General features: G+C 61.2%; 45 protein-coding genes (2 of these 45 only partly in view). 31 read left to right on the top strand and 14 right to left on the bottom strand.

The window, feature by feature from the left end:
• The 6 genes from GMET_RS14175 to GMET_RS14150 form a co-directional block, all read left to right on the top strand.
• On the top strand, positions 1-66 hold the end of the coding sequence (locus GMET_RS14175; RefSeq protein WP_011366109.1) for a DUF748 domain-containing protein. 3537 nt of this gene lie to the left of the window's left edge; only the last 66 of its 3603 coding nucleotides appear in the window; its start codon lies beyond the left edge, outside the window; the stop codon is at positions 64-66.
• Positions 67-207: 141 nt separating this feature from the next.
• Positions 208-1860, top strand: a complete 1653-nt coding sequence (locus GMET_RS14170) for a methyl-accepting chemotaxis protein (protein WP_011366108.1) — start codon at positions 208-210, stop codon at positions 1858-1860.
• A gap of 362 nt (positions 1861-2222) precedes the next feature.
• On the top strand, positions 2223-2633 hold the full coding sequence (locus GMET_RS14165) for a response regulator transcription factor (RefSeq protein WP_004513977.1): 411 nt from the start codon (positions 2223-2225) through the stop codon (positions 2631-2633).
• 3 nt (positions 2634-2636) lie between these two features.
• The gene (locus GMET_RS14160) at positions 2637-3200 is read left to right on the top strand and encodes a CheB methylesterase domain-containing protein (RefSeq protein WP_004513978.1); all 564 of its coding nucleotides are present in this window, start codon (positions 2637-2639) and stop codon (positions 3198-3200) included.
• Positions 3201-3280: 80 nt separating this feature from the next.
• Entirely contained in the window at positions 3281-4948 is a 1668-nt protein-coding gene (locus tag GMET_RS14155; RefSeq protein WP_238378939.1) for a methyl-accepting chemotaxis protein, read from the top strand.
• A gap of 50 nt (positions 4949-4998) precedes the next feature.
• Positions 4999-8055 carry a response regulator gene (locus tag GMET_RS14150; RefSeq protein ID WP_004513980.1) on the top strand — a complete coding sequence of 1019 codons (3057 nt, stop codon included), beginning with the start codon at positions 4999-5001 and terminating at the stop codon, positions 8053-8055.
• Between the two features lie 104 nt (positions 8056-8159).
• Here the strand turns inward: GMET_RS14150 and hpnH are convergent, their stop codons facing one another.
• The 4 genes from hpnH to shc all read right to left on the bottom strand — a co-directional run bounded on the left by hpnH (position 8160) and on the right by shc (position 14306).
• On the bottom strand, positions 8160-9158 hold the full coding sequence (hpnH, locus tag GMET_RS14145; RefSeq protein ID WP_004513981.1) for an adenosyl-hopene transferase HpnH: 999 nt from the start codon (positions 9156-9158) through the stop codon (positions 8160-8162).
• Positions 9159-9218: 60 nt separating this feature from the next.
• Positions 9219-11126 carry a 1-deoxy-D-xylulose-5-phosphate synthase gene (dxs, locus tag GMET_RS14140; RefSeq protein ID WP_004513982.1) on the bottom strand — a complete coding sequence of 636 codons (1908 nt, stop codon included), beginning with the start codon at positions 11124-11126 and terminating at the stop codon, positions 9219-9221.
• A 75-nt stretch (positions 11127-11201) separates the two neighbouring features.
• The gene (gene hpnA, locus GMET_RS14135; RefSeq protein WP_004513983.1) at positions 11202-12188 is read right to left on the bottom strand and encodes a hopanoid-associated sugar epimerase; all 987 of its coding nucleotides are present in this window, start codon (positions 12186-12188) and stop codon (positions 11202-11204) included.
• Positions 12189-12266: 78 nt separating this feature from the next.
• Complete coding sequence (gene shc, locus GMET_RS14130) at positions 12267-14306, bottom strand: squalene--hopene cyclase (protein ID WP_004513984.1); 2040 nt, start codon at positions 14304-14306, stop codon at positions 12267-12269.
• A 232-nt stretch (positions 14307-14538) separates the two neighbouring features.
• Between shc and GMET_RS14125 the strand changes: the two genes are divergently transcribed.
• Positions 14539-17925, top strand: a complete 3387-nt coding sequence (locus tag GMET_RS14125; RefSeq protein ID WP_004513985.1) for an MMPL family transporter — start codon at positions 14539-14541, stop codon at positions 17923-17925.
• A gap of 81 nt (positions 17926-18006) precedes the next feature.
• Positions 18007-19956 (top strand): SpoIIE family protein phosphatase, encoded by a 1950-nt coding sequence (locus GMET_RS14120; RefSeq protein WP_004513986.1) that lies wholly within the window; start codon positions 18007-18009, stop codon positions 19954-19956.
• Here the strand turns inward: GMET_RS14120 and GMET_RS14115 are convergent.
• A complete protein-coding gene (locus GMET_RS14115) occupies positions 19913-21031 on the bottom strand; it encodes an HD-GYP domain-containing protein (RefSeq protein WP_004513987.1) in 1119 nt (372 codons plus the stop codon). The two genes, GMET_RS14120 and GMET_RS14115, sit on opposite strands and share 44 nt — an antisense overlap.
• The gene (locus GMET_RS14110; RefSeq protein ID WP_011366107.1) at positions 21028-23190 is read right to left on the bottom strand and encodes a HEAT repeat domain-containing protein; all 2163 of its coding nucleotides are present in this window, start codon (positions 23188-23190) and stop codon (positions 21028-21030) included. Before GMET_RS14110 ends, GMET_RS14115 begins: the two co-directional genes overlap by 4 nt.
• A gap of 158 nt (positions 23191-23348) precedes the next feature.
• Here GMET_RS14110 and hpnI point away from each other — a divergent pair, with 158 nt between their 5' ends.
• Both hpnI and GMET_RS14100 read left to right on the top strand, forming a co-directional pair.
• A complete protein-coding gene (gene hpnI / locus GMET_RS14105; RefSeq protein WP_004513990.1) occupies positions 23349-24524 on the top strand; it encodes a bacteriohopanetetrol glucosamine biosynthesis glycosyltransferase HpnI in 1176 nt (391 codons plus the stop codon).
• Between the two features lie 238 nt (positions 24525-24762).
• Entirely contained in the window at positions 24763-25389 is a 627-nt protein-coding gene (locus tag GMET_RS14100; RefSeq protein WP_004513991.1) for an HAD family hydrolase, read from the top strand.
• Positions 25390-25395: 6 nt separating this feature from the next.
• Here GMET_RS14100 and GMET_RS14095 read toward each other — a convergent pair whose 3' ends face one another.
• Positions 25396-25770: a hypothetical protein gene (locus GMET_RS14095; protein ID WP_004513992.1), complete on the bottom strand. Its 375-nt coding sequence runs from the start codon at positions 25768-25770 to the stop codon at positions 25396-25398.
• Between the two features lie 135 nt (positions 25771-25905).
• On the opposite strand from GMET_RS14095, the gene GMET_RS14090 reads away from it, so the two are divergent.
• The gene (locus tag GMET_RS14090) at positions 25906-26871 is read left to right on the top strand and encodes a PfkB family carbohydrate kinase (protein WP_004513993.1); all 966 of its coding nucleotides are present in this window, start codon (positions 25906-25908) and stop codon (positions 26869-26871) included.
• Positions 26868-29084, top strand: a complete 2217-nt coding sequence (locus GMET_RS14085; RefSeq protein WP_011366105.1) for a sensor histidine kinase — start codon at positions 26868-26870, stop codon at positions 29082-29084. The genes GMET_RS14090 and GMET_RS14085 overlap by 4 nt, the downstream gene beginning before the upstream one ends.
• A gap of 32 nt (positions 29085-29116) precedes the next feature.
• On the opposite strand, the gene GMET_RS14080 is transcribed toward GMET_RS14085, so the two are convergent.
• From GMET_RS14080 to GMET_RS14070, 3 genes are all read right to left on the bottom strand, one after another.
• Positions 29117-30073, bottom strand: a complete 957-nt coding sequence (locus tag GMET_RS14080; RefSeq protein WP_004513407.1) for an IS110-like element ISGme8 family transposase — start codon at positions 30071-30073, stop codon at positions 29117-29119.
• A 295-nt stretch (positions 30074-30368) separates the two neighbouring features.
• Positions 30369-34502 (bottom strand): translocation/assembly module TamB domain-containing protein, encoded by a 4134-nt coding sequence (locus tag GMET_RS14075; RefSeq protein ID WP_004514675.1) that lies wholly within the window; start codon positions 34500-34502, stop codon positions 30369-30371.
• Positions 34499-36310, bottom strand: a complete 1812-nt coding sequence (locus GMET_RS14070; protein WP_004514676.1) for an autotransporter assembly complex protein TamA — start codon at positions 36308-36310, stop codon at positions 34499-34501. The genes GMET_RS14075 and GMET_RS14070 overlap by 4 nt, the downstream gene beginning before the upstream one ends.
• A 166-nt stretch (positions 36311-36476) precedes the next feature.
• Between GMET_RS14070 and GMET_RS14065 the strand changes: the two genes are divergently transcribed.
• The 4 genes from GMET_RS14065 (at position 36477) to GMET_RS14050 (ending at position 38845) form a co-directional block, all read left to right on the top strand.
• Positions 36477-36911, top strand: a complete 435-nt coding sequence (locus GMET_RS14065; RefSeq protein ID WP_004514677.1) for a PPC domain-containing DNA-binding protein — start codon at positions 36477-36479, stop codon at positions 36909-36911.
• Between the two features lie 16 nt (positions 36912-36927).
• Positions 36928-37293, top strand: coding sequence for a translation initiation factor Sui1 (locus tag GMET_RS14060; RefSeq protein WP_004514678.1), 366 nt, complete (start codon positions 36928-36930; stop codon positions 37291-37293).
• Between the two features lie 72 nt (positions 37294-37365).
• Positions 37366-38259: an ROK family protein gene (locus GMET_RS14055; protein WP_004514679.1), complete on the top strand. Its 894-nt coding sequence runs from the start codon at positions 37366-37368 to the stop codon at positions 38257-38259.
• A 4-nt stretch (positions 38260-38263) separates the two neighbouring features.
• The gene (locus GMET_RS14050) at positions 38264-38845 is read left to right on the top strand and encodes a TIGR00730 family Rossman fold protein (RefSeq protein ID WP_004514680.1); all 582 of its coding nucleotides are present in this window, start codon (positions 38264-38266) and stop codon (positions 38843-38845) included.
• 1 nt (position 38846) lies between these two features.
• Here the strand turns inward: GMET_RS14050 and GMET_RS14045 are convergent, their stop codons facing one another.
• Positions 38847-39791 (bottom strand): integron integrase, encoded by a 945-nt coding sequence (locus GMET_RS14045; protein WP_238378938.1) that lies wholly within the window; start codon positions 39789-39791, stop codon positions 38847-38849.
• 542 nt (positions 39792-40333) lie between these two features.
• Between GMET_RS14045 and GMET_RS14040 the strand changes: the two genes are divergently transcribed.
• From GMET_RS14040 to GMET_RS13985, 12 genes are all read left to right on the top strand, one after another.
• Complete coding sequence (locus GMET_RS14040; RefSeq protein WP_238378937.1) at positions 40334-40717, top strand: hypothetical protein; 384 nt, start codon at positions 40334-40336, stop codon at positions 40715-40717.
• Positions 40718-40845: 128 nt separating this feature from the next.
• Positions 40846-41289 (top strand): hypothetical protein, encoded by a 444-nt coding sequence (locus tag GMET_RS18865; protein ID WP_187148453.1) that lies wholly within the window; start codon positions 40846-40848, stop codon positions 41287-41289.
• Between the two features lie 117 nt (positions 41290-41406).
• Positions 41407-43470, top strand: coding sequence for a hypothetical protein (locus GMET_RS14030; RefSeq protein ID WP_004514683.1), 2064 nt, complete (start codon positions 41407-41409; stop codon positions 43468-43470).
• 78 nt (positions 43471-43548) lie between these two features.
• Positions 43549-44274: a hypothetical protein gene (locus GMET_RS14025; RefSeq protein ID WP_004514684.1), complete on the top strand. Its 726-nt coding sequence runs from the start codon at positions 43549-43551 to the stop codon at positions 44272-44274.
• Between the two features lie 48 nt (positions 44275-44322).
• Positions 44323-44607 carry a hypothetical protein gene (locus GMET_RS14020; RefSeq protein ID WP_011366102.1) on the top strand — a complete coding sequence of 95 codons (285 nt, stop codon included), beginning with the start codon at positions 44323-44325 and terminating at the stop codon, positions 44605-44607.
• 47 nt (positions 44608-44654) lie between these two features.
• Complete coding sequence (gene istA, locus GMET_RS14015) at positions 44655-45680, top strand: IS21-like element ISGme4 family transposase (protein ID WP_004514801.1); 1026 nt, start codon at positions 44655-44657, stop codon at positions 45678-45680.
• Positions 45677-46471, top strand: coding sequence for an IS21-like element ISGme4 family helper ATPase IstB (gene istB, locus GMET_RS14010; protein ID WP_004514800.1), 795 nt, complete (start codon positions 45677-45679; stop codon positions 46469-46471). The genes istA and istB overlap by 4 nt, the downstream gene beginning before the upstream one ends.
• A gap of 142 nt (positions 46472-46613) precedes the next feature.
• Entirely contained in the window at positions 46614-46871 is a 258-nt protein-coding gene (locus tag GMET_RS14005) for a hypothetical protein (RefSeq protein WP_011366101.1), read from the top strand.
• A gap of 81 nt (positions 46872-46952) precedes the next feature.
• Complete coding sequence (locus GMET_RS14000; RefSeq protein ID WP_004511669.1) at positions 46953-47951, top strand: IS110 family transposase; 999 nt, start codon at positions 46953-46955, stop codon at positions 47949-47951.
• 98 nt (positions 47952-48049) lie between these two features.
• A complete protein-coding gene (locus GMET_RS13995) occupies positions 48050-48796 on the top strand; it encodes an SAM-dependent methyltransferase (RefSeq protein WP_004511670.1) in 747 nt (248 codons plus the stop codon).
• A 190-nt stretch (positions 48797-48986) separates the two neighbouring features.
• Complete coding sequence (sigZ, locus tag GMET_RS13990) at positions 48987-49535, top strand: RNA polymerase sigma factor SigZ (protein WP_035468473.1); 549 nt, start codon at positions 48987-48989, stop codon at positions 49533-49535.
• A gap of 89 nt (positions 49536-49624) precedes the next feature.
• Positions 49625-50425, top strand: coding sequence for an arsenite methyltransferase (locus GMET_RS13985; protein WP_004511671.1), 801 nt, complete (start codon positions 49625-49627; stop codon positions 50423-50425).
• 377 nt (positions 50426-50802) lie between these two features.
• Here GMET_RS13985 and GMET_RS13980 read toward each other — a convergent pair whose 3' ends face one another.
• Positions 50803-52194: a response regulator gene (locus GMET_RS13980; RefSeq protein ID WP_004511672.1), complete on the bottom strand. Its 1392-nt coding sequence runs from the start codon at positions 52192-52194 to the stop codon at positions 50803-50805.
• A 21-nt stretch (positions 52195-52215) separates the two neighbouring features.
• Positions 52216-52584, bottom strand: coding sequence for a response regulator (locus tag GMET_RS13975; protein WP_004511673.1), 369 nt, complete (start codon positions 52582-52584; stop codon positions 52216-52218).
• A gap of 88 nt (positions 52585-52672) precedes the next feature.
• Here GMET_RS13975 and GMET_RS13970 point away from each other — a divergent pair, with 88 nt between their 5' ends.
• The gene (locus GMET_RS13970) at positions 52673-54403 is read left to right on the top strand and encodes an ATP-binding protein (protein ID WP_004511674.1); all 1731 of its coding nucleotides are present in this window, start codon (positions 52673-52675) and stop codon (positions 54401-54403) included.
• Between the two features lie 13 nt (positions 54404-54416).
• Here the strand turns inward: GMET_RS13970 and GMET_RS13965 are convergent, their stop codons facing one another.
• Complete coding sequence (locus GMET_RS13965; protein WP_004511675.1) at positions 54417-55511, bottom strand: hypothetical protein; 1095 nt, start codon at positions 55509-55511, stop codon at positions 54417-54419.
• Between the two features lie 143 nt (positions 55512-55654).
• Between GMET_RS13965 and arcC the strand changes: the two genes are divergently transcribed.
• Together arcC and GMET_RS13955 are read left to right on the top strand one after the other, a co-directional pair.
• Complete coding sequence (arcC, locus tag GMET_RS13960; protein WP_004511676.1) at positions 55655-56599, top strand: carbamate kinase; 945 nt, start codon at positions 55655-55657, stop codon at positions 56597-56599.
• Positions 56596-57671, top strand: the 5' portion of a protein-coding gene (locus GMET_RS13955) for a cyclic 2,3-diphosphoglycerate synthase (protein WP_004511677.1). Its footprint extends 253 nt past the window's final position; 1076 of the gene's 1329 nt are visible here — the first part of the coding sequence; it begins with the start codon at positions 56596-56598; the stop codon falls past the right edge of the window. Before arcC ends, GMET_RS13955 begins: the two co-directional genes overlap by 4 nt.

The following is a 57671-nucleotide window of genomic DNA, read 5'->3' as shown; positions in this document are numbered from 1 at the left end:
ATCCACAAAGCTCCCGCAGACAAGGGGCCGGGCTCGCGGGTGGAGTTCGGGGCGGCGGTGCAGTGAGGGATGGCTAATGCACTGATTTTTTTAGAGATGTGATAAATTCCGCTCAAGTTATTCGGGAATTCTCCGAAACGAGATGTAAGGACCTCTGCGCGTCGTGTGTGACGGAGCGGGGACCCGAATTCAGGGGAGGAAAAGAATATGTCGTTCAAACTTACCATCAAGGCCCGAATCGTTTTCATCGTCGCGTTTTTTTCGGCCATGCTTATCGTCTTCGGCATGCTGGGGCTGTCGGGGATGAAGGCTGCCAATGAAACCAGCCACGCGCTCCATGGCGAGAACATGAAGAGCGTGCAGGTCCTCAGCAGGATCGCGGCTCTCATGCGCGACAACCGCATCCAGCTCCTTCTCTCCCTCCAGCATGATTCCAAGAGTGAATTCAGCGCCCTCCACGACCATCCGCTCACCATGCACACCGACATCGTCGGCAAGAATATCGAGGAGATCACGGCACTCCTGGCGGAGTATGAGAAACTCCCCAAAACCGAAGAAGACAAGAAACTCGCCGCGGAGTTCGAGACGGCGAGGGAGGCCTTTGTGCAGGAGGGGCTCATCCCCGTGCGCGAGGCGGTGCTGACCGGGAAATACAAAGACGCCGTGGAACTGACTCTCAAGAAAGTGAACCCCCTCTTCAAGCCGGCCAATGAAGCGCTGGAAAAAATGATCAAGTCGGAATTTGCCGCGGCAAAGGAGGACTTCGAGCGGGATGACAAGACCTATCGCACCGACCGGCTTATCATGATTGTCGGGCTTGTTGCATCTATCGCCATTGGGGTGGTATTGAGCCTCTTCATCATCCGTTCCCTGCGCCGCAGTTCCGATGAGCTGGCATCCGTTGCCGCTGCGGTCTCCGCGGGAGACCTGAGCCGGCGCGCTACCGGGCTCTCCAACGACGAACTGGGGGCCATCGGAGGTTCGTTCAACGAGACCGCCGATTCCTTTGCCCGGGTCATCGCCGGCATCCGGGGGAACGCGGAACAGGTGGCAACGGCCGCAACCCAGGTCCACAGCAGCGCCGAGCAGATGGCCACCGGCGTCGAGGAGGTGGCGGCCCAGACCGGAACCGTCGCCACTGCCGGCGAGGAGATGGCGGCCACCGCCGCGGAGATCGCCCAGAACTGCCAGATGGCTGCCGAAGCTGCCCAACGGGCCACGGAGTCGGCCACCGGCGGAGCCACGGTGGTCCAGCGGACCGTGAACGGCATGGCGCGGATCGCCGACCGGGTGCGGAGTTCCGCCAAGACTGTCGAGAGTCTCGGGTCCCGCTCCGAGCAGATCGGTGAAATCATCGGCACCATTCAGGATATTGCCGACCAGACGAACCTCCTGGCCCTGAACGCCGCCATCGAGGCGGCCCGGGCCGGCGAGCAGGGGCGCGGCTTTGCCGTGGTGGCCGATGAGGTCCGGGCCCTGGCCGAGCGGACCACGAAAGCGACCCGGGAGATCGGCGAGATGATCAAGGCGATTCAGCAGGAGACGCGGGGGGCGGTTGCCGCCATGGAGGAGGGGGTCCATGAGGTGGAGGCTGGGACTGCCGATGCCCAACAGTCCGGCGCGGCCCTTCAGGAGATCATGAACCAGATCAACGAGCTGGCCATGCAGGTGAGCCAGATAGCCACCGCCGCCGAGCAGCAGACCGCCACCACCGGCGAGATCAGCGGCAACGTCCAGCAGGTCTCCGAGGTGGTCCAGGAAACCGCCAAGGGTATCCAGGAATCAGCCCAGGCTGCGTCGCGGGTTGCCGAGTTGGCTGACGAGCTCAATAATCTGGTGGGGCGGTTCAAGGTGGCGTAACAGTCGTTCGGACACGAAACAAAGGAGGGGCGACCGCTGATACGGTCGCCCTTTTTTCATATTCACCGCACAAGGAAGTCAACCCTTCCTTCAAAGTATCCCCTTCACAAACCATTGCAGGAGATGTTGGGTTTCGGTGCCCCGCCAGCCTCTCTTGACAATTCCGCTAAAGTTTCTCCCGCTCCTGACGATAAGCAAGAAAACGGCGTTTCATCGTAAAGCAAACTGAGTTCCAGGATGAACGCCGATCGCCTCGATCACGCGTTTCGCCGGTCACGGGAACTGGCCGCTGACCAGGCTTTCCGAAAGCGGCGAAGAGGGTTCACGCAGGTACCGGTTCACGCTTCAGGCAGGAGGCATATGTGGCAACAGACCCTCAGGATACGGCACAGGTCGTGATCGTGGACGACGAACCTTTCATCCGGGATGCGGTGGTTAAACTCCTCGCGTGTGAGGGAATCGCCGCGGTAGCCGCGGAGAACGGGGACGAATGCCTGGACCTTTTGCGGAAAGGGTTCAGGGGAATCATTCTCATGGACGTCATGATGCCCCGCAGAAACGGCTGGCAAACCATCCGCGCCATGGCGGACGAATCCCTTGTGGCCGGCAATATCATCTCCATGCTGACCTCGGTCGACGAGCCCGATGAACAGATGGAAGGGTTGCAGGAACTGGTGTTCGACTACATCACGAAGCCTTTCGACCCTTCCGAGATGGTTGCAACGGTACGCACGTACCTTGGTTGCCTGGAGCAGATGCGAGGCGGGAACTGAGCCATGCCATTGCCCAACCTGGCGGTCATAGGGGCATCGACGGGAGGACTCAAGGTGTTTGAGTCGCTGTTTCCCCATCTTCCGGTCCTCAATGCCGGTGTCGTGATCGTTCAGCACATCGTCCCGCTCGTCGACCGGTCCTTTGTCACTTCCCTGCAGAGGGTCTCCGCCATGCCCGTTGCGCTGGCACGGGATGGCGATGCCATACGCCATGGCACCGTCTACCTGGCGCCGGGAGCGCTTCACCTGCACCTTGTCGCCAATCAGACCATACGCCTTGCAGCCGGCGAGAAGGTCAACTCCGTCTGCCCGTCCATTGACGTCACCATGGAGAGCGTCATTCCGAAACCCGGCGCCCGGATGGCCGGCGTCATCCTGACCGGGATGGGCCATGACGGTGCCGACGGCATCGCCCACATGAAACGATGCGGAGCAGTGACCATTGCCCAGGACAGGGCGACGAGCGTCATCTATGGCATGCCCAAGGCTGCCGAGGCCACGGGGATGATCGACTTTGTCCTTTCCGCCGAACGAATTGCCGACAAACTTGCCGAGCTCTTTAAATAAATCCATCCAACCGCATCCCAAAGGGGGAAAGGCACATGAGAGTAACCAGGTACAAGAATTGGAAGATCCGGAACAAAATCATGTTCATAACAGTCCTCAGCGTCATACTGATGCTGGGAGGGCTCTTCTCCTTTCTCCTGCCGAAACTCGAGACGAAGATCACCACAGAGAAGCGGGACGCAACGCGGCATGTGGTGGAAACGGCCATGGCAGTCCTCGAAGTGGAGAACGAGCTGGTCAAGAGCGGCAAGGAGCCCCTCGCAGAGGCCCAGCTCAAGGCTGCGAATATCCTCTCGAAGATGCGCTATGAGAAAAAGGAATACCTCTGGATCAATGACCTGGGAAATCCCCCCAAAATGATCATGCATCCAACCCTCTCGGCACTCGATGGCAAGGTGCTGAATGACCCCAAGTTCAACAAGGCGACCGGCATGATCGAGGGAACGGACGGGAAGGAGATACCCCTCGACGGCAAGAACCTCTTTGTTGCCTTTGCGGAGGTGGTTCAGAAGGCGGGGCACGGCTTCGTAAACTACGAATGGAACAAGCCCAAGGAGGGTGGGGGCACAACCTCCGAACTCTACCCCAAACTGTCCTATGTCAAGAAGTTCGAGCCGTGGGGATGGGTGGTCGGAAGTGGCATTTACATCGACGACGTGGAAAAGGACATCAGCAAGGTCCGGTGGATGTTCCTGGCCCTGAATGGCCTCATGGCCCTCATAAGCCTCCTCCTCGCCTATTTTGTGAGCCGAGGGGTCACCCGGACCCTCGGCTACGTCGACACGAACCTGGATGATATGTCCAAGGGTGGCGGAGACCTCACCCGGCGCCTCGCCGTGGAGCGGGAAGATGAAACCGGCTCGCTGGCCCGCTCTTTCAACCGTTTCCTCGACAACATGAAGGAGATCGTCCAGCGGATCAATCAGAACGCCGTGGATGTGGCCTCATCGGCGGACCACCTCAACGAGACCGCGGGTCATATCGCCAGCGGGACGGAGCGTGCTTCGACCCAGTCCACATCGGTGGCTATATCGTGCGAGGAGATGGCAGCCACCTCTTCCGAGATAGCCCACAACTGCATCCGGACCGTCGAGATAGCCAACCGTGCAACCCAGACAGCCCAGGACGGATCCCTGGTGGTGAGCCACGCGGTCAGCAGCATCCAGCGCATTGCCCACAAGGTCCAGGAGTCGGCAAAAACCGTCGAATCCCTGGGTGTCAGGTCCGAACAGATCGGCAATATCGTGGGGACCATCGAGGACATCGCCGACCAGACCAACCTCCTGGCCCTGAATGCGGCCATCGAGGCGGCACGGGCCGGTGAACAGGGGCGCGGCTTCGCCGTGGTGGCCGATGAGGTGAGGGCCCTTGCGGAGCGCACCACCAAGGCCACCCGCGAAATCTGCGAGATGATCAAGAGCATCCAGCAGGAGACCAAATTCGCCGTGGCCGCCATGGAGGAAGGGGTGCAAGAGGTGGAAAAGGGGACTGCGGAAGCGGGCCGGTCAGGAGAGGCCCTCGAGGAAATTCTGGCCCAGGTGGCGGAGCTCACGAGCCAGATCAACCAGATAGCAACTGCCGCCGAGCAGCAGAGCGCCACCACCAATGAGATCAGCAAGAGCATGTACGAGATAACCGCAGTGATATCCGATGCCTCGGGCAGCTCACAGAATACGGCCAATGCCGCAAGCCAGCTGGCCGGCATGGCAGACGAGCTGAAGCGGATCGTGGCCCAGTTCAGGATGTAACCGGCTCCGGATGGATGTCTTGACGGAACCACTCGGGGGCACAGCACTGTATGCCGGAGCTTAACATTGAGGAATTCAAACGGCGGCTCAGCATCTTTGTCGGCATTGTGCTGGCTGCCGTTATCTCCTTTTCAGTGTGGAGCAGCACGACTGAATATCGGGACATCCTCAGTGAGGCGGAAAAGACTGCGTCCGGATACGCGCAGGCCCTCAGCGAGCATACGGAAAGCGCCTTTGCCGAGACCGACCGGGTAATCAATGATCTGATTCATGATATCAGAATGGCGGGGGGGGCCGAGCGGATTCCGCAGGCGGAACTCTACGAGCTTCTGCGGCGGCAGGGAGGGGATTCGCCGCAGATCGGTGCCCTGTTCATCACCGGCAAGAACGGCATTATGTTCAACAACTCCCAGGGGTATCCACCCCGGCAGATCGACGTTTCCGACCGTGAGTACTTCCGCCATTACCTCGAAAATCCCGGAGCGGATCTGTACCTGAGCAAACCGGTCATGAGCCGGTTGGTAAAACGATGGCGCTTCAACCTCATACGGCCCCTCACCCCCCCCGGTACGGCATTCGACGGACTTCTGGCGGTCGCCTTTGAGGTCGACTATTTCAAGAAATTCTTCACCGCCTCAAGTCTCGGCCCCCATGGAAGGATTGCCGTATTCCGCACCGACGGCACCCCGCTGGTATTTGAACCCTATGTGCACAATATCTACGGATCGAATATGCGGAACTCGGAACTGTTCCGCATCTGGCTGCCCGCGTCGCCTTCTGGTACGTTTCACGCCAGGTCCAGTATCGTCGACAAAACTCCGCGAATAATTTCCTACAAATGTCTTTCCCGTTTTCCCGCAGTGGCGGTGGTGTCTCTCGATCGCGACGACGTCCTTGAGCCCTGGACCCGAAAGGCACTCCTTCAGGGGGCTGTAACGCTCGGTCTCTGCCTGGTCATCGTCAGCCTGACACGCCTCATGTTCCTCCACCTTGACCGGCTGAATATCGCACAGACCGGCCTGCGCAGCCACCAGGAGAGATTGCGGATCAAGGCGGCCCAGATTGACGCCGCCAATGACGCCATCCTGCAGATCGATCATGAAGGGCGCCTGGTGCACTTCAATCAGGCACTCTGCCGCATGAGCGGATTCAGTCATGACGAGTTGACGGATATGATGCTCCATGACCTGGAGCCTCCGGAGAGCGTTGACCATACGAAAACCAACCTGATGCTGGCCATGAGGGATGGCGAAGCCATGTTCGATGCAGCGCTCCTGGCCAAGGATGGTTCCTCGGTACCCATCGAGGTCCACGCTCACCCGATGGAGAGCGACGGGGGAGCGTTCATCCTCTGTATTGCGCGGGATGTACGGGAACGGAAACGGTCCGAAATGCGTGAACAGGCCCGCCTGATGATACTGGAGAAACTGGCGACCGGGGCTCCCCTCGCGACACTGCTCGACCAGATCGTCTACTTTGTGGAACAGCAGATTCCCGGTGCCATCGGATCCCTGCTCCTTGCCGATGAGGCCGGCAAGCGCCTTCTCCATGGTGCCGCCCCCAGTCTGCCGGAAGAGTACAACCAGGCAGTGCACGGGCTGCGCATCGCGCGGGGGATGGGATCGTCGGGCACGGCGGCCCACCTGAGGCAACCGGTAATCGTCGATGACATCACGTGCCACCCCTACTGGAAGGGGTTCCAGCCTGCACGGGAAGCGGGGCTGAGGGCATGCTGGTCCCAACCGGTTCTTTCCTCGGATGGCGAACTGCTCGGGGCCTTCGCGGTCTATCACCGGGAGCAACACTCTCCGGATGATAGAGAACGTGCCCTGCTGGAGTCGGCTGCGCACCTGGCAAGCATTGCCATCGGCCGGATCCGCCAGGAGGAACAGCGCGAACACCTGGAGGGACAGCTTCGCCACATTCAGAGGATCGAAGCCATTGGCCAGCTTGCGGGCGGAATCGCCCACGACTTCAACAATCTGCTGACCCCTATTTTCTGCTATGCGGACATGATCAAAAGGGGGCTTCCGCAAGAAACGCCAGAGGCTCAAATGGCGGAAAGCATTCTCAAGACCGCCCACAAGGCCAAGGGCCTGACCCAGAAACTGCTCTCCTTTGGTCGCCGGCAGAGACTCAACATGCAGCCCCTCGACCTGAACGAGGCAATCCAATCCTTCCATGACATCCTGCGGTGCACGATTCGGGAGAACATCACCATCCGCATGAATCTGGCCCCAGGCACTGCCCCTGTCATGGCCGACCGGGGGCAGATCGAGCAGATGCTTCTCAATCTGGCGGTGAACGCCCAGGACGCCATCAAAGGGAACGGCACCATCACCATCAACACCGGTCACGTTCTCCTGGACGACGAATACGCCAGGCTCCATCCCGGCATGCAGCCAGGGCCCCACATCCTGCTCGCCTTTACCGACAACGGTCATGGCATGGATGACGAAACCCTGTCCCACATCTTTGAGCCGTTTTTCACCACCAAACAGGTTGGCCACGGAACGGGACTGGGGCTGGCAACGGTCTTCGGCACCGTGAAACAGCATGATGGATATGTTGCCGTGGAAAGCCGCGTGGGGAAAGGGACCACGTTTACCATCTACCTGCCGGCAAAGGCCCATACGGCATCAACCAGTGCCCCGGAGTCAAAGAGCACTGGCAGCCAGCCGGAACATTCAGGAAACAGCAGCACCGTTCTTGTGGTTGAGGACAACAGGATGGTCAGGGAGATGATCGTTCAGATGCTGAAATACGCGGGCTACGGAGTGCTGGCTGCCCCGAATCCCGACGAGGCATACGAGATTGCGCAGGCTGCACCCTACGCCTTCGATCTGATGCTATCCGATGTCATAATGCCGGGGATGAACGGCCCTGAGCTTTTTGAGCGGCTGCAGGAGCTTCGGCTCGATCTGCCCGTGGTCTTTATTTCCGGCTACACCAACGAGGTAAAAATCCACAACTGCAGGCTGGAAGAAGGGGGCAATTTCCTTCCGAAGCCTTTCACCAGCGAGCAGCTGTTGCGGAAGGTCAGCCAGGCGCTCAACACGGGTGCAGGTAGGGCGGATGTGACGTTCGGGCGGGCAGGGGGGACATGATTGTTACAACCATTTTGCAGATTTAATGGTTGCCCATGCACCAAATGAAAAACCCGCTGACCTCAATGGTAAGCGGGTTTTTTTCATTGCCGGCGCAGAGACGGTCAACTCATGTTCCAGATGGCCATCTCAAGAATATCCTTCCAGCTCTTCCCGATCTCGGAAACCACCGTGGGTTCGAAGCCGCAGTGCATCATGCACTGGGCGCAGCGGGGGTCTTTCCCCACGCCGTACTTGTCCCAATCGGTCTTCTCCATCATCTCCCGGAAGGTGGGGTAGTGGGTGTCGGTGATGAGGTAACAGGGGGCCTTCCAGCCGAGGGGGTTGCGGGTCGGGTTTCCCCACGGGGTGCAGTCGAGCTTCTTTTCCCCCTTGAGGAAGCGGAGATACATGGGGGTTGACCAGAAGCGGAACCGCTTGCTCATCCGGTAGACTTCCTCGAATTTTTTCTCGATTTCCCGCCGCTGCAGGAAGAGGTTCTCCCCCACAGCTTCGTAATCGAACCCCGGCGCCACCAGGATGCCGTCCACCCCCAGGTCGGTCAGAAGGGAGAAGAGCATCTCGATCTCCACCAGGTCCGTGTCCTTGAAGATGGTGGTGTTGGTGCAGACCCGGAACCCCATGGCCTTGGCCTTTTTGATCCCCTCGATGGCGATCTTGAAGGTTCCCTTCCGTTCAAGGATCCGGTCGTGGGTCTCTTCGAGGCCGTCCATGTGGACGTTGAGATAGAAGTTGGGGTGAACCTTGATGTTCTCCAGGGCCTTTTCCAGCAGCAGGCCGTTGGTGCAGAGGTAGACGTGCTTGCCGCGGTTGAGGACTGCCGGGATCAGCTCGTAGATGTGGCTGTAGAGGAACGGCTCGCCGCCGGTGATGGTGACTACCGGCGCCGGGCATTCGTCCACCGAGCGGAGGCACTCCTCCAGGCTCATCATCTGCTGGATGGTGTCGGCGTATTCCCGGATGCGGCCGCAGCCGGAGCAGGCCAGGTTGCAGAGGTGGGTCGGTTCGAGCATGAGGACCAGGGGGAACTTCTCGATCTTCTTCACCTTGTTGGAAATGATGTACTTCGTGAGGTCAGCGTTCAATTTCAGGGGAAAACGCATTAAACGGTACTTCCTTTCATTGATGCTTGTGTGGGGGCGCGTGTCCGCCCCTTCGAATGGTTATTTCACCAGCGACAGCGCCGCTTGTCCTTTTGCAGTCAGAAATGCCTCGACGGTGGCGGCGATGCCGGCGCCGTCCAGGCCCAGATCCTTGCGAAGCTGGGGTTGGGGCCCCTGCTCGATGAAGCGGTCGGGGATACCGATCCGCTTGGCCCGCACATCGGTCATCCCTTCGTCCGCCAGCAACTCCAGGACGGCGCTCCCGAAGCCTCCCTGGAGGGCGTTCTCCTCCACGGTGACGATGCACCCGGTCCGCCGTGCCGCGCCGAGGATGAGCTCCCGGTCAAGGGGTTTCACGAAGCGGGCGTTGACCACCGTTGCCCGGATCCCCCTAGCTTCCAGGAGCTTCGCTGCCTCCTGGGCCGGATAGACCGTGGAACCGATGGCCACGATGGCGACATCGTCCCCTTCAGTCAGAAGCTCGCCCCGGCCGATCTCCAGGGACTGGATAGTCTGGTCAAGGGGAAGTCCATACCCGGCACCACGGGGGTAGCGGAGCGCCACGGGGCGGCCGGCGTAGATGGCGGTCTTCAGCATGTGCTGGAGCTCGTTCTCGTCCTTGGGGGCCATGAGGGTCATCTCCGGCAGGTGCCGCAGGTACGAGAGGTCGAAGGTGCCGTGGTGGGTGGGGCCGTCGTCACCCACGAGCCCCCCCCGGTCCAGGGCCATGGTCACCGGCAGTTTCTGGAGGCAGACATCATGGAATACCTGGTCGTAGGCCCGCTGGAGGAAGGTGGAGTAGATGGCCGTCACGGGCCGAAACCCGTCGGCGGCGAGGCCCGCCGCAAAGGTGAGGGCGTGCTGCTCGGCAATTCCCACGTCGAAGAAGCGTTCCGGGAACCGTTTCGCGAAGGGGGTGAGGCCGGTGCCGTCGGGCATGGCCGCAGTGATGGCGATGATCTTCTCGTCCTCCTCGGCCAGCTTCACGAGGGTCGCGCCGAAGACCCCGGTGTAGGATGCCGCCCCCGGCTTGCCGCCGGTGGTCTTGCCCGTGGCCACGTCGAAGGGGCCGACCCCGTGGAAGGCGGCCGGGTTCTCCTCGGCCGGCTGGTACCCCTTCCCCTTGGTGGTCATGACGTGGACGAGCACCGGCCCTTCGAGCCCCTTCACGTTCTCGAAGACCTCCAGGAGCTGCGGCAGGTCGTGTCCAGGAATCGGGCCGATGTAGTCGAAGCCCAGGGCCTCGAAGAGCATCCCCGGGGTGAGGAACCCCTTGAGGGAGTTTTCGGCCCGGCGGGCGAAGTGGAGGATGTCCTTCCCGATGGCCGGGATGTTCTCCAGAAGGCCCTGCATCTCCTTCTTCAGCTTGCGGAAGTCGCTGCCGGTCATCTTGCGGGAGACGAACGAGGAGAAGGCCCCCACGTTTTGGGAGATGGACATCTCGTTGTCGTTCAGGACCACGATCAGGTTTTTCTTCAGGTGCCCCGCCTGGTTGAGGGCCTCATAGGCCATGCCGCCGGTGAGGGAGCCGTCGCCGATCACCGCGATGGCCCGGCTGCCGCTCCCCTTCAGATCCTGTGCCGCGGCCATGCCGAGCCCCGCCGAGATGGAGGTGGAGGAGTGGCCGGCCCCGAAGGCGTCGTGGGGTGACTCGCTCCGCTTGGGGAAGCCGCTGATCCCCTTGTACTGGCGCTGGGTGTGGAAGCTTTCGCGCCGACCCGTGAGGATCTTGTGGGTGTAGGCCTGGTGCCCCACGTCCCAGATGAGCTTGTCGGCCGGGGAGTCGAAGCAGTAGTGGAGGGCGACGGAGAGCTCCACTGCCCCCAGGTTCGAGGCCAGATGGCCGCCCGTTTGCGACACTGTCTCGATGAGAAACCGGCGGATTTCATCTGCCAGCCCCGGGAGCTCCTCCCGGGGAATATTCTTGAGATCGGCCGGGCCGGTTATGGTGTCGAGCAGCTTGTACATGACGCTCTCCTTCATCGGTTGCGTAGGGGCGTGATTCACCACGCCCGGGGAGCAATGAATTGCGCCCCTCCATATTTACCGTACATATCCGTTGGCGCGGAACCATTCCACCGCACGCCCCAGGGCTTCGACGGCCGGGCGCTGGGGAAGCCCCAGTTCCTTCACCGCCTTGGACGAATCGAAATACATGAATTTTCTGGCCATCTGCACCCCTGCCAGCGGGATGAGGGGCTCCCTGCCGGTGATCCGCGACAGGGCCTCGTTTGCGTAGGCGGCTGCGAGGATAGGTAAGTAGGGGAGGCGCACCTTCGGCGCTGCGAGTCCCGTAACCGTTTCGAGGAGAGAGAATATCTGCCGCAACGTCAGATTCTCGTGGCCGAGGATGTACTTCTCGCCGATTCTGCCGTGCTGAGCCGCCAGGATGTGTCCCTGGGCGCAGTCCTCAACGTCGATGATGTTGAGCCCCGTGTCCAGGTAGGCGGGCATGGCGCGGTTGAGGAAATCGACGATGATCTTTCCGGTGGGAGTCGGTTTCACGTCGTGGGGGCCCACCGGGGTCGAGGGATTCACGATGACCAGGGGGAGTCCCCGGGCCAGGAACGTCTCAGCCTCCCGTTCCGCCAGAAATTTGCTTTTCTTGTAGTCCCCCACCATGTCGGCGAAGGTGACGGGGGTGGCTTCCGTGCCGGGGGTGCCGTCGCCGGGATTTCCCAGGGTCCCGACGCTGCTCGTGTAGACGACCCGGGATACCCCGTGCCGCAGGGCCGCGTCCAGGACGTGGCGGGTTCCCTCCACGTTGGCGGCGTACATGGCGGCGGGGTTGCGGGTCCAGAGGCGGTAGTCGGCCGCGGCGTGGTAGAGGACCTCGCACCCCTTGACCCCCCGGTCCAGGGATTCCGGGGAACAGAGGTCCCCCTCGCACACTTCCACATCGAGGCCATCGAGATTGCGCCTGTCGGAGCCGGGCCGGGCCAGAACCCTGACATGGCAGCCGTCCTTCAGCAGTTCCCTTGCTATGCTAGCGCCTATGAAGCCGGTTGCGCCGGTAACGAAAACCTTCATGGTTCCTTCTATCAAAACTGATGTAGGGGCGGTTCTTGAACCGCCCCTACGCAGGTGCCCGTTTCTGCGACTGGCTGGTTATCCCTTGTGGCCCTTCAGCGCCCGGTAGCGTCCCATGGCCATGAGCGGAAAGCAGTTCCGGTAGATATGATACTTGATCATGAAGTATTTTGGGAAGCCGGTTCCGGTGAACTGGTCCTCGTCCCAGGTCCCATCGGGTTGCTGGGTCTCGATCAGGTACCGGATCCCCCGGGCCACGGCCGGGTGGTCCACGTCGCCTGCGGCGAGCATGGAGAGGAGTGCCCATCCCGTCTGGGAGGCGGTGCTTGGGCCGGTGCCGGCCAGCTTCTGATCGCAGTAGGATTCGCAGCACTCACCCCAGCCGCCGTCGGGGTTCTGGTGGGCGGCGAGCCATTCAACGGCCTTGCGGACGTAAGGCTGTCCCATGTCTTCGCCATAGGCCTTGAGGCCGCAGAGCACCGACCAGGTGCCGTAGATGTAGTTGACCCCCCAGCGTCCCCACCAGGGGCCGTCCGGTTCCTGGTTCTCCTTGACGAACTGGAGCGCCCGCACCGCGGCCGGGTGGTCCTTGGGGTAGCCGAAGGTTCCCATCAACTCCAGCATCCGGCCGGTAAGATCCGCCGTGGGGGGGTCGATGAGGGCCTCCAGGTCGGCGAAGGGAATCTTGTTGAGGATATGCTTGGTGTTGTCCTTGTCGAAGGCTCCCCAGCCGCCGTTCTTGCTCTGCATGCCGATGCACCAGGCAATGCCGCGCTGGATCGCCTCCGCCTTGGCCTTCGAGTCCTTCACCTTCACATCCTTGATGGCCATCATGACGATCCCCGAGTCGTCCACGTCCGGGTACCAGTCGTTCTGGAACTCGAAGGCCCATCCCCCCGGCTCCAGGTTGGGGGCCTTGATTTTCCAGTCGCCAACCTTGCGGACTTCCCGGTCCAGGAGCCACTGGGCGGCTTTCACCAGGGCCGGGTGATCGGTGGGAACTTCGGAGTCGACCATGGCCATGAGGGCCAGGGCCGTGTCCCATACCGGCGAGATGCAGGATTGGAGGACGATCTCGTCGTCGCTCTCGATGCAGAAGTTGGCCAGGGCCTGAAGCCCCTTGGCAACGGCCGGGTGGTCGTTAGCGTAGCCGAGGCAATGGAGGGCCAGAACCGAGTTGAGCATGGCCGGCTGGATGCCGCCCCAGTCGCCGGTGGGCTCCTGGTGGTCCAGCACCCACTGTTCGGCAATGGCCATGGCCTTCTTCATGCCGGGGCGGATGGGGCTCGCCTCATAGACCTTGAGGATATGGTCGATGCCGATGAAGATGTTCTTCCAGGTAAGGATCCCGTCTTCCTTGGTGAAGGTGTAGTCCATGGGGCGCGGCGGCCGCACGTAGAGTTCCTGCACCCTCGCCCAGGGGGGGAGCTTGCGCACCGGCCGCTCGGCCATGACGATGGAGAGCGGAATAATGGTCGCCCGGGACCAGCTGGAGAACTCATAGAGGTTGAAGGTGAAGCCGTTGGGAAGGAGCATCATCTCGATGGGCATGGAGGGGACCCCCAGCCAGGAGAATTCGCCGAAGAGGGCCAGGAAGATCTTGGTGAAGACCCGTGCCTTGAGGATGCCCCCTTTCCCGAGAATGAACGTGCGGGCCTTCTGCATGGCCGGATGGTCGGCGGGGTAGCCGGCCAGCTTCAGGGCGAAGTATGCTTCGATGGTGGTGGAGAGGTCGCCCGGCCCTCCGTGCCAGATGCACCAGCACCCCTCCTCGGTCTGCTTGGAGAGGAGATAGGTAGCCATCTTCCGATCTTTGTCCCGGTTCACCAGCCCCATGAAGTGGAAGAGGATGACGTACTCGGCGGTGATGGTGACGTTGGACTCCAGCTCCGCCCACCAGTACCCGGCGGGGAGTTGCTCCCGCAAAAAGAACTCCTGGCTCCGTTTGATGGCCTGGTCGAGGGGGCTCGTGGTTTCCACGTCCCGCTTTTTCCAGATGGAGGCGGGGAGGTGGTGGACCTTGCCCCCCCGTTTCTTCTGCGGCTCCTCTTTTGTCTCTTTCGCTGTTTCGTTGAAGGAGGTGAGTGCGTGTGAAATGGGATGCTTGGAAATCTTCATCGAAATGCTGCTCCTTGATTCTCAGAACACTCTCTCCCGATGCCGGGATGAGTGAGAAAAAATAAGCATGTACTTCTAGCACAGAATTAACAAAAAAAACATAGTTTTCCCGTGTTGCCCGTGCCGATGGGGCACAAGGGACGGCTCGGGCGGGGAGATTGTCTTTGCCGGTGGGGTATGGTACGCTTCGCGAGTTTTGCCCGATACCGACAGATGAAGGATGCGATTCGATATGGAAAAGAACAGTGGTACGAAACGCTTTACCGGGCTTTTCGGGTTCGTTGCCCGCCACCCGCGGCTGATTCTCGCGGTTGCTCTCCTCCTTTCAGTCCTCTCGGTGATCTACACGAAGGAGCGGATGGAGTTCCTCACGGGCCGGGACGACCTGATGCCGAAGAACGCCCCCTTTCAGCAGGACTATCGAGCCATTCGGGCCGAGTTCGGCGACCGGGAAGAGATCGCGGTCGTCATCGAGAGCGCTGACGCAGCCGCGGCCTCCCGTTTCGGCGAACGGCTCCAGGAGAAGCTGGCCGCGGACCGGACCCGGTTCCGTGAGGTCTTTTTCCCCGGGGGGATGCCGTTTTTCAAGGAGCACGGCCTCCTCCTCATGCCTCTGGAGGATATCCGAAACCTCCGGAAGAACTTTACCATGGCAAAGCCGGTTCTCAAGGAGCTGGCAACATCGCCCACCGTCCAGACCCTCTTTACCCACCTGACCGGCCGGATGGATGCCTACGTGGCCGGTGGCGGGAAGGGGGGGGAGGCTGAGCTGGCCGGCATCACCTTCATGCTCGACAAGCTCGGCACCGGCATTGACGCCTTCGGCGGGGGAAAGAAGGGCTCATTCTCCCTGGAGGAGGTATTCCTCGGGGGGGATTCGGCCCTGGCCCGGGCCGGCCGGATGCAGATCCTGACGGTTCGGCCGGTGAAGGACCCCGGGAGCTTTGTCCCGGCCGTGGAGGCCATCGGCGCGGTGCGCAAGGAGGTCAAAGCCCTCAGGGCGCTCCCCGAGTTTGCCGGGGTGACCGTGGGGCTCACCGGGACCCCGGTCCTCGAATACGAGGAGATGGCCACCAGCGAGCGGGACATCACCATCGCCACCGTCCTCTCCCTGGCCCTCACGGTGGTGCTTCTCCTCCTGGCATTCCGTGGGTTCCTGAACGTCATGGCGGCCATGGTGACCCTCATCGTGGCGCTCTGTGTCTCATTCGGCCTGGCGACCCTGGTGGTGGGGCACCTGAACATCCTCTCCATGGTCTTTGCCATCATGCTGATCGGCATCGGCATCGAGTACGGCATCCAGGTGGTGCTCCGCTACCAGGAGGAACTGGGGCTCGGGGAAGGCGAATTGGAGGCCATCAGTACGGGGCTCAACCGCAACATTTGGGCCATCGTCATGGCCGCCTCCACCATTGCCGCGGCCTTTTTCACCTTCGTCTTCACTGATTTCAAGGGAATCTCAGAGCTGGGTATCATCGCAGCGCTGGGGGTCTGCGTCTGCGTCCTGGCCACCTTTACGGTCCTGCCGGCGGTCCTGGTACTTCTGGCGCCGTACCGCAAGCGCAAGGAGGAGGAGCGGGAGGCCCGGGCCGCAACCATTCTTGCCCGCTCTTCCCGGATGAAGGCCCTGGAGCGGTTCCTCTTCGGCCACCCGAAGACGGTCATCGGGATTACCCTCATCCTTTGCGCCGCGTCCATCTATCCCCTGGTCCAGACACGGTTCGACTACAACCTCATGAACCTCCAGGCCAAGGGGCTGGAGCCGGTGGAGTATGCCTACAAGCTGATGCGGAGCAAGGAGAATTCGGGCTACTTCGCCGAGGTCGTGGCCTCGTCCGCCCCGGAGGCCCGTGAGCTGACCCGGCGCCTCGAAGCGCTCCCCGCCGTTGACCATGTGGTAAGCCTCGCCACCTTTGTCCCCGATGACCAGGAGGCGAAGATTGCAGAGCTGGCTGCCCTGCGGCGCGAGCTGGCCGACGTGAAGCCCGCCCCCTACGAGGAGGACCTGCGGGTCATGGAGCTCCCCACGGTCTTCGAGAACTTCAGAAACTCCGTGGAGCGGTTGAAGCTTTACCTGGAAAAGGAACAGAAACCCGAAGCAAAGCGGGTCGGCGCCTTCCTGGCCACCCTCGACCGTTTCTTTGCGACCCTTGAAAAGGAGAAGGACAAAAACGCCCTCGGGATGCTGCGGGACTTCCAGGGGGGAATGCTCGCTTCCTTCCCGGAGAAGATCGGGATGTTTGCCGACAGCCTCGCCGTCACCCCGGTGACCGAGGCGGATATCCCGCCCCAGCTTCGGAAACTGTTTGTGGGGAAAAGCGGGAAATACCTCCTCCAGGTGGCCCCCAAGGAGGAGATTTTCGAGCGGGAGCCCCTGAAACGCTTCCTGGACCAGGTGCGGAGCGTGGCACCCCGGGCCAACGGCGAACCGGTCATGGTCTACGAGTCCATGACCATCATGCGCGACGCTTACCTGCGGGCCTTTGTCTACGCCTTTGCCGCCATCGTGGTGATCCTCTTCGTCACCTTCCGGAGCGTCACCTACACCCTCGTGGGGCTCGTTCCCCTCGTGGTGGGGATCCTTCTCATGGTGGGGGGGATGTGGCTTTTCGGGATCAGCTTCAACTCCGCCAACATCATCGTCATGCCCCTCATCCTCGGCATCGCCGTGGACTCCGGCATCTACATCATCAACCGTTTCCGCCGCGAGGACGGCGACGCCGCCTCGGTCATCACGGGCAGCACCGGCCTGGGGGTCGTCTACAACACCCTTACCATCATGGCGAGCTTTGGCGCCCTCATGGTGGCCCACCACCAGGGAGTATTCTCCATCGGCGCGGTCATGAGCCTCGGGATGGTGGCCTGCCAGGCGGCCTTCGTGCTGGTGCTTCCGGCGGTTTTGACGCTGGTCAAGGGCCGGGACCGGGGACCGGGGACCAGGTTTAGAAGCCAACCGATTGCAGAGGCGACGATGAACGGAAATAATTCAGGAAGAGACGAAGGTTTCAGGGTTGATGCCTTTGCCCGGTCCCCGGTCCCTGGTCCCCGGTCCCGGGGACTTTCCGGCGCCGTGCAGTTGGCGCATTTCTTTCTCCAGGAACGCCTGAGGCCGGGTGACCGGGCCGTGGACGCCACCTGCGGCAACGGCCACGATACCCTCTTCCTGGCGCAGTTGGTGGGGCCGCAAGGGCGGGTGTGGGCCTTCGACGTCCAGGCAAAGGCCCTGGCCGCCACGGAAGAGCGTCTCGCCGAGGCTGGTTGCCGTGATCGGGTCGCGCTCGTTCACGGCGGTCACGAGCGCCTTGCCGAGGTGGTCACCGGTCCGGTCCGGGCCGTGGTCTTCAATCTGGGATTTCTCCCCGGTGCCCCCCGGGAGACCGTCACCACCCCCGAGACCACCATTGCCGGCCTGGAGCAGGCTGCGGCGCTCCTCCTCCCCGGGGGGCTCGTAACCGTCGCGGTCTACACGGGGCATCCCGGTGGCGCCGACGAGGGGGCCGCCGTCGAGGATTGGGCAGCGGCCCTTCCCCCCGGCCGGTTCAACGTCTGGCACTGCCGCCAGGGGAACCGGTCCGGAGCGGCTCCCTATCTCCTGATCGCCGAGCGGGTTCCCGCGTAGGCCCGTCCTTTCCCGTTGACGCTTGTCCGCGGCTCCTCCCGTAGTACAATGAACATGACATTTTTCCCATCGAGGAACCCTATGGCAACTCCGCTCCGCGTCCTGATCATCGAAGATTCCGAAGACGATGCCCTTCTGATTCTCCTCGAACTCAGGAAAGGGGGGTACGAGCCCGAGTACGTGCGGGTCGAGACCCCTGAGGCCATGATGGAGGCCATTGCCGGCCGGCAGTGGGACATCGCCCTTTCCGACTACGTGCTCCCCCGCTTCAGCGGGATTGATGCCCTCAATATCTGGCGCCAGAGCGGTTTTGATGCCCCCTTCATCATCGTTTCGGGGAAGATCGGCGAAGATACGGCGGTGGGGGCCATGAGGGCGGGGGCTAACGACTATTTCATTAAGGGGAACATTTCGCGGCTCGTCCCCGCCATCCAGCGGGAGTTGAAGGAGGCGGAGCTGCGCCGGAAGAAACGGGAGGCGGAGGAGGCGCTCCTGACCAGCGAACTCCGCTATCGCCGGCTCGTGGCGGCTGTTACCGACTACATCTATACGGTGGAGGTCCGTGGGGGGGACGTTGTGGCAACATACCACGGTCCCGGCTGCGCGGCGGTCACCGGCTATGGCCCCGAAGAGTTCGAGGGGGATCCGTTCCTCTGGTACCGGATGATCCACGAAGAGGACAAGCAGCGGGTGACGGAGCAGACGCAGCAGCTTCTGGAGGGTGAAGACATCCCCTCCATGGAACACCGGATCATCCACAAGGACGGCTCCATCCGCTGGGTTCGGAACACCATCGTTCCCCGCTATGACGAGTTAGGGGGACTCGCGGCCTACGACGGCCTCATCGCGGACATCACCGCCCGCAAGACCGCCGAAATCGAGTTGGGCCTCCGGAGCGCCGCGCTGAATGCCGCGGCGAACGCCATTGTCATCAGCGATCCCGGCGGGCGGGTCATCTGGGTCAATCCCGCCTTCACGAATCTTACCGGCTACACCCTGGAGGAAATCGCCGGCCGCGGTCTCGGCATCCTCAAGTCGGGGGTCCACGGCGAGGAGTTTTACCGGGATCTCTGGGAGACGATCCGGGCCGGAAAGGTCTGGCGCGGCGAGATGATCAACCGCCGCAAGGACGGTTCCCTCTACCCCGAGGCCCAGACCATTACCCCCGTGGTGGATGAGGCGGGAGTGGTTCGCCACTATGTCGCCATCAAGGAGGACGTGACCGAGCGCAAGCGTGCCCAGGAGGCACTCCTGGAGAATGCCCGCATGTCCTGCGACATGGAGCTGGCGCGGCAGATCCAGGGGGCGCTCCTGCCGTCGGCCCCTCCGGTCGTCGCGGGAGTCCGTTGCGCCGGGCGGTGGGTTCCCGCGGCCCATGTGGGGGGAGACTACTATGACTTCTTCCCCCGGGACGACGGTTCCTTCGACACGGTTATCGCCGACGTCTCGGGCCATAGTGTCGGCGCGGCCCTCATCATGACCGAGGCCCGCAGCGTTATCCGCACCCAGGCCCGCTCCGGCGGTTCCCCTGCCGCCATCGTCAGATCCCTCAATGAGAACCTCTACGAAGACCTCACCCGGGCGGAGCTCTTCACCACCATGTTCTACGCCTCCTACCGGCCGACATCGGGCATCCTCACCTACGCCAGCGCGGGGCACAACCCGCCGCTCCTCTACCGGCGGGCCGAGGGGAGGTGTCTGGAACTGGACGCGGATGGGCTCATCCTCGGGGTAAAACCCCAGGTGACGTTCGAGGAGCGGGAGGTGCGGCTGGCGCCGGGAGATATCCTGCTCCTCTACACCGACGGGATCACCGAGTCCGATAACGGCAGCGGAGAGCTTTTCGGGGTCGGCCGCCTCAGTGCCCTCCTGGCGTCGCTCCACGGCGAGGAGCCCGAGGCGGTCATCGAGGCCGTGCTGTCGGAACTGGCCGCATTCACCGGCGGCAGGCCCCCTGCGGACGACATCTGCACGGTGGCGGTGAAAATCACGCCATCATCCGGCTCAGGATCAGGAGAAAGTTGCGGGTGAGGAGAGGATGGAACTCCCGCCCCCGCCGGTCAAGGAGCATGCCGGCGATCTGGCGCAGTTCCACGGAGTCGCTGTAGGCCCGGCGGGTACGAAGCGCGTCGAAAAAGTCGGAGATGGAGGTCATCTCACTGACGAGGCTCTGGCTCCAGCCGGGGGGCACTTCCGGATAGCCGGAGAAGTCATGCTTCATGTGGTGCTCGAAGGCCGCCACCGCTGCCAGATGGGGCACTCCGGGCGTTTCGATGAGGCAGCGGGCCCCCTGGTGGGGGTGGCGGCGCATGATGCGCCATTCGTCCTCGGTGAGCTGCGCCGGCTTGGTGAGGATCTCCCGCGGGACGAACATCTTGCCGATGTCGTGGAGGAGGCCGGCAATGCCGATCTCCTGCAGGAGCGGCCCGTCGATTCCCAATGACATGGCCTGGGCAAGGTTGAGAATGCAGACGTTGACCGAGTGGGCGAAGGTGTATTCGTCCAAGTCGCGCAGGGGGGCCAGGGCCATGAGGGGGCGGGCCTGCTCCCGCAGGGCCGTGATGATCCCCCCGACCACGTCGGCGATGCCGGCGGCCTGCAGTTTCCGGTTCCGGGCGACATCCTCGTAGAGCTCGGTTATGCGGGTGACCTCCTCGGTCGTGAAATCGGCGAGGGGATCCTTCTCGTCTCCCTCTCCGGACCGGTTGAAGCGCACCTCCACCCTGCCGAGACGGATATGCTCCGTTGACCGGATCTCTCCCCCCTTTTGCCCTCCTCCGAGGGAGGCGGCCAGGGATGACAGCTCCTCCCCGGTGATCCCCTGGAGAAACCGGATGTGTCCTATCCCCCGCGCCCGCAGCATTTCCACGAACCTCCCCACGTAGAGGCCCGTATCGAGGGAGACTCCCCCTGCAAGAAGTTCGTCGCCGATGATGACGAGGGAGATGTCGGGCTCCTCCTGCAGAGTGGTCGTCAGGTTGTCAAGGGTTACGGCCCGCAGCCGCGTCACCTGCTGGTGGTCAAAGGAGTAGAGGGCCGCGCTGGAGACGGCGGTTACCAGGTGCCGCACGGCGTTGCGCAGCGGTTCCAGGGCACTCCGGTTCATGGGCGCCTCCCTGTCATGGTCCGCAGGGTTTGCCGGGCGGCCTGCTCCAGCTCGGGTACCCCCGAAGCGGCCGCTTCCCGGGCAAGGGAAAGCGCGTCCGTGGCGGGATACCGGGCGAGGGATCGGGCAATCTCGACCTTGAGGCGCGTCACGGAGGCGGTGCGGAGGATGCTCCGGGAGCGGAGGATGCGTGCCAGGTCGGGGAGCACCGCCGGGTCCCCCGTTTCGGCCAGTGCCCTGACCACGGCGCAGCGAACGTCGAAATCGGGGCCGGTAATCCCCCCCTTGTGCAGGAGCCCCAGCAGTCGCTCCCGTACTCGGGGGCTGCGGCTGCGGTCCGCGAGCTGGATGGCGGTCAGGAGCGTTTCACGGTTTCCGCTTCTCAGTTCCCGCAGGAGCATCCGTTCCCCCTCGGGATCCCGGAAATGGACCAGGGTCCGGAGGGTCTCCTGGCGCACCCGGGGGTGCGGGTGGTTCAGGAGGCGGTGCAGGGGGTGGATAGCGGCGGGGTCGTTGAGTCCCCGCAGAATCGCCACGAGATTGCGGACATAGTACCAGCGCCCGTCGTCCAGACGCGCCACGACTTCCCCATAGGCTGCTTGTCCCAGCGACAGGAGGCACGCCACGTAGTAGCGCCGAAGCGACATGCTTTCCTCTTCGGCCAGCCGGTCAAGGAGAGGCGCCACGCAGGGAAAGCCGATGCGGGTGATGACGGCGCGGATGTCGTCATAACGCTCTTTTCCCCACACGACCGGGGTTGCCATCAGCGGGGTCGTGAAGGATGGTGTCGCGATTGATGTCAGAAGCCGCTGTTGAAGTGGTGTTGACGGCGCTTCTCCCGGGGAGGGGAGATGGTCGCAGACGGCCCTGAGGGCTGTGAAATCGCCCGCGTCCAGATAGTACGCGCAGAGTTCGCCGAGGCTTTCCTCCATGCCGAAGGTTTCTCCCTCGGGGTCTGATTCCAGGACTTCGAGGATGATGGCCCCCACCTTTGCCTCATGGTTTTCCCCCTGGAGCAGTGCCTTCAGGTCCCCTGACTCGGCAAGCCCCGAGGCGATCTTTCCGGCGGCAACGATCTGCTCGAGATTCCCCTGGTAGGCGTCGGGGATGTACTGATCGAAATTTCCCTCCCGGAGCACGGTGCCGAGCCTGTGCCCCACCCGCAGGGCCTCTGTCCGGGAGAGGGGGGGGGCACTGTCGTTTTGGGATGCGCCGAGTTTCCGGCAGAGGTTCAGGATGATCGGGGGAATGGTGACGTTGCGGTCGTTCAGGTCCGCGATGGTGTCGAGGATGATGCCGTCATCCACGGATGCCACGAGCCGGCGGGCCGCGTCCGGGCGTTCGGCCAGGGAGGTGAAGGCTTTGCCGAGGAATTGATGGCGCCGCTCCGGGGTGAGGGACTCCACGAGGGTCCCGAACCGTTCGGCGCACTCCCGGGCCGTCTGCTCTCCGTCGGAATCCCGGTCCATGCGGCGCATGAAGGACGCGATCACCGCGTCATAGGCTGTGTCCGGACCTCCCTGGTTGCCGAAGGCGTGGCCGTTCAGCACCTGGGCCAGAAGGAGGGGGTCGAGGGGAGGGCGCTTCGCCGTCGCATCGCCCAGGGGATCGATGGTCCCGTCCAGAAGCCCCCTGACGAACTGCTCCCAGAGGGACGCCGAACCGCTCCCCCCTTCCGGCTGGCCCGTGAGCTCCTCTTCCTCGGTGACCCTGAAGAGGTCATAGTTGACCCCCCGCACCTCCAGGCGTGTCAGCCCTTCCGCCCGGGCGACCGCTTCGATCCCGCCGCCGGCGCCGATCTCATCGCGGCTTCGCGAGAGAAGTGCCCCGAACCGGATAAGTTCGTCGGCGTCCAGGTGACGGTGGCAGGTGAGGGCAACGACCCCCCGGTCGGAGAGTGCCCGGGCGAAATCGCGGTAGACGGGGTTTCTGCGGTCGAGGGGGTGGTCGCCGAACAGGATCGTGTCCCTGGCAATGCCGAGGGTAACACTCTCGGCCCTGTCCAGGAGCCGATTCAGGAGGCTGGCCACCTTCACGGCCGCGTCCCGGGTGACCGGGTGGCCCGCCGGGTAGGCGGTCACGTGGCGGCGGAGGATGTTCATCTCGATGACCAGTGTCGAGAGCATCTCTATGTCGATGTCGGCATGGGGGAGTGTCATCGGGCTGTTTCCTGTTTGTGAACGGTCAGGCCGATAGTAGTTCACGGCGAGCCGTCTTCGCAAGAGGCAAACCCCGGTCTGGACGAGTTTTGCGTTGCAATGGCTCCGCGAACAGGGGTAAATAGGCGCAAGAACAATCCCGCGAGGTTTTCGGCATTATGCTCACCACGGTGCTCCCGTTTCTCTGCATCCTCCCTCCCCTTGCCTACGGCGTTATCGCCCTCGGTTGCGCCCGGTCCTACTTTGGCCGCCGGCGCCCCGCGCCGGGGCACACGCCCCCCATTTCGATCCTCAAGCCGGTAAAGGGGATGGACGCCGGGAGCTTTGACAACTTCGCCTCCTTCTGTCGCCAGGAGTATCCTGCCCCGTGGCAGATCGTCTTTGCCGTCGCTGACCCCGCCGACCCGGTGATTCCCGTCATCGGGCGGCTCATGGGGGAGTTTCCCGCCATCGACATGGAGCTGGTGGTGGACGCCACCATCCACGGCCCGAACCACAAGGTCTCGAACCTGATCAACGCCTGCCCCAAGGCAAAGCACGATCTCCTCATCGTCTGCGACAGCGACATCCGGGTCTCCCCCGACTACCTCCGGGAGGTGGCGGCCCCCTTCGCCGACCAACAGGTGGGGCTCGTCACCTCCCTCTACCGCAGCCCCGGCGTGGCGGGCGCCGCCACGGCCGTGGAGGCCATGGGATTCACGGTGGAGATGATTCCCAACGTCATGGTGGCCATGAAGCTGGAGGGGCTCTCCTTTGCCCTGGGGGCCTCCATGGCGGTGCGCCGGGAGGCTCTGGAGGCAATCGGCGGCTTTGCCGCCCTGGCCGATTACCTGGCCGACGACTACCAGCTCGGCAACAAGGTCCACAAGGTGGGGTGGCGGCTGGAACTCTCCGACTGCTTCGTGGAGAGCGTCATGCACCGGGAGGATCTGGCCACGGTCCTCTCCCGCCAGCTCCGCTGGTCGCGCACCATGCGGGTCTCGCGCCCCGGCGGCTACCTCGGCTCCGGCATCACCCAGTCATTTCCCATGGCCTGTCTGGCGCTGGCCCTTTCCGGATTTTCCGGCGCCGGCTGGGGGGCCGTCCTCCTCCTCTACCTAGTCCGCGCCGCCGTGGCCATGGCCTTCAGCCGCTGTTACGTGAAGGACGGCATTTTTCCCCGCTGGCTCTGGCTCCTTCCCCTGCGGGACTTCCTCGCCTTCGCCACCTGGGCCCTCTCCTTCGCGGGAAACCGCGTCCGCTGGCGGGGAAACCTGTTCCGGCTTCTTCCCGGCGGCAAGATCGTTGAATTGCCAAAAACATTTGAAACACGGGGCAACGGAGCAACGGAGTAAAATCTGTGGGGAAAATGCTCTCAGGCCCGTGTAGGAACCAACTTCCGGCTCATCCCCTGTCCATCGCGAAACTGCGCCGGCGCCGGCGACCTTTCCCGTGAGCGGCATGGCTCCTGGACGGCACGGATTGTGCTTAAAATTATAACTATTATAATTATGTGCGTTTAACTTCTTTTTTTGCGCCGTGGTTTGGTACTATGGATCGATAGAGCGCACGGCGGCGCAAAAAGGAGAGACGATGGAGCACCGCACGTCCATGGCCAGTATTGCCGAGATCATGGCACGGCCCCACTGGGTATTTGACCTCGATGGCACCCTGACCGTGCCGGTCCATGACTTCGCGGCCATCCGGGCCGACCTCGGCATCCCGGATGGGACCGATATCCTGGGGCATATCGAGTCGCTTCCCGAGGAGGAGGCGCGGCGCCTTCACCAGCGGCTCGACGAGATCGAGGAATGTCTGGCGGCCCGTGCCGAGCCGGCGGCAGGGGCGGTGCGCCTCGTGGAGACGCTCCACCGCCGGGGGAAGAGTCTCGGGATCGTGACCCGCAACACCCGGGAGATTGCCCTGCGGGTGCTGGAAACCATCGGCGTCGGGGGGCGTTTCGCGCCGGACGATGTCCTGGGGCGCCACGATGCCCAGCCGAAGCCTGATCCCCACGGCCTCGCAATCCTCTCTACCCGGTGGGGGGCCACGGGGAGGTCCATGGTGATGGTTGGGGACTACCTCTTCGATCTCCAGAGCGGCCGGGCATCCGGCGCCGCCACCGTCCACGTGGACCGCAGCGGGAACTTCCGTTGGCCGGAACTGACCGATATCGCCGTGGAGAGCCTCGATGAACTGGCCGAGCTGCTCGGAACATGAAAGGAGTTACTCCCTGAACCGCTCCCGTGCCCGGTCGTATGACTTCTGCAATTCATGGAGGGCCTTTTCCGTTCCGGCTTTCATCTCTTTCCATGCTTTGCCGCTGGCCCCCTTCATCTCCTCCATCTTTTCGCGGAGGGCGTCCTGCTGCTTGCGCAGATCGGCCATCTCCCGGGCGAAGGCTGCTTTGGTCTCCTCCGTAGCCTGCTTCATCTTTGCGTCCAGCTCGTCGATCTTTCGGCCGATTTCCGAGGCCTTTCGCTCCGTGTCGCCGCCGTTCTTTTCCTGCTGTGCGGGTTGTTCTTCGCTGGCTGGTACCGTGGGGGGATGAAGGATGGAAAGGGCCAAAAGGGCTGCGGTTGCCACAATAAACGGTCTCATGGTGCACTCCTTTGCTCCGGGATTCCGGCACTCCGTGCCGGTTGCATTCGTTTAATAGTAAAGCCAAGGGTGCCGCCATGCAAATGATGTTTTACTAACGGACGCCAATTGATGTAATGGGGATAATGGAAAACCATGGGAACTGGCCGTAACGGGGGGCGTGCGATTGTAGCGACAGGCTTGGGACAGTGCTGCTGGGATACCCTTGCGGTGGTCGATTCCTATCCGTCCCCCGACAGCAAGGCCGAAGCCGCGGTCTGGGCGGAACAGGCTGGCGGGCCCACGGCCACGGCGCTGGTGGCCTTGGCGCGGCTCGGGATACCCTGCCGCTTCGCGGGTGTGGTGGGAGATGACGATGCCGGCAGCCGGATCCGGCAGGCCCTCGATTCCGAGGGGGTGGATGGGGCGTTTCTGGTCACGAGGCGCAGGGGAGCATCACAGCGGGCGTTCATCATGATCGAACGGGGGAGCGGCCGCCGGACAATCGTCTGGCGGCGTCCCACTGGTGATCCCCTTGATCCCCGTGAGGTGCCCGATGCCTTCCTTGCCGGCAGCTCCCTCCTCCTCCTGGACGGGCTCATGGCCGACGCTTCGCTCCATGCCGCCGGAAGGGCGCGGAGCCTCGGCATCCCGGTCATGGTGGATGCGGGGCGGATGCGGCCCGGCATGCTCGACATCACCCGGCAGTGCGATTACGTGGTGGCGGCGGAGCAATTCTTCCTGGACCTGGGGTGGGATCGCACGCCGGAGCATTTCAGGGGGCTGGCGGCCGACCTCGGCGCGCCGGTGGTCACCGTGACCCTTGGCGCGGCAGGAAGCCTCACCTGGAGCGGACACGAGCCGTTTCACGTCCCCGCCTTCACGGTGGATGCGGTCGATACCACCGGTGCCGGCGACGTCTTCCACGGCGGTTACGGCTATGGCATCCTCCAGGGATGGAGTGTGCGGGAGACGGTCGTCTTCGCCTCGGCCATGGCCGCCATGAAGTGCCGTCAGGTGGGGGCCCAGCAGGGGATACCCCGTCTCCCCGACGTGTTGGAATTCCTGACGCGGAGAACTATAACGGTGCTTTCGAACCCACAGACAGAGGTCAGTCCGTGACACAACTCAGTCTCAAGACCCGCATGGCAGTTGGAGTCGCCCTCCTGTTCCTCTGTTTCGGTTCGGTGACCGGATTTTTCGCCCTCACCTACTTCCAGCAGAAATTCAAGGAGAGCATCTCCACCCACCAGGAGGCGCTCCTCTCGTCCCTTGCCGATGACCTGGACAGCAAAATCCTCTTCGCCCAGAAATCCCTGGAGGCGTTTGCCCCCAAACTGACGGAGAATGTGCTTCGGAATGAGGGGAAACTCCAGCAGGCCCTTGACGACAAGACCACCCTCCATCTCCTCTTCGATGCCCTGATCGTATTCTCCCCCGAGGGGAAGCTCCTCACCGAAAGCCCCCAAAAGCTCGAGATCCGGGGACGTGATTATTCCTTCCGGGACTATTTCAAAAAGACCGTCGCGACCGGAAAGCCCCAGATCAGCACCCCGTTTGTTTCCACCTATGCCCCGGGCCATCCGGCGGTCATGCTGACGTTCCCGCTTTTTGACGCCAAAGGGCGCATGACCGCCATCCTGGCCGGCCATGTGGATCTGCTGGGAGAGAACTTCCTGACGGACCTGGGCCGACTGACCATCGGCAAGAGCGGCTATGCGGTAGTGATCGACGGCAACAGGACACGGCTCATACACCCGGACAGGTCGCGCATCATGACGCCGGTTCCGGTAGGGCTCAATCCGCTCTTCGACCGGGCCATGGCCGGATTTGACGGGAGCGGCGAAACGGTGAACGCCAGAGGGGTTCAGGTCCTTGCCTCTTACAAACACCTTCGCTCCGTCAACTGGATTCTGGGGACCGTCTATCCCCTCGATGAGGCGTATGCGTCCCTCTACCGGGCGCGGGGGTATTTTGTGAGCGCCATGGTGCTGGGGCTCGTCCTGATGCTCCTGGTGAGCTGGTATGCCATGCAGCGGCTGATTTCACCCCTCTCGCACCTGACCGGCCATATCAAGGCAATGGCTGCCGAACCCGAGGCGGGGGGGCGGACGGTGCCGGTGGAGTCAAACGACGAGATCGGCACCCTTGCCACCGCCTTCAACACCATGATGGGCGCCCTCAGGGAAAAGCAGGAGTCGCTGCGGAGAGCTGTTGCACGGGCGGAGGACGAGCGGGAGAAGTCTGATGCCATCATTGCTGCCATTGGGGAGGGGATCAGCATCCAGGACCGGAACTTCCGCATACTGTACCAGAACGAGGAACACCGGAAGATTACCGGCGGCAACCACGTGGGTAAATTCTGCTACGAGGCCTACCGTCATAACGACCATGTTTGCGATGACTGTCCCGTGGCCCAATGCTTCGCCGACGACAAGGTTCACATGCGGGAAAACCGGAACACTTCGGGGGGGGGGGCGGAGTATGTGGCAATTTCCGCGTCGCCGCTGCGGGATGCCACTGGCGAGATTGTTGCCGGCATCGAGCTGGTGAGGGATATCACCGAGCGGAAGCGGACGGAGCAACAGATCCGGACCCTCAATGCCGAGCTTGAGCAGCGGGTCAGAGAGCGGACCGAGGAGCTGGAGCAATCCCTGCGGGAGATGGAAACCTTTTGCTATACGGTGTCCCATGACCTCCGCACCCCCCTCAGGGGAATCCATGGGTTCAGCTCCATTCTCCAGCAGGATTACGCCGAACGGCTTGACCAGGAGGGGAAAGAATACCTCCAGCGGATCGGCGGTGCCGCCAACCGCATGGGGGAGCTGATCGACGACCTGTTGGAGCTCTCCCGTGTCAACCGGGACGAGCTGAGGCGGGTTCCGGTGGATCTGACCACCCTGGCCGGGGAGATCGCCGACGACCTCACCCGGAGCCAGCCGGAGCGGAAGGTGGAGTTCGTCATCGCGCCGGGACTCCGGGCCACGGGCGATCCGTCACTGCTGGGGGCGGTCCTGGCAAACATCATCCATAACGCATGGAAGTTCAGCTCCCGCAATCCCGCTGCCCGCATCGAGGTGGGCTCCCGCACTGACGGGGAGGAACAGGCCTTCTACGTGAGGGACAACGGGGTGGGGTTCGACATGCAGTACGCAGACAAGCTCTTCCTTCCCTTCCATCGTCTCCACGCGGCCGAGGGATTCGAGGGGACCGGCATCGGCCTCGCCACGGTCCAGCGGATCATCGAGCGGCACGGCGGCCGGGTCTGGGCCGAGAGCGCACCGGGGAAGGGGGCAACGTTCTTCTTCACCGTCCAAGATGAAAAAAATACTTGAAACACGGAGCAACCGTGTTCTCAGTCAACAAATTAGTGCAGAAGTGGAGTGAATTTCGAGTGATCCCACTTCTGGTTGTTTTTCACCATGGCATTGAGGATGGTGAGTAGTTTTCGCATGCAAGCGGTGATCGCGACTTTGTGAAGTTTTCCGGCGCTTGTAAGGCGTTGATAGAAGGCTTTTATAACCGGGTTAAACCTGGCGGCACACAATGTTGCCATGTACAGGACAGAACGCACGGTTGCTCTGCCACCGGAGATTGCGCGCTTTCCACGGAATTTGCCACTGTCCCGATTATAGGGGCATACTCCGACCAGAGCGCCAAGCTGCTGTCGGGAAATGGTCCCCAACTCCGGAAGTGCTGCCAGTATGGTGGCCGCAGTCACAGGGCCGATGCCCTTGACACTGGTAAGGATTTCTTCTTTTGCCTTCCAGGATTCGCTGGACTGAATAAGAGTTGAGATGTCTTTATCAACGTCATCGATCTGCTGTGTCAGCCAGGCAATATGGGTCATGATGCCTTTGCGGACCGTAGGTGCAGCGGAAATCACGCGATTTTTTTCCGCCACAAGCATCTCGACCAACTGCCGGCGGCGGGCCAGCAGTGCTGCTAGATTTTGGCTTGTCTCGTCCTTGAGCGGCCTGATTTCAGGCTTGATGGCTTGGGCAAATCGGGCAATGATCTTGGCATCAAGAATATCGGTCTTCGCCAGCAGCCCGCATGCTTTGGCAAAGTTTCTGACCTGCCGAGGATTAACCACGACCACTGGCAGACCCGCTGCTGATAAGGTGCTGACAGCTAGCATCTCCAAGCCGCCGGTGGCTTCGAGAACAATCCGACAAGGGGCGTTCGTAATGAGCCACGTCGTCAGCTCAGCACAACCGGCATCATCGTTAGTCACCCTTTTCTGGTCACCAGTTGGCATGAGGTAGACATCAAGATGCTCTTTACTAACGTCGACTCCAACAACTGCATCATTGGGTTCCATATTCTCTCCAGTCCCTTTCTTGCGAAAATTCGGGCTCGTTTCGGCCCAAGCAACCGTTCGGGTTGAGGAAAGATGGACACGACGCATTACGCTCTGTGACGGGCTCAATTGGCCCAAGCAACGACCAAGCTGTCGTGTCCAATTCTGGAGAACATATAACCGGTTACTGAAACATACAAGCAACTGAGCAACGGAGAAAAATCTGAGAATTGATTTATTGAAAATCAGCGGACATTGAGTTTTTTGTTTTTCTCCGTGTGCTCCGTTGCTCCGTGTTATTCAGGCCTTTCCCCGGTTAATCGAAGTCGATCCGGTAGGTTATGTCCGCCCCCAGTTCGGTGCCGGCCTGGGTTTCGATCTCCAGCTGTTTCATGAGCCGGTAGCGGAGGACCACCTGATTCCGCTCGCTGAAGAGGGACCTCCCGTAGCTCAGGTAGAGATCGGGGGTCAGATATTTCCCCACCGTCACCATCGTTTCCCCGATTCCCGCCGTTGATGCCGCCGTACCGCCGGGGGCGACGGCAATCTTGCGGTATCCTCCGTAGGACGTCCCCTTTGCCCCGGAGACGTCGAGCACGTCGATTCCTATCCGCTGCCTCAACTGGTCCTGCAGGGAGACCGACTGTCCCGCCGACAGGAGCGCCCCGGCCGCCTTCATCAGGAGGCCGGTATCTCCCTGGTCCCCGCTCAGGGGACGCCCCAGGACGATGTAGGAGAGGATCTCCGTGTCGGGCATCGCCGGCTCCGAGTAGAGCTTGACCACCGGCTGATCCGCGGTACCGGTCACCGTGACCCCCGCCTTCACGTCCCCCTCGGTGCGCAGCGCCAGAAAGTCGAGGGTCGGCCGGTCGATGGGCCCCCCGGCGTAGAAGACCCTTCCCCGCACGATCTCCAGCTTTACCCCGTAGGTGCTGTAGTGCCCTTTGATTACCCTGATGGCGCCGGTGCTCGTTACCCGGTCGGGGCCCAGGATCGCCAGGTCCACGCTGCCGCCGAGCTGGGCATCGATTCCTTCTGTCTTGACGATCACCCGGTCGCCGAGGGTCACCCCGATCCTGATGTCGAGGGCCAGGGGAAACTCTGTCTCTTCGTGGGGGGGCGCGCCCTCCAGGACCACGTCGGGGCTTGATTTGACGGGGCCGCCGGTCCCCGCTGCGGTGACGAGGAGCTCGGGGACGGTGATCTCCCCCCGGACCGCCACCTTGGCCGGAGTCCCCTCGAAGGTGAGCTTCGGGGTGGCGAGCATCTGGACCTCGGGGATGTTGACCGTCTGGAACCGGTCGCCGGTCACGGTTCCCCGGTAGCTGGCAACGCGCCACCGGTCAAGCCCGATCACGGCGGTGGCGGTGAGGGTGCCGGCACCCGACTTGGCCCTGAGGGACTCGATGGTGATCTCGTTGCCGGCGAGGCGGCCGTTGAGGGCGACACCGTCGAGGCGGATCCCCGCCGGCGGAAGGTAGGCGCCGGCATCGGCCAGGGCGAAGGTGCCGCCGAGGCGGGGGGCCTGCCAGGTGCCGTCGACGCCGAGGTCGAGCCGGAGCGTGCCGTGGCTCTCCTGGACCAGTCCCGGGAAGAGGAGGGCGAGCACGCCCCGCTCCCGGAATTCCCCGGCGAGGGTGCCCTGTACCGCCCCCTGGGGATCGAGGGTGGTCGGGATCCGGGCAACCAGGGGGAGTCGGAAGGTGCCCTTGGCCTCCCCATACTCGGCGAGGGTCAGGGAGAGATTCCCTGCCAGGGCCGTGTCGCGCCAGTTCCAGGAGGCGTCGGCCTGCCGCAGGTGGGCCGTGTACTCCCGCACCCCGTCGTGCCGACGGATGGTCCCCTCGCTTATGGCTGCCGTGCCCCGGGCCTCGATGCGGGCGCCGGGGAGGAGGCTTCCCCCGGCATCCCCGGCGAGGCGGCCCGAGAGGTCCACCCCCTTCGGAAGCCATGGCCGGGCCAGGGCCAGATCGAGCCCTTTCCACGAAGCGGTGAACTCGCCCCGCTCGGGCACGGCAAAGCGGGCCGCCCCCCGGGAAGAGAAGCGGGCCTGCAGCGTCCCGCCATCGGCGCTCCCCAGGTCGAGTCGCGCCTCCATCCCCTCCGGTCCCCCCTGGAGGGCGAGGGCCAGTTTCGGGACGGCAATCTCCTGCCCTCCTGCCGTAACCGCAGCCTGGGCCGTGGCGTCGCCGGTGAATATCAGCCGGTCATCGGGCCGGGGCCGGGCGCTTCCCCCGAGCCCACCCCGCCAGGAGAGGGAGAATTCGGCCCGGGCGCCGGCGGCGGTTATTTCGCCGTCGGTTCCGGCCCACCGGAAGGAGCCGGCGGCCAGGCTTCCCCGCCCCGCAAGGTCCATGCGGACATCCGGCAGCAGGTGGGCCGTGGCGTTCCCCGAGAGGCGTCCCGCAAGGTGGTACTCCCGGGGGAGCCAGGGGGCGGCGTGGGCCAGGTCCAGCTCATGCCAGTTCCCCCGCACGGTACCCAGAAGCGTCTTGCGGCCCAGGTCCGCCGCCAATTCCAGCCGTTCGCCCCCGGTGCCCGCAAGAACGAGGGGGGAGAGGGTGATGGAGGCGGGGGTGACGGCCAGGTCTGCCGGGGCCGCGAGGTGCACCGGTCCCGCAGGGTCCCGGGCCGCGAGGCGGGTAATCCGGCCGCGCCAGCTCCCGTCGGCATAACCGCCGGCGAAGGTTGCGGCGGCGGAGTACTCGCCGGAGCGAAGCTCCCCGTCGACGACGTGGCGTTGGAGGGTGCCTGCCGCAGTGATGGCGGCGGTGTCGGCCCGGAACGTTCCGGCACTCACCCCGGTCAGGCGGACGCGGGCGGCGAGGGCTCCCGCCGCGTCATCGGCAAGGCTTGCCGAGAACTCAGCGGCGGCAATGGTTGCGGTGCCGGTGCCCAGGTCTTTTCCCGTCCCCGTGATGCTCCCCCCCAGCCGGTCGTTGCGGTAGCGGGTCCACCCTTCGAGGGCGAGGCGTCCCCGGGTGTCGGGGACAAGCCCCCCCAGGTCGGTGATGGCGGCCGTGAAGCTGATCCGCTCCCGGAGCGCCCCTTGGGCATCCAGGTCGAACCCCCTGCCGTGGAGGGCAAGCTCCCTGATCTGCAGGTCGCTGCCGTCGGAGCGGGCGTCCAGGGCGCCGGTGAGGGGGTACCCCCGCAGGCGGCTCTCCCGCAGGGTGAGGTTCACCGTCCCCGTGGGGAGGGGGGTGCCGGCCCAGCGGGCGCCCCCTGCCAGGTCCAGGTTTACCGTGCCGTTCCAGCCGGGGGTGATCCGCGCCGGGTCGAGGCCCCGCCCCCGCAGGGAGCCGGAGAGGGCGAACCCTTTGTCCCACCCGAGGTTCAGGGCTCCGTTCACCTTCCCCCCCAGGAGGTCCCCGGCCAGGGAGGAGAACGCCATTCCCGTGTCGGTTCCCTTCACCGCCGCGGCCAGCCGGGCGGCCCGCCAAGCCTTGCCGGCATTGGCCAGGTCGACGCGTCCCTTGTAGTCCCGCCAGGTTCCGGCGAGGGCCACGGTGCCGGAGAGGTTCGTGGCGATTCCCGTTTCCGGGGCCAGGTCCAGGGCGTCGAGCGTGGCCCGCAGGTCCGCCACCGGGTCGCTCGCCGTGAGGGTGACGGAGCCGTCGGCGGTGACGGTGCCGCGCCTCCCCGCTTCGGCGAGGCGGAGAGCGTGGAGGGTGAAGCCGGAGTGCGTCATTCCCACCTTCCCCGCCAGGGTTGCGGAGCGCTTTGCCCCGTCGGTGGCGGTGAGGGAGAGGGGCCCCGCCATCTGCTCCGGGGCGCGGGCTGGCGTGAGCCGTGTTGCCAGGGTGAAGCGGCGGAACCCGGCAATCGGATCAGCTGTGGCAGCGATAAGGTCGGCCCGGAGAGCCGGCCGTTCAAAGGCCGCCGTCACCTGGCCAGCCATGGTGCCGGCGGGGGTCTTGACGGAGAGCCTGCCCACGGTAAGGATCCGGTCGTGCCAGGTGACGCGTGCGGACAGATCCCCCAGCTCCTGCATCGGCCCGGTCCTGCGCCGGTAGCGGAGTCCCGTGATCCCCACCTCGTCCACGAAACCGTCGATGCGGGCACCGATGCCGGTGACGACGGGCCAGGCGAGATCCGGCGCGGTGGTGCTCGGAGGGGCGTTGTCCTGGATCATGACCCGGTCCAGGGAGAGCTCCCGCACCGCCACGGTACCGGTGAGGAGGAGCAGGGGGTGCCACCGGAACCGGAGCCGCTCCGCTTCCAGATACCCCGTGGACCATGCGACGCGTACCCCCCCGAGGCGCAGGTCGCGCCCCGCCCGTCCTTCCACCTGCCGTGCCGTGATGGTCAGGGAGGTGAGGCGGGAGGCGGCCGCCAGGAGCCAGCGGGCCCCCTCCGGAGTCCCCAGGAGCCAGCGGCTGGCAATCCCTCCGGCCAGGAAGGCTCCCAGAATCAGCACCACGAGAAGGTAGGCAACGGCCCGTTTCACAGCTCGAACCCTATGGTCAGGTGGATGCGGAAGGCCGGGTTGTCAACACCGATTTGCCGGGCCACGTAGAGGTTGATGGCGCCCACGAGGGTATAGTAGTGGATGCCGAACCCCGCCCCCTGGTAGAGGCGGATGTTGGTCAGGTCGTTGAAGGCGTTCCCCGCGTCGTAGAAGAGGGAGACCCCCCAGTTGGTGAAGAGGGCCCGTTGGAGTTCGATGCTCCCTTCAAGCAGGTTCCTGCCGCCGATTACTTCCCCCGAAGCGTTCCGGGGCCCCAGGGATTTGTAGGAGTAGCCCCGCACGCTCCGGTCGCCGCCGGCGAAGAACCGCAACGATGCCGGCAACTCGGCCAGGGGGTCGTTGAGGAAGGTGAGACCGCCTGCAACCCGGCTGAGAAGGGAGAGGCGCCAGGGGAGCGGGACGATGGTGCTCCCCTCGGCCCGAACCTGGATGAGCCCCGTGTCTGACCCCAGGTACTGGTGGGTGCCGCTTCCCTCGACCATGAAGCGATACCCCCTGGTGGGGCGGACCAGGTTGTCGAAGCGGTGCTCGGAGTAGCGGATGCCCGGCAGGACCAGGAGGGAGCTGGAGTCCTCGCCGGCAATGGTGAACCCCTCCTGGTGGACCCGCAGGAAGACGGTGCCGAGTTTTCCCCTTCCCATGCTCCGGTTCACGCTCCCTTCCAGGGCCGCAAGGCGGCTTATGTAGGTGCTCACATCCTCCTTCTGAAGGTTGAGCTGCAGCGCGGAGTAGGTCCGGGTGTCCCGGGGCGACGGGATGATATAGTTGGCGGCGATCCCCTGGAGGCGCTCCGAGAGATAGAGCTGGGATTGGAACTCGTGCCCCAGGCCCAGGACGTTCAGGTGACGATAGGTGAGGGAACCCCGGGCCCCGGTGTCGGAGCCGTAGCCGATTCCCGGCTGCAGCCGCTGGGTGTGGCCGGGCTTGAGGGCGATGGTCACTGGGACCTGGTGGTCGTGGGCGTGTTCCCGGTCGGGGGTGACGATCACCTCGGCGAAACGCTCGGTATTGGTGAAGTTGAGCTGGGTTTCGCCCAGCCTGGCGTAGGAGAAGGGGCGGCCCGGCTTGATGGTGACGTAGCGGCGGAGGAATTCGTCGGGATAGCGGGGGGCCCCGGTGATGGTCACCTCGCCGAAGCGGTAGAGGGTGCCTGTGTCCAGGACGAGCCGGATGTCGGCCTTGGTCCGGTCGGGGGAGATGCGGATCTCGTGGGTGGAGAATGCGGCATCCAGGTAGCCGAGGGCCAGGGCCTTGGAGCGAAGGACCCCCTTGGCCTCCTCGTAGTTGGGCTGGACGAGGAGATCGCCGGTATGGAGGGGGAATTGGCCGGCCAGCCCCGTCAGGGTCTTGTTGGCGCTCCCCGCGCCGGCCAGGGTAACCTGAACGCTGGAGACGATAACCGGGGGGCCGGGGTCGATGTCGGCCTTGAGGCGGTAGTTCCCCTCCGGAGTTTCCACCAGGGAGGTAGTAATCCGCGCCCGGTAGTAGCCGAAGGGCTCCAGGGCCGACCGGACCCGTTCCTGGGCCTGGCCCGCGAAGCGCTCCAGCCACTGGGTGTCCACTTTTCCGTCCCGCACGAGGCCGTAGGGGAGGGCGAGGGCCTTCTTCACGTTTTCCAGGGCCTCCCCCTCAACCCCTTCCACCACCGTTTCCACCGGTTCCGCGGCGCGGAGGAGGAGAGCGCTGCCGAGCAGAATCCAGAGGAACACGGCAGGCGCCAACCCTGCGCGGACGAGGATATTCCGGAAGCGGGTGGTTGATATGGGGGGAGGCGCTTGGATGGCCATTGTTGTCCTGTCCCGGGTGGTGGTTTCCGGTCACAAGTGTACCGGCTGACGGGGCTCATGGCAATCCCTTCATCTGCCTGCGGGCGACGGGAGCGACACAGCTCTTGACAACGGCTTTCGTCCCGTTCATGGTCAGGGCAACGCATGGAGGAAGGAGAGATATCCCATGAACTATCAGACAGGAACTCCGGGGCGCATCGTGGTGGCCCGGTTCGATCACGGCGAGGACGTTCTGGCCGGGCTTGAGGAAATCGCCCGCCGGGAGGGGCTGCGCGCCGCCGCTTTTCATATCGTGGGGGCCCTCAAGGGGGGACGCTACGTGGTAGGGCCGGAGGCCGAGGAGCTGCCGCCGGTGCCGGTCTGGCGCCGGCTTGAGGAAAGCCACGAGGCGGTGGGGTTCGGCACCATCTTCTGGGAGGGGGACCGGCCGAAGGTCCACTTCCATGGCGCCTACGGCAAGGGGGATGCCGTGCGGGTCGGCTGCCTGCGGGAGGCCTCCGAGGTGTTCCTGGTCCTGGAGGCGATCATCACCGAGATCAGGGGAGTGACCGCCATCCGGGAGCTGGACCCCGCCTCGGGGATGGTGCTGCTGAAGGTGTGATATCAACGGAGGAGCCATGAAAAAGGGATCATCCTCGGACGCACCCCTGGTCTGGTCATCGGAGCACGGGAGGGTCTGCCCCGGCTGCGGCAAGCCGGCGGCAGGGTGCGTCTGCAAAAAGCAGCAGAAGAGCCCGGCCGGCGACGGCATCGTCCGGGTCCGGCGCGAGTCCAAGGGGCGTGGCGGCAAGACCGTGACGGTCATCACTGGCGTTCCCCTGGGGAGCGACGGGATCGCTGCCCTGGCCGGCGAGCTCAAGCGCCGCTGCGGCACCGGCGGCACGGTGAAGGAGGGGAACATCGAGATCCAGGGGGACCACGCCGATCTCCTGGTGGCGGAACTGACAAAGTGGGGCTACACCGTGAAGCGGGCAGGGGGGTAGGATGAGGCGCTGGATCGTCCTTGCGGCTGCGACCCTGCGGCCGGCGCCGCTTACCGCTGGGGAGGAGGCGCCGTGAATCCTTACCGCATCGGCATAGACCTGGGGGGGACCAAGATCGAGGCCCTGCTCCTCGGCCCCGAGGGGGAGGAGCAGTCCCGGCGGCGGATTCCGTCCCCGGCCGTCATGGGGTACGAAGCGGTCGTCGCCGCCGTGGCTGGGCTGGTCGATGAGGCGGCCGGCCGGATTCCGGAGGGTGCCCGCCGGACCATCGGCATCGGCATTCCCGGCTCCGTCGATCCGGTCACTGGGCTCGTGCGCAATGCCAACTCCACCTGCCTCATCGGCAAGCCGCTCCAGGGGGACCTGGAGTCCCGCCTGGGGTGCTCCGTTGCGCTTCGAAACGATGCCGACTGCTTCACCATGGCCGAGTGCAGGATGGGGGCCGGCCGCGGGTACGGCCTCGTCTTCGGCGTCATCATGGGGACCGGCTGCGGCGGCGGTATCTGTATCGACGGCGTGGTGCGCGAGGGGCCCCACCGGATCGCCGGCGAGTGGGGGCACATCTCGGTGGACCCTGCCGGCGCCCCTTGTTACTGCGGCAACCGGGGGTGCGTGGAGACGAAGATAAGCGGCTCCGGCGTGGAGCGGGCCTTTTGTGCCGACCATGGTGAAGGGATTGTCATGGAGGAAATCGTCCGGTTGGCCCGTGAGGGAGAGCCCCGCTGCACCGCCGCCTTCGACCGCTTCCTGGACGACTTCGGCCGCTGCCTCGGGGGGCTCATCTCCATCCTCGACCCTGATGCCGTGGTCCTTGGCGGCGGGCTCTCCAATATCGACGAACTCTATACCATCGGCGTCGAGCGGGTGCACCGGTACGCATTCCACGACGCGCTCCGGACGCCGATTCTCAGGAACCGGCTCGGCGATTCGGCCGGCGTCATCGGCGCCGCGTGGATCGGGAGGTGACACCATGAAACGTATCTGCGTCTTCTGCGGTTCCAGCCCCGGCAGGAACCCCGTCTATCGCGCCGCCGCCGAGGCGATGGGCCGGCTTCTGGCCCGGGAGGGGATCGGCCTCGTCTACGGCGGGTCGAGTATCGGCCTCATGACGGCCGCGGCCGACGCGGCCCTGGCAGCCGGCGGCGAGGTGATCGGCGTCATCCCCCGCTGCCTGGAGGCCAAGGAGATCGCCCACCCCGGGCTCTCGGCCCTCCACGTGGTGGAGACCATGCATGAGCGCAAGGCCCTCATGGCCGGGCTGGCCGACGGCTTTGTCGCCCTTCCCGGCGGCATGGGGACTTTCGACGAGTTTTTCGAAGTGGTCACCTGGGCACAGCTCGGCATCCACGCCAAGCCGTACGGCCTCTTGAACGTGGCGGGGTACTACGACCGGCTGACCGCGTTTCTCGATCACACCGTGGCCGAGGGATTCGTCAAGAAGGAGCTCCGGGAGATGATCGTCGTGGAAGAACGCCCCGATGCGCTGCTAGAGCGCTTCCGCGCCTACCGGCCGCCGGTGGCGGAAAAGTGGCTCGATCTGGGAAGGGTGTGAGCTAGAAATCCAGCGGGCTTTTCGCCTCCTTCACCGTCCGGACCGGCACGCAGTGGGTATAGATCATGGTTGTTTTGAGGCTTGCGTGTCCCAGCTTGGTCTGGATGGTGCGGATATCGTAATTGGCTTGCAAGAGGTGGGTCGCGTAGGAATGCCGGAAGGTGTGGGCCGTGACCCGCTTGGGTATCTTCGCCCTGCGCACGGCCACGTACAGAGCCTCCTGCAACAGGGACTCGTGGAGATGATAGCGTCTCAGTTCCCCGGTTTCCTCCACCAGCGTCAACGACTGCTGCGGAAAGAACCACTGGTGGATCAGCTCCTTCGGGGCATGGGGATACTTCTTCTCCACGGCGTCGTCGAGGAACACCCCCGCGTATCCCGCTGCAAGATCCTTTTCGTGTAAAGCCTTCACCCGTTCAATCTGTGCCGTCAGCTCCGGAAGGATCGCCTCCGGCAGCGGCACGGTCCGGTCCTTTTTCCCCTTGCCATGCACCGTCAGGACGACGGCATCGAAATTGAAATCCCGCACCCGCAACTGCAGACACTCGAACAGCCTCAGGCCGCAGCCGAAGAGCAGGTTCACCACCAGGCTGAACGGATGGGACAGATGCTTCAGAATGGCGTCGATCTCCTCGCGGGAGAGCACCACCGGCACATACAGGGACTTCTTCGCCCGCGGCACATCGCGCAGTTCGCCGAATTCCCGCTTCAAACCGTGGCGGAAGAGGAATAGCAGCGAATTGAACGCCTGGTTCTGGGTCGAAGCCGCGACATTGCACTTTACCGCCAGGTAGGTCAGGTACTCCTTCACATCGGCGGTTGAAAGCTCTTGCGGAGGCTTGTTCTTCAGGAACCGCTGAAATTTTCGCGACCATAAGGCGTAGGTTTTCAGGGTCTTGCGGGAATAGTGGCGCACCTTGATCTCGGCCGCCAGTTTGCCCAGCACCTCGTCCCATTCGGGGGAATCGGATTTTTCCTGATAGCCGGCCTCGGAGTAATATGATTTGCGTTGACGGGGAGGAGACTGTGGAACAATACAGGTTGATCGTTGGGGAGGAGAGGATGGAATTTCATTACACTGCGGCGGCTCCTCCTCCCGCTGCATCTCAAAATACAGTGAGATCGCATGGGCCGCCTGTCTTCGTTGTGCCTCGGACTGATTCTTGTCACGCAACTTTTCCAGAAACTTGCGAACCTGTTCAGACCTGCCTCGAGATTCAGGATATTTTGACGAAAAATCGAAATAATAGCGCAGCCATTTCCTGTAATCCCCAAAGCTGCCGAGCGGCATTCCCTTCCTCTTGAGAACAGCCTCGAACCGGGCCATCGTATCACGCGGGACTTGAATCATGAGCCATCCCCAGAAAGTGAAAAATACAAGCAGATCGGTGGCAAACTTAGCGCGGCGCGGGTTACGGTGTTAAATAGAAAGTTCTCATAAAGTCTCTTTGTGGAGGCTGATATTCGTGCTATAAGACACAAAAATTCATGAGAGCATCTGGAGAAAAAATGAATGCGCGGGTAAAACTGAAACCGGGGCAGAAAGGAACCAAGAAATTGCTGGCGCAATACGGTGATTCTCTGGTTTGCGTCCGTTACCGGTATGACGTTGAAAAACGCAAGCAGGTGAAGACCGTCGAGCTCATTGTAAGCGAGACTGACTGGACGCCACCGCCACCAAAATATCCTGAAAGCGCACTGGTACCGCTGCGGGTCGGGGTGACAGAAAAGGCATTACAGGAACAGGTGAGAGTATTAGGTGGGCGATGGGATCGGGCGCAGCAGGTTTGGTTCGTCAGGTATGGGTGTATCGCTGGTACGAAACTGGAAAAGTTAATAGTAGTAGAAACCAGGATGAACACTGCTAAATAGACGTGGCTTATAATAATATAAACAATGGAGGTTTATGGATATATAAACTTATTTCTAATACTAGAAACATGTTTATATTGTCATAAACCAGACTCTAACTGCTCAATAATGAGTTGGACGAGGAAAACATGACAGAAAAAAACTTTATCGATCTCACTGATTCCGATTTCGAAATAGCACGGTGGATTTGGAAGAATCTTGTGCCCAAGTCCGGACAAGCCGACACTGTTCAAGGAGAAATTCTTCGTGCCATCGAGAAACTACGGTGGGAGGCCCAGGAAAATGGAAACATAAATTGGGACTACAGTTTTGAGATGTTTATTGATTTCCTTCAAAATAAACTTGGGAACGAAGAACGCTTTTCAAAAGAGACAAGAGCAGAAATTGCAAACGATCTTGCACGGCTAAAGAACTTCATACCACCAGATGAATTAGAAAATGATCTACAGAAGGCAGATCTTCCTTACATTGAAGATGATTTATATGATCGACTTACAAATCATTTGGTTTCTTTTTGCCGATTGCATCCAGAAGTAATCCAATTGCAAAAGGATGAGAGACAATACAGATAGTAATCCACAGGCAGGATGGACGTCCAACAGGCCCTTGGACACCGACCGGGGCTGAGAAGCGCCCCGGGCGGGTCAAGGGCGCAAGCCGTTGTGCAAAATTTAATAAAGGGAACACGCATGTCAAATGGTGGCGGAGCAGCAACTAATACAGGGATTGATTATCAACAAAGACTTGCAGCTTACTTTTTGATCCAAATGCTACTTGACATAGAAACATTGTCAGGGATTGGACTAGATGGAGTTCATGCCATTACAGAAGTTTCCTTTGAATCTTCGTCATATGTTGATGATATGGTTGTAAAAACGACTACAGGCAATTTGTACGTCCAGGCAAAACGTAACATTAGTATGTCTGATAGTTCAGACTCAGAATTTATGAAAACTGTTCATCAATTTGTAAATCAATTTTTACAGGACCCATCTGGTGGACATAAATTTGTTCTGGCAACATCTTCAGGTTCATCATCAAAAATCAAGCAAGAGCTTCGAAAGATTTTAGAAAGTATCCGGTTAAATGATACTGGCTTTAAAGACAACCCACTTAATAAATCTGAAGAAGACGTATATACCAAGGTAAAGAATTGTATCAGTACGTCATACCTAGAAATTACAAATAATAATATAGCTGACACAACCATATCTGACATTTTGAGTAAAACGTATGTTGCCATTGCTGATGTACAGCAAGGCATGCCTCTTGAGGGTGCAATTCTTACTATTCTCACAAGCAAGAGCAGAGTTAAGCCCGAACTATTTTTCTCAGCTACTATTTCTTTAGCCCTCTCTTTAGCATCCGCTAGACAATCAATAAACAAATCCGGCCTTGAATCCAAGCTTGGAAATTATATAGGCACGTTAACTCCCGAAAAAAAACATGCGGTGGAACAGGATTTTTTTAAGATCGAAATGAGCCCCGGTAAAATTTCTAGCGGAAGAGAGGTTCTCCTCGTTGAGTCATTTATTGACGGCCAGGACTTTTTAGTTGTTGAATTAATCAGATTTGATGATTCTGGTAGCAAAAAAGTTAAGTTTCACGACAACTTATGTGAGTTGCTTAATGGCAGTACATGGAATGTTTTGTCGAGAGCTTCAACATATTCGGGTATAGAAAGATATATCGAAGAACGCGCTGATGAATTCAAAGACAAGAACATCGGCTTCTTGCCCATAAATACTGAGGAGGATATTGAGAATTCACCATTCGCACTTGCTTATGGCGACTATTGCGAGGACATCCGAAAAGGCAATGATCAACCTTTAAGATGCCTCCACTGCGGGGACTCCATTTCAGAAAATGGTGCGCCCTTAGTGGAGATTGACGAGATCGGAGCAGAGCATGCTCTGGGGCTTGTTCACAAAAAATGCTTAAGTCCACTAGATAGAGTCTTGGGGGGAATCAAGGCCGAAGTGTTTGACGAGTATGATTATTTGAAAGATTTTGACTACAAAACGTGGTTTGAGTTTATCCAAACCGGACAAGCTATGTTTGGATCTTTGGAGGGCAAGCTAAATCAGATTATGTTTATGGGGTGGAACCCTGAAGGGCATGGTGAATTTAAAGGTAATTACTGTGTAAAAATCAACCTTGAAGATGGAAGCTCGAAATATGTTCATCATCGTAGCAAGGTAGTGAGAGAAACGCTGGAGTCTGCTACAAAAAGAGCAGATTTTTTTAACATGCAATTCGAGAAGGCCAGGATTAAAGGCGATCCCAGTTGTTATACTTCAAATAATGAAACATTTAGCTCTTACTCGGTTGCTATAAAGATGAAAGATGAGGATGAAGAGTGTATTGAATGCATTGATGCTGAAGCAGTGAAATACACACTAGCGATTGAAAAAGCCTATGATCGCTTCACAAATTACTATGCTCCTCTATTTATATTACTAGATTTAGAAACTAGTCAGCCAATTATAATTGAAAACGCAATATTTATTTTAAATAATCCATTAAAATTAAAAACATACTTATCTAACTGGTCTAAAGCTGGGATAGAACTGCCAGAATATAAAATAGAGATCCTGAAAACGGACCATGAATTTGATTTATTTTTGTCTAGATATTTGAAGAAGGGCATCCAAATTGTTGCTAACCCGCTTTTTGATATGGTTCTCAACCCTTTAAGTGGCCTTGTATTCAGACATATCGACGAAATTCTTGAAGAGAAGGCGAAGAGATGATGCCAACATGCGGCGGCACGCGGTCTCCGCTACGCTTCGCCGGTGCGCCTTGTGACGTTGGGTGAAAAGGAAAAAGGCATGGGAAGTAGCGAGAAGGTCACTGCAAGAATTGCAACTAGAGTCGAGGAGTTGGTAGCTGATTTCGATTCTTACGTGACAGTTTTTACCCAAAGTGGCCGCTTTACAGGCCCTTGCTGGTATTTCCATGAAAAAACAATCCAAGCAAGAAATGACGCTCCGTCGATAGAAGCACTGTTTGCCGATCACACTTTTTTCGAATATCTATACGCAACGCTCACATCCTGGGGGCTGCACCGAATGGGGCCGGGCAACGCGAAGTTGCGAGACATTGAAGAGATAAAGGAAAGCTTTAATCTGCAATTACAAGCCATTTCAGACCTCTCAAAGTTGTCGTTGTTAACTCTTCCGCGAGAGAATATTCGAAAGACTGCAGAAAAGGTCTGGAGGGTTCTAACTTCCTTGAGAGTAAGCATTGCCGAAGCACAGATTGTAGCGAATTCAAAAGCCTTGCATCATGTTATTCCTTGTCTGCTTCCTCCGATTGATCGAGAGTACACTTTCAATTTTTTCTATGACAGAAAGAGCCTCAGCATCCCGGAGGAGAGAGCATTCATCGAAATGTTCACAGCAATGGCTGAAATTGCGAGACGAAATGCAGAGGCAATTCATAGGTTCCAAGGAAGTCCCTGGAATACGAGCGAGAGTAAGGTCATTGATAATGCAGTTGTAGGCTTCATGATTCATAAGGCGACACCCAACACACCACTAGAGCCGCCTCGCTGACGCTCGCGGCTCAGCGGTAACCCGTTATGAGGGATCGAGGACGCATAAATGCAGCGACACCGAATTGCAGTCGCCAGTAATTTGAGCGGTAAGATAGGGGAAATGGGCTTTTTTCTAGACCAGATTGTTGGGGTCTCAAGGATCATCGAACGAAAGCATGTCGCCCAGAACTACCCTATCAACATTGAGCTAGACAGGCTCAACTACTTTTTCAGCGCTTATCTGAACTCAATCCAAGCAATAAAGGATGCCTGCCAGACTTCGATGGGTGCCAATGTCACTTGGGAGCAAATTGTTAGCGGCAATGTAAAAATGACCCACCTCGGAAATTGAAAATTGACCCACTCTTCCTGATAACCTAGCCGACCTGGAGGGTCGGCATGATCGGAAAGGAAGAGTGTATGGAAGTCAGAATTCTCAAGAAACAGGGCAAAAGCATCCGGGAGATCTCGCGGATCACCGGGCTATGCCGAAACACGGTCAGGAAGTTCCTCAGATCAACGGCCGATCCCAGATACAAAGAACGGGCGAAGCGGCCGGGGAAGCTAGATCCATTTAAAGCCTTTCTCGAAGAGCGGGTGAAGGCGGCGCTGCCACACCGGATTCCTGCTCCGGTGCTTGCTCGGGAAATTGCCAGCTTTGGCTACGATGGCTGCGAGCGCACCGTAAGAACGTTTTTGGCGACACTTTACTCCCGTGTCACTCCGGAGCCGGTTGTCCGGTTTGAAACGGAGCCCGGCAAGCAGATGCAAGCCGACTGGTGCGAATTGCGCAGGGGTAAACACCCATTGTACGCGTTCGTTGGAACCCTTGGTTTCAGCCGCGATTCGTTCGTCGTCTTCACCACCAGCCAGGCCTTTGATGTCCTTCGTGAGTGCCATGAGATGGCATTTTCCTTCTTCGGCGGCGTCCCGCGTGAAGTGCTCTATGACAACATGAAGACTGTGGTTCTGGAGCGAAACGCCTTCGGCGAGGGCAAGCACCGCTTCCACTCCGGCCTGTGGGACACAGCCAAGCATTTCGGGTTTATCCCCCGGCTGTGCAAGCCGTACCGCGCCAAGACCAAGGGAAAGGTCGAGCGGTTCAACCGCTACCTGCGGTACAGCTTCTACTATCCGCTGGTCTCGCGCCTTAAGCAGGCAGGATTAACTCTCGATGTCGCGACCGCCAACATCGAGGTCCGTAACTGGCTTAATGACGTAGCCAACTGCCGAATCCATGGCGAGACCAGCGAGCGCCCCTGCGATCGTCTCAAGATCGAGCGCGCGGCAATGTCGCCGCTGCCGCCAAGGGTTAAGGTTGAGCAGGGCAAGCCGGAAGTCATCACTCCCATGCCGTGGCCGGTGATCCCACTTCAGCGCCCCGCCTCCTTCTATGATCAGATCCTTCAGGAGGGGCGGCTATGAGCGACATCCAGCACCAGCGTATGGTCACCCTCTGCGACGACTTGAAGTTTCTGGCGGTGACCGATGTGTACGCCGACCTTGCCGATGCTGCGGCAAAGCAGGAGTCGTCATACATCGACTATCTCGAGCAGGTACTCAAGGCCGAGAACGACGTCCGGCAGGGGCGCTCGCGCCACACCATGGCAAAGCTCGCGGGCTTTCCCGCGATCAAGACCCTTGAGGATTATGACTTCGATTTTGCCACCGGCGCCCCGAAGCAGCGAATCCTGGACCTATCGGCAATGGCGTTTCTGGAGCGTCGGGAGAATGTAATCCTGCTCGGTCCCAGCGGTACCGGCAAGACTCACCTCGCCATTGCCCTCGGCTACCGGGCAACCCAGTGCGGCGTGAAGGTGCGCTTCATTTCCGCTGCGGACCTGATGCTGCAACTCGAAAGCGCCCAGCGCCAGGGGCGGTACAAGGAAGTAATGCGGCGCAGTGTCCTGGGGCCGAGACTACTCATCATCGACGAGATTGGATACCTTCCGTTCAGCGAAACACAGGCAAACCTGTTCTTTCAGGTGATCGCCAAAAGGTACGAAACAGGTTCCGTCATCCTCACCTCGAACCTGAGCTTTGGGGAATGGGAACAGGCTTTCGGCGGCAACACGGCACTCACATCAGCAATGCTCGACCGGTTGCTGCACCACGCCCATGTCATTCAGATCAGGGGTGACAGCTACCGATTGAAAGAGAAGCGCCGAGCTGGCATTCTCGGGCAGCAACTGCCGACACCCCAGATGGATGATTAACCCAGGAAGGTGGGTCATTTTTCAATTGCCGATCAACCGGTAAAGTGGGTCAATTTTCGATTGCCGTTGACAGCAAATCTCTCCAACCTACGGCAAGTTCATCTTCTACTGCCGAAATGCTACAACGCATGATGGCTCCCAAATGATTAATGCAGGACAAGGGACTAAGAACTTCATCATCGGTCCTTTGCGACGCATCGACAGCAAAGGTGCGGTTAAGGAGTTTAATCCGCCCCGAGAAGATGTCACTACTTTAACCTGTAACATTGCAAAAGAGATTTTAACGTGGGTCAGGAAACTGCTGGCCGATAAAGGTGCGAATATACCTGAGCCTGAAGAAGCTGATTTGACGTTAGCGGTTGATGCTGCTCTAGCCATAATGGCTGACAGTAGAAAGTAAAAGACCTGCCCCTTGCGGAAACGTGGGTTATGCTGGAGATGGGAAACCACCAGTACAGAGCCACAACCAAGGAGGCAGGTCATGGAAAAGTCTATCACGTATGTCGGGCTTGATGTTCACAAGAACTCCATCGAAATAGCTCTTGCCGATTGGGGGCGAGACAATGAAGTCCGCCACTATGGAAGCGTCGGTGGCGACCTGCACTCCTTGGACAAAGTCGTGCGGAAGCTGGTCTCCCAAGGACGCGAGCTTCATTTTGTGTACGAAGCCGGGCCATGCGGCTATGAGATTTATCGTCACCTGACCCGACAGGGGTTCGACTGCATCGTGGTTGCGCCGTCGCTGATCCCGAAGAAGAGCGGCAACCGGATCAAGAACGACCGACGGGATGCCGAGATGCTGGCCCGTTTGCACCGGGCTGGCGAACTGACGCCGGTCTACGTGCCTCACGTTGAGGACGAAGCGATGCGGGACCTCTCCCGTGCCCGAGAGGATGCCAAGAGCGCGGAACGCAAAGCGCGGCAGCAGCTCAATGCATTCCTGTTGCGCAGCGGGGTTCGCTACAGCGGCAAAACCCTATGGAGCCTCGCCCACTGGCGCTGGATCTCTGACATTAAAATGCCGCACCCGGCCCAGCAGATCACGCTCCAGGAATACGTCGATGCGGTGAGGGCCTGTAGCGAACGCATCGATCGCTTCACAGAGCAGATTCGGCAGCTCGTCACGCAGTGGCGCGTTGGTCCGGTGGTTGAAGCACTCCAAGCATTGCGCGGTGTCTCTCTGGTGGTTGCCGTGACGACCGTCGCGGAACTCGGTGACTTGAGCCGATTCGATCACCCCCGGCAGTTAATGGCCTATCTCGGGCTTGTCCCCTCGGAGCATTCGAGCGGCGAAACAACCAAGCGGGGAGGGATTACAAAGACCGGCAACAGCCATGCCCGACGGATGCTGGTGGAAGCTGCCTGGTCGTACCGGCTCCCTGCCAGGGTGAGCCGACGACTCCGAGATCGGCAACAGAGTCTCCCGCAACCGGTGTGGGGGAGTTCCGGGGACGGGGAGTTCCGGGGACACCATACCTAATTCAACTGAGATAAGTATGGTGTCCCCTGAATTCCTGTCTGAATTCCGTGAGTATGGTGTCCCCTGAATTCCATTCATCTGTAAGGAGATTTCCCGAAATGGACATACCTCGGATCTTCAACATAACCGAAAGTGCTCACCGCATCCATAACCCGTTCACACCAGAAAAGTTCGCCACTCTCGGCGCGGCGTTGCGTCTGGAAACGGGGGCCCACTTGCTCGATCTCGGCAGCGGTTCGGGAGAGATGCTATGCACCTGGGCACGCGATCACGGTGTCATCGGCACCGGCATCGACATGAGCCGGTTGTTCACCGAACAAGCGAAACTCCGTGCTGTAGAACTTGGCGTCGCCGATCAAGTCAAGTTCATCCATGGCGATGCTGTCGGTTACGTCTCCGACGAGAAGGTCGGTGTGGCAGCCTGTGTCGGGGCCACTTGGATCGGCGGGGGAGTCGCCGGCACTATCGAGCTTCTGGCGCGGAGCCTGCGCACCGGAGGGATTATCCTCATCGGCGAGCCCTACTGGCGGCAATTACCGCCGACGGAAGATGTTGCCAAGGGGTGTCTTGCCAATTCAATCTCCGACTTCCTCATGCTTCCTGAACTTATCGCGTCTTTCGGCCACCTTGGCTATGATGTCGTTGAAATGGTTCTGGCTGACCAAGACGGCTGGGACAGATACGAGGCGGCCAAATGGCTCACCATGCGCCGATGGCTTGAAGCCAATCCCGACGACGAGTTAGCGAAAGAGGTTCGAGCCCAACTGACCTCAGAACCCGAGCGCTACACCGCTTACACGCGTGAATACCTGGGCTGGGGTGTATTCGCGCTGATGTCACGGTGATGCGTTGACGCATCCGGTGGATCGTCAATGGCTGGAGACAACCCAAAGAGATCAGCCCTGGACACGAGACAAAAGTAAAAAGGCAGAAGGCTAAAAAGGAGAAGTCCCAACTGGTCAGTTGGACACCGGTCGGGCGGAAAAGCTGCCCGAACGGGTCAACTGCGTGACCCGTTATGCCAGAGAATTTACAATGAAGACATCAGAACAAATTTGGCAAGAATATCATTTAAGGCTTCGCGCCTTCATCAAGAGCAGGATTGCCGATGACGCAGTTGCAGATGACACTCTTCAAAACGTATTCCTGAAGATGCATGCCGGACTGCCGTCCCTGAAGGACGGGACAAAGCTGCAAAGCTGGCTCTACCAGATTGCGCGAAATGCCATCATCGATCTTTATCGCTCGCAAAAGGCCTCGACCGGTATTCCTGTGTCGTTGGCGCACCCGGAATCGAATCCGGGCGAAAAGGCCGTTCAAGAGTTGTCCGACTGTCTTCAGCCCATGATACAACGGTTGCCGGAGATTTATCGGGAAGCGATCATTCTGTCGGAATTGGAAGGCTTGACGCAAAGGGAGGTTGCGGAGGTGCTGGGGACGTCACTTTCCGGCGCCAAATCGCGAGTACAGCGCGGACGCGCTCTGCTGAAGGGAATGATAGCTGATTGCTGCCGGCTTGAGTTAGACCATAACGGACGGCTCTGCGATTACGAACGCAAAGGCAAAGCTTGTGATGCTTGCTGATTACCAGCAGCGTTAATGTTGCGTCCTTTTTGATCTTTTGCCGTCTATAGGGTGAGCGCTGCTCATAAACCCTATTGAGGAGGTGCAAAATGGACAAGCAAAGGAATGAAGAGATTCGCGGTGCAGTTCGGGAGAATTATGGAAAGGTTGCCGTATCAGGTGGGGCAGGTTGCGGTTGCTCTTCTTCATCGTGCTGTGGAACGCCTAATGGTGCTACGACAGAAGACATCTCGCTTGGCTTGGGTTACTCAGGCGAAGATGTGGCGGCTGTTCCTGAGGGTGCGAACCTGGGGCTTGGGTGCGGCAATCCGCAGGCCATTGCGTCTTTGCAGCTTGGCGAAACGGTGCTCGACCTTGGTAGCGGCGGAGGGTTCGACTGCTTCCTTGCGGCTCGGGCTGTCGGCCACACAGGACATGTCATAGGAGTTGACATGACGCCGGAAATGATTACGAAGTCCCGCCGCAATGCGGATAAAGCCAATTTCGGGAACGTCGATTTTCGATTAGGGGAGTTGGAAAACCTTCCGGTTGCCGATGGCATTGTGGACGTCATCATCTCGAATTGTGTAATCAACCTATCTCCAGAAAAAGCAAAGGTGTTTAGCGAGTCCTTCCGTGTCTTGAAGTCGGGCGGACGGCTGGCAATTTCCGATGTAGTTGCCACCGCCGAAATGCCCGGGGACATTAAAAATAATATGGCGTTCCACACCGGATGCATAGCAGGCGCATCTTCGATCGAGGAAATTGAATCCATGTTGGAGCGAACCGGCTTCGTGAATATTCGAATCAATCCAAAAACGGAGAGCAGAGCATTCATCCGTGACTGGATGCCGGGAAGCAAAATAGAGGACTATGTAGTTTCGGCAACTATCGAAGCAATAAAACCATAGGCATAACAAAGCGCGCCAGACGGTCGGCGCGGTGAACCCGCGCCGCCGCTGCGCCCTCAGCCGTTGGCAGATTATGGGCCGTTGCGTCATGCGAAAATACCGCTCCAGGGATTCCTGGCCGACAATGAGGTTTCCCACGCAGTCTTCGCCGCGGCGGGGCAGGTTCAGCTCTCGCACTGGCGAAATCCGGTGCAGGGGAGCTGAAAAGCAGCTTCCTCATGTTCGGCAGAAGTCAGCAGAAGCCATAGTAGTCGGCCTGACCAGCCGATGAAGGGCGGAGCGCGAAACGACGAATGGAACTCCGGAATTTCGATGGCGATGGGAGCAGCAGAAGGCCGGGAAGAAATGCCCGGCGCCGAGGGGGAGAGGGCAACCAGTTAACCATGCATTGCCCGACTGAGGGTAAAATAGAACGTTGCCCCTTCAGCCACTTTTGCTTCCGCCCAGATCCTGCCGCCGTGGCGGTGAATGATCCGCTGGACGGTTGCCAGCCCGACCCCCGTCCCTTCGAATTCATCCTGCCGATGCAGGCGCTGGAAGGGGGTAAAAAGCTTCGAAGCGTACTTCATGTCAAAACCGGCGCCGTTATCCCTGACGAAATAGACGTGCTCCTGGTCTTTCTCCAGGGCGCCGAATTCTATCCGCGCCGTTTCATTCCGCCGGCTGTACTTCCAGGCGTTGTTGAGCAGGTTGTCGATGACCGATGTGATCAGCGGCCTGTCCGCCTCCGCGGTCACGCCGTCGGCTATGACAAAGGTCACGCGGCGCTCCGAGTCCGCTTCCTGCAGGGCGGAGATGATCTCCCGGACGATGGTGCTCAGGTTGACGGTGTCGGGATGCAACGCCGCGGAGCTGGCCTGCGACAGGTCCCGCAGCGCCTCGATCAGCTCGTTCATCCTGTTGACGCTCCGCTCGATTCTGCCGATATATTCGAGCACCGACCCGTCGACCGCATTTTCGCACTCCTCGCGCACGATGCCGGCGTATCCGATGATGCTCCGAAGCGGCGCCTGGAGGTCATGGGTGACCGCCGAGCTGAAAGCCTCCAGTTCCCGGTTCAGCCCTTCCAGCGATTCGGTCCGCCTCACCAGAACGTCGTTCAGCAGGGCGATCTCGTTCTGGGCCTGCCTGGAGCGCTGGACTTCCTCCTGCAACTGCCCGTTGGCTGCTGCCAGCAGGGCAGTGCGCTCGGCGACCCGTTCTTCGAGGGTCCGGTTCACTTGCTGCAGTTCCAGTTCGGCCTTTTTGCGCTCTTCGATCTCGTGTTCCAGCGCCCGGTTGGCCTGCTTCAGGTCGGCCATCCTTTTTTCCAGCTTCCGGAACAGCGCTTCGCCATACTTCTGGAGGTGTTCAGCCTGCTCCTGACCTTTCTCCGACGGCTCTCGGCCGGTTCCGGGCCGCGGCACGGCGAGCAGCTCGCGGACAATCCGCATCATCTCATCCGGCTCCTGAGGCTTGAGGAGAAAGCGGTCGGCGCCGAGGCTCAGGGCGAGCTTCTCGTCCTCTGCCTCGGTGAAGGTGGCGGTGTAGAATATGAACGGCACATCATTCAGCTGGGCCGTCTTCTTGCATTCGCGACAGAATGCGTACCCATCCATGACCGGCATGAGGATGTCGCTGATGATGAGATCGGGGGGGGAGGCCTGGGCCAGTGCCAGGGCTTCGGCTCCGTTTGTCGCCGAGAGTGCCTGAAAACCGTGCGCGGAGAGTAAAACCTCCAGCATGTAGAGGTTCTGCTCGTTGTCATCGACGATCAGGATTCGAGTCATGCCTTCTCTCCTCTGGACAGATTAGGCCGGCAAGTGCTCCTTGACCTGCTGCATGAAGGTGTCGGGATTGATCGGCTTCTCGATATAGCCGCTGCAACCGGCGATCAGGGCTTTTTCCCGGTCTCCGGCCATGGCGTATGACGTGACGGCAACTATGGGGACATCAGCCAGGGAAGGATTGGCCCTGAGTTTGCGGGCTACGTCGTAGCCGTCCATTTCAGGGAGCTGGATATCCAGCAATATGAGGGTTGGCCGGACACTGTCGGCAAGGGCGATCCCCTCGAACCCGTCCATGGCGGCGAAGACTTCGTAACCGTGCTTCTCAAGGATGAACGACAGGAGGTAGAGGTTCTGCTCGTTGTCTTCGATGATGAGAATTTTGTTGTTCACGATACAGTCCTTTTGGCTTGATCTAGTGCGTACTGTATCTTACCGTATGTCGGTTTTTTGGCAACAATTAATGAGCGGAGTGCATGGTATGATGACGAAAAGCGGCATGGCATGTCGAAGCTGTTTCCTGGTGCTCCTCATCGCGCTGCTCACTTTTTCCAACCTCGCAATCCCCACTGCCGGAGCCGAGGCCCGGGTCGTGACCGTCGGTGTCTATGAAAACTCCCCCAAGATCTTCACCGACGACTCCGGCAAACCGTCGGGCATCTTCATCGATATTATCGAGCACATCGCGAAAACCGAGGGGTGGAACCTGCACTATGTGCACGGCACCTGGGTGGAAGGCCTGGATCGGCTCGCGAAAGGGGAGATCGACCTCATGCCGGACGTGGCCTATACGGCCGAGCGGGAAAACCTCTACTCCTTCCACAGGATTCCGGTTCTCACCGGCTGGTCCCAGGTGTATGCCCGCAAGGGGAGCGGCATCCAATCGATCCTGAACCTGAACGGAAAACGGGTTGCCGCCCTGGAGCAGACGATCCAGTTTGAAACCTTCAGGAGGCTCGCCAGCAGCTTCGGGTTGAAGATCACCCTCATCCCCGTGCCCGATTACAAGACCGAGTTCGACATGCTTGCCAATGGCAAGATTGATGCCGCCGTCACCAACCGTTTCTACGGGTTGAGGCACGCGAGAGAGTCGGGGCTGGAAGATACGCCGATCATGTTCGACCCCGCCCCCTTCTTTTTTGCCGCGCCCCGGGATGCTTCCCGTCACCTGCTGGACGCCATCGACCGTCACCTCGCGGAGCTGAAAAAGGACCCCCGGTCGGCCTATTATGCATCGCTGAACCGCTGGACCTCGGAAGACGTGCAGTTCAAACTGCCTGTCTGGCTGCAAGTTTCGGGCCTTATCCTGGGGGTGGTTGTCATAATGACGGTGACCGGGTTCATCCTCTGGAACCGCACGCTCCGGCGGACCGTCAAGCTCCGCACGGCGCAGCTGGAGCAGGAACTGGCCGAGCGCAAAATGGCCGAAGAGGAGCTTCGGAAGTACCGGGAAAATCTGGAGGATCTCGTCAGGGAGCGAACTGCCGAGCTCGCGGTGGCCAAGGAGCGGGCCGAGGCGGCCGACCAGCTGAAATCCGCCTTTCTCGCCACCATGTCCCATGAACTGCGGACCCCCCTCAACTCCATCATCGGCTTTACCGGCATCCTGCTGCAGGGGCTGGGCGGCCCCATCAATGACGAACAGGCCAAGCAGCTGACCATGGTCAGGCATAGCGCCAACCACCTGCTTTCCCTGATCAGCGACGTTCTCGATATCTCCAAGATCGAGGCGGGGCAGTTGAAGATATCTCCTGAGCCGTTCCAACTGCGGGAGTCCGTTCAGAAGGTCACCCAATCGGTGGCCGGCCTCGTTGACAAAAAAGGTCTGCGCCTCATCCTGGAAATCGCGGATGATGTGGGAAGCATCGTCAGCGACCAGCGGCGCGTGGAACAGGTGCTGCTGAATCTACTCAGCAACGCGGTCAAGTTCACCGAACAGGGGACCATCAGCGTGCGTTGCTCCCGCGAATCGGAGTGGTACGTCACCAGCGTCGCCGATTCCGGCATCGGCATCAAGGAAGAGGATCTGGAACGCCTCTTCAAGCCGTTCCATCAGGTTGACACCGGCTTGAGCCGAAAATACGAAGGAACGGGATTGGGGCTCTCCATCTGCAAGCGGCTGGTCGAGTTGATGGGGGGGAGCATTACGGTGGAAAGCCGCCAGGGAGAAGGGAGCACGTTCTGTTTTCTGCTGCCGGCCAACGGGGGGTAGTTCTCCCGCGCACTCACCCCCGCAGGTTGTGCCAGAGGTTCACCATGAAGTCCTGGGCGTTGGTCAGGATGGCCCGGGCCTGGGCGGAGCCCCGGTTGGCCAGCTTGTCGGCGATGAATTCGGACATGTCGACGACATAGAAATAGACCGGCCGCACCGTACCGTCGTCCATGACCCGGTAGCCCGGCGTCATGTTCCCGACGGCGATGGCGTGGAGCTGGGTGGCAAGGGCAATGACGGTGGTGGCGCGGCGGGCGTGGACCCGCATGGCGTCCTGGGCCCGGCCGGAGTCGGTGATGACCTCGGGGAGCGGCCCGTCGTCGCGGATGGAGCCCGCCAGGACCACCGGCACCCGGCGCTCCAGGCAGGCCCGGATGATCCCGTCCCCGATCCCCAGCTCGGCCATGGCCCGCTCCAGGGAGCCGTGGCGCAGCACCTCATTGATGACGTCCAGATGGTTGTAGTGTCCCCGGGGAACCAGGGCCTGGGTGTAGATGTCCTGGCCGAGCCCGGTGTGGAAGAAGGCCGCCTCCAGGTCGTGGGTGGCCAGGGCGTTGCCGGCCAGGAGGGCATGACAGTAGCCGGCACCGACCAGGCTGGCCATGGCGTCGCGGCTGTCCCGGTCGAAGGCCACGGCGGGACCAAGAACCCAGACGATAGAGCCGTTGTCGCGGTCGTGGCGCAGGATGTCGTACAGCTCGTCGTAGGAGCGGGAAAAGGGGGTCTCCCGGGTGCCGCGGCTCCGGAAGCCGAATTTGTCGCCCGATGAGGCATCCGCCAGCGGTTCGAATCCCGTGGTGTGTACGTAGATGCCATCCTCGCCGTTCTCCGCGCGCCCCATGACGACCCTTTCCCCCTCCCGCACCAAGCGGGGCTCCACCACCCTCACTCCCTCATCCTCAAGAACGAGAACCGCATCCATTCTGCTCTCGACGGCCAGGAGCCACCTCCCGCCCCCTAGGTGGACATACTCCGGGTGGTTGGACGTGGCGTGGAAGCCGGCGGGGAGCACGCCGTCGCGGGGAGCCTTCTCCGTGCTGGCCGGAGGGGCGGCTGCCAGGTCGGGACGGGTGAAATCGGGGGGGATATACGGCGGGAAGGGTGGCATACGCGTACCTCGTGGGGTTGAATGATGTCTTTCAAGTAAATCCCCCGAATCCCCCCTTGTCAATGTCGTCGCCTGCATCGGGGCCATCTCTGTGGTACCATTGCAGAGACTCTCATGAATTCACACCGGGGAGAGGACCCACCATGACCCACACCGTGAACCGCCCCATCCTCCTGATCGCCCTCGGCGGCAATGCCCTGATCCGCCAGGGAGAGCAGGGGACCTGCGCGGAGCAGTTCGCCAACCTGAGGCGCCCCATGGAGCAGATCGCGCGCCTGGCGGACCGCTACCGGATCATCATCACCCACGGCAACGGTCCCCAGGTGGGAAACCTCCTGATGCAGCAGGAGAGCTGCCCGGAGGTGCCGGCCATGCCCCTGGAGGTCCTGGTGGCCCAGACCCAGGGACAGATCGGCTACATGATCGAATCGAGCCTGGAAAGCGAGCTTCTGGCCCTCGGTGGGGAAAAACGGTTTCTGGTGAGCCTCATCAGCTACGTGCAGGTGGCGGAGGATGATCCCGCATTCCGCACCCCCACCAAGCCCATCGGTCCCTGCTACACGGCTGAGGAGGCGGCGCGGTTCCCGTGGCCCATGGCGGGCACCCCCAAGGGGTACCGGCGGGTGGTGGCGTCGCCGGAACCCCTGGCCGTGGTTGAAAAGGAAGAGATACGGCGCCTCGTGGAGGTGGATTTCATCGTGGTCTGCTGCGGCGGGGGCGGGATTCCTGTTACCAGGGAGGGGCGCGCCTTCCACGGCATCGATGCGGTGATCGACAAGGATCTGGCAAGCGCGTGCCTTTGCCTAGAAGTGGGGGTGGATATTCTGGTCATCGCCACCGACGTGCCGGGGGTGGCCACCGGCTTCGGCACCGCGGCCGAGGAGTTCCTGAAGCGCCTCGATGCGGACGAGGCAGGGCGATTGCTGGCGGCCGGCCAGTTCCCTCCGGGCTCCATGGGGCCGAAGGTGGAGGCGGTCCTCCGCTTTGTCCGCGGCGGCGGGAAGAGGGGGGTCATCTGCCATCTGGACGAGATCGAACAGGCTGTTGCGGGCACGGCAGGAACGGAAATCACTGGAGGCGGATCATGAAGCGGAAACGGATCATCATCATGGGGGCAGCCGGGCGGGACTTTCACAACTTCAACTGCTCCTTCCGGGACAACCCCGTCTTCCGGGTCGTGGCGTTCACCGCGGCCCAGATCCCCTATATCAGCAACCGCCGCTATCCGGCGGAACTGGCCGGCAAACTCTATCCCCGCGGGATACCCATCTTTCCCGAGGAGGAGTTGGGGGAACTCATCCGCCGCCTCAGGGCGGAGCAGGTGGTCTTCGCCTACAGCGACGTCTCCCACGAGCGGCTCATGCACATCGCATCCCGGGTCCTGGCCTTGGGCGCCGATTTCCTCCTCATGGGGCCGGACGCCACCATGCTCAGAAGCCGGCTCCCCGTGGTGTCGGTCTGCGCGGTACGGACCGGCTGCGGCAAGAGCCAGGTGGTCCGCTACTTCTGCGACATCTTGCGGGAGAGGGGGATCCGCCCCGTGGTGGTCCGGCATCCCATGCCCTACGGCGACCTGGCGGCCCAGGCGGTGGAGCGGCTGGAGGGGCTGGCGGACCTGGACCGCTTCCGGTGCACCATCGAGGAACGGGAGGAGTATGAGCACCTCCTCGACCACGGGGCCATCGTCTACGCGGGGGTGGACTACCGGCGGATCCTCCGGCGGGCGGAGAGGGAGGCGAGGCTCATCATCTGGGATGGCGGCAACAACGATCTTCCCTTCTTCCGGCCCGACCTGGAGATGGTGGTGGTGGACCCGCTGCGGCCGGGCCACGAGACCTCCTGGTATCCGGGGGAGGTGAACCTGCGCCGGGCATCCGTGGTGGTCATGAACAAGGTGAATGCCGCCGAGCCGGCGGCCATCGAGGCGGTGGCGACGGCGGTGCGGAGCGCGAACCCGTCGGCCTTGCTGGTGCGGACGGCATCGGTCATCACCGTGGCCGAAGGGGAGCGGATCAGGGGGAAGCGGGTGCTGGTCATCGAGGACGGGCCCACCATCACCCACGGCTCCATGCCCTCCGGCGCCGGGCTCGCCGCTGCCCGCCAGCACGGTGCCGCCGAGGCGGTCGACCCGCGCCCCTGGGCCCAGGGGTCGCTGCGGGA

The organism is Geobacter metallireducens GS-15, from assembly GCF_000012925.1.
In the GTDB taxonomy this organism is placed as follows: Bacteria; Desulfobacterota; Desulfuromonadia; order Geobacterales; family Geobacteraceae; genus Geobacter; species Geobacter metallireducens.
Note: the sequence above shows the minus strand (reverse complement) of the source record. Positions and strands in the feature narration are given on the sequence as shown.

What these genes read in the sequence shown, in the direction of transcription:
- GMET_RS14065 (WP_004514677.1), top strand. Translation starts at nt 36,477, where the DNA reads ATGAACTATCAGACAGGAACTCCGGGGCGCATCGTGGTGGCCCGGTTC.
- hpnH (WP_004513981.1), bottom strand. Translation starts at nt 9,158, where the DNA reads ATGCGTTTTCCCCTGAAATTGAACGCTGACCTCACGAAGTACATCATT.
- GMET_RS14095 (WP_004513992.1), bottom strand. Translation starts at nt 25,770, where the DNA reads ATGAGACCGTTTATTGTGGCAACCGCAGCCCTTTTGGCCCTTTCCATC.
- GMET_RS13995 (WP_004511670.1), top strand. Translation starts at nt 48,050, where the DNA reads ATGGACATACCTCGGATCTTCAACATAACCGAAAGTGCTCACCGCATC.
- istB (WP_004514800.1), top strand. Translation starts at nt 45,677, where the DNA reads ATGAGCGACATCCAGCACCAGCGTATGGTCACCCTCTGCGACGACTTG.
- GMET_RS14115 (WP_004513987.1), bottom strand. Translation starts at nt 21,031, where the DNA reads ATGAACCGGAGTGCCCTGGAACCGCTGCGCAACGCCGTGCGGCACCTG.
- GMET_RS14030 (WP_004514683.1), top strand. Translation starts at nt 41,407, where the DNA reads ATGTCAAATGGTGGCGGAGCAGCAACTAATACAGGGATTGATTATCAA.
- GMET_RS14160 (WP_004513978.1), top strand. Translation starts at nt 2,637, where the DNA reads ATGCCATTGCCCAACCTGGCGGTCATAGGGGCATCGACGGGAGGACTC.
- GMET_RS14080 (WP_004513407.1), bottom strand. Translation starts at nt 30,073, where the DNA reads ATGGAACCCAATGATGCAGTTGTTGGAGTCGACGTTAGTAAAGAGCAT.
- GMET_RS14050 (WP_004514680.1), top strand. Translation starts at nt 38,264, where the DNA reads ATGAAACGTATCTGCGTCTTCTGCGGTTCCAGCCCCGGCAGGAACCCC.
- GMET_RS14070 (WP_004514676.1), bottom strand. Translation starts at nt 36,310, where the DNA reads ATGGCCATCCAAGCGCCTCCCCCCATATCAACCACCCGCTTCCGGAAT.
- GMET_RS13965 (WP_004511675.1), bottom strand. Translation starts at nt 55,511, where the DNA reads ATGCCACCCTTCCCGCCGTATATCCCCCCCGATTTCACCCGTCCCGAC.
- shc (WP_004513984.1), bottom strand. Translation starts at nt 14,306, where the DNA reads ATGAAGATTTCCAAGCATCCCATTTCACACGCACTCACCTCCTTCAAC.
- GMET_RS14125 (WP_004513985.1), top strand. Translation starts at nt 14,539, where the DNA reads ATGGAAAAGAACAGTGGTACGAAACGCTTTACCGGGCTTTTCGGGTTC.
- GMET_RS14020 (WP_011366102.1), top strand. Translation starts at nt 44,323, where the DNA reads ATGCAGCGACACCGAATTGCAGTCGCCAGTAATTTGAGCGGTAAGATA.
- arcC (WP_004511676.1), top strand. Translation starts at nt 55,655, where the DNA reads ATGACCCACACCGTGAACCGCCCCATCCTCCTGATCGCCCTCGGCGGC.
- sigZ (WP_035468473.1), top strand. Translation starts at nt 48,987, where the DNA reads ATGAAGACATCAGAACAAATTTGGCAAGAATATCATTTAAGGCTTCGC.
- GMET_RS14155 (WP_238378939.1), top strand. Translation starts at nt 3,281, where the DNA reads ATGTTCATAACAGTCCTCAGCGTCATACTGATGCTGGGAGGGCTCTTC.
- GMET_RS14040 (WP_238378937.1), top strand. Translation starts at nt 40,334, where the DNA reads ATGAGAGCATCTGGAGAAAAAATGAATGCGCGGGTAAAACTGAAACCG.
- GMET_RS13985 (WP_004511671.1), top strand. Translation starts at nt 49,625, where the DNA reads ATGGACAAGCAAAGGAATGAAGAGATTCGCGGTGCAGTTCGGGAGAAT.
- GMET_RS14025 (WP_004514684.1), top strand. Translation starts at nt 43,549, where the DNA reads ATGGGAAGTAGCGAGAAGGTCACTGCAAGAATTGCAACTAGAGTCGAG.
- GMET_RS14005 (WP_011366101.1), top strand. Translation starts at nt 46,614, where the DNA reads ATGATTAATGCAGGACAAGGGACTAAGAACTTCATCATCGGTCCTTTG.
- GMET_RS14120 (WP_004513986.1), top strand. Translation starts at nt 18,007, where the DNA reads ATGGCAACTCCGCTCCGCGTCCTGATCATCGAAGATTCCGAAGACGAT.
- GMET_RS13980 (WP_004511672.1), bottom strand. Translation starts at nt 52,194, where the DNA reads ATGACTCGAATCCTGATCGTCGATGACAACGAGCAGAACCTCTACATG.
- GMET_RS14110 (WP_011366107.1), bottom strand. Translation starts at nt 23,190, where the DNA reads ATGACACTCCCCCATGCCGACATCGACATAGAGATGCTCTCGACACTG.
- istA (WP_004514801.1), top strand. Translation starts at nt 44,655, where the DNA reads ATGATCGGAAAGGAAGAGTGTATGGAAGTCAGAATTCTCAAGAAACAG.
- GMET_RS14170 (WP_011366108.1), top strand. Translation starts at nt 208, where the DNA reads ATGTCGTTCAAACTTACCATCAAGGCCCGAATCGTTTTCATCGTCGCG.
- GMET_RS14090 (WP_004513993.1), top strand. Translation starts at nt 25,906, where the DNA reads ATGGGAACTGGCCGTAACGGGGGGCGTGCGATTGTAGCGACAGGCTTG.
- GMET_RS14100 (WP_004513991.1), top strand. Translation starts at nt 24,763, where the DNA reads ATGGAGCACCGCACGTCCATGGCCAGTATTGCCGAGATCATGGCACGG.
- dxs (WP_004513982.1), bottom strand. Translation starts at nt 11,126, where the DNA reads ATGTACAAGCTGCTCGACACCATAACCGGCCCGGCCGATCTCAAGAAT.
- GMET_RS13970 (WP_004511674.1), top strand. Translation starts at nt 52,673, where the DNA reads ATGATGACGAAAAGCGGCATGGCATGTCGAAGCTGTTTCCTGGTGCTC.
- GMET_RS14060 (WP_004514678.1), top strand. Translation starts at nt 36,928, where the DNA reads ATGAAAAAGGGATCATCCTCGGACGCACCCCTGGTCTGGTCATCGGAG.
- GMET_RS14150 (WP_004513980.1), top strand. Translation starts at nt 4,999, where the DNA reads ATGCCGGAGCTTAACATTGAGGAATTCAAACGGCGGCTCAGCATCTTT.
- hpnI (WP_004513990.1), top strand. Translation starts at nt 23,349, where the DNA reads ATGCTCACCACGGTGCTCCCGTTTCTCTGCATCCTCCCTCCCCTTGCC.
- hpnA (WP_004513983.1), bottom strand. Translation starts at nt 12,188, where the DNA reads ATGAAGGTTTTCGTTACCGGCGCAACCGGCTTCATAGGCGCTAGCATA.
- GMET_RS14000 (WP_004511669.1), top strand. Translation starts at nt 46,953, where the DNA reads ATGGAAAAGTCTATCACGTATGTCGGGCTTGATGTTCACAAGAACTCC.
- GMET_RS18865 (WP_187148453.1), top strand. Translation starts at nt 40,846, where the DNA reads ATGACAGAAAAAAACTTTATCGATCTCACTGATTCCGATTTCGAAATA.